The 57268-nt window shown below is 55.7% G+C and carries 59 protein-coding genes and 4 tRNA genes (2 of these 63 running past the window's edge); 20 read left to right on the plus strand and 43 right to left on the minus strand.

Going from position 1 to position 57268, the window contains the following annotated elements; genetic code table 11:
* From rpsE to fusA, 21 genes are all read right to left on the minus strand, one after another.
* Nucleotides 1-291, minus strand: partial view of a 30S ribosomal protein S5 gene (gene rpsE, locus KUC_RS04745; protein ID WP_007111990.1) — the 5' portion only. It extends 210 nt beyond the left edge of the window; only the first 291 of its 501 coding nucleotides appear in the window; it begins with the start codon at nt 289-291; the stop codon falls past the left edge of the window.
* Nucleotides 292-302: 11 nt separating this feature from the next.
* Nucleotides 303-653, minus strand: coding sequence for a 50S ribosomal protein L18 (rplR, locus tag KUC_RS04750; RefSeq protein WP_008959159.1), 351 nt, complete (start codon nt 651-653; stop codon nt 303-305).
* 9 nt (nt 654-662) lie between these two features.
* Complete coding sequence (rplF, locus tag KUC_RS04755; protein ID WP_007111992.1) at nt 663-1193, minus strand: 50S ribosomal protein L6; 531 nt, start codon at nt 1191-1193, stop codon at nt 663-665.
* A 9-nt stretch (nt 1194-1202) separates the two neighbouring features.
* A complete protein-coding gene (gene rpsH, locus KUC_RS04760) occupies nt 1203-1595 on the minus strand; it encodes a 30S ribosomal protein S8 (RefSeq protein WP_007111993.1) in 393 nt (130 codons plus the stop codon).
* 32 nt (nt 1596-1627) lie between these two features.
* Nucleotides 1628-1933: a 30S ribosomal protein S14 gene (rpsN, locus tag KUC_RS04765; RefSeq protein ID WP_040479530.1), complete on the minus strand. Its 306-nt coding sequence runs from the start codon at nt 1931-1933 to the stop codon at nt 1628-1630.
* Between the two features lie 10 nt (nt 1934-1943).
* Nucleotides 1944-2483: a 50S ribosomal protein L5 gene (gene rplE / locus KUC_RS04770; protein ID WP_007111995.1), complete on the minus strand. Its 540-nt coding sequence runs from the start codon at nt 2481-2483 to the stop codon at nt 1944-1946.
* Between the two features lie 18 nt (nt 2484-2501).
* On the minus strand, nt 2502-2816 hold the full coding sequence (gene rplX / locus KUC_RS04775; RefSeq protein WP_007111996.1) for a 50S ribosomal protein L24: 315 nt from the start codon (nt 2814-2816) through the stop codon (nt 2502-2504).
* A gap of 14 nt (nt 2817-2830) precedes the next feature.
* Complete coding sequence (gene rplN / locus KUC_RS04780; RefSeq protein WP_008959163.1) at nt 2831-3202, minus strand: 50S ribosomal protein L14; 372 nt, start codon at nt 3200-3202, stop codon at nt 2831-2833.
* A 49-nt stretch (nt 3203-3251) separates the two neighbouring features.
* Nucleotides 3252-3512, minus strand: a complete 261-nt coding sequence (gene rpsQ, locus KUC_RS04785) for a 30S ribosomal protein S17 (RefSeq protein WP_007111998.1) — start codon at nt 3510-3512, stop codon at nt 3252-3254.
* 1 nt (nt 3513) lies between these two features.
* Nucleotides 3514-3705, minus strand: coding sequence for a 50S ribosomal protein L29 (gene rpmC, locus KUC_RS04790; RefSeq protein ID WP_007111999.1), 192 nt, complete (start codon nt 3703-3705; stop codon nt 3514-3516).
* On the minus strand, nt 3705-4118 hold the full coding sequence (gene rplP / locus KUC_RS04795) for a 50S ribosomal protein L16 (protein ID WP_007112000.1): 414 nt from the start codon (nt 4116-4118) through the stop codon (nt 3705-3707). Before rplP ends, rpmC begins: the two co-directional genes overlap by 1 nt.
* A 15-nt stretch (nt 4119-4133) precedes the next feature.
* Nucleotides 4134-4832 carry a 30S ribosomal protein S3 gene (gene rpsC / locus KUC_RS04800; RefSeq protein ID WP_007112001.1) on the minus strand — a complete coding sequence of 233 codons (699 nt, stop codon included), beginning with the start codon at nt 4830-4832 and terminating at the stop codon, nt 4134-4136.
* 10 nt (nt 4833-4842) lie between these two features.
* Nucleotides 4843-5175, minus strand: a complete 333-nt coding sequence (gene rplV, locus KUC_RS04805) for a 50S ribosomal protein L22 (RefSeq protein WP_007112002.1) — start codon at nt 5173-5175, stop codon at nt 4843-4845.
* A gap of 18 nt (nt 5176-5193) precedes the next feature.
* Nucleotides 5194-5469: a 30S ribosomal protein S19 gene (gene rpsS, locus KUC_RS04810; protein WP_009098993.1), complete on the minus strand. Its 276-nt coding sequence runs from the start codon at nt 5467-5469 to the stop codon at nt 5194-5196.
* 33 nt (nt 5470-5502) lie between these two features.
* Complete coding sequence (rplB, locus tag KUC_RS04815) at nt 5503-6333, minus strand: 50S ribosomal protein L2 (protein WP_007112003.1); 831 nt, start codon at nt 6331-6333, stop codon at nt 5503-5505.
* A 17-nt stretch (nt 6334-6350) separates the two neighbouring features.
* Entirely contained in the window at nt 6351-6647 is a 297-nt protein-coding gene (rplW, locus tag KUC_RS04820) for a 50S ribosomal protein L23 (protein ID WP_008959167.1), read from the minus strand.
* Complete coding sequence (gene rplD / locus KUC_RS04825) at nt 6644-7249, minus strand: 50S ribosomal protein L4 (RefSeq protein ID WP_007112005.1); 606 nt, start codon at nt 7247-7249, stop codon at nt 6644-6646. Before rplD ends, rplW begins: the two co-directional genes overlap by 4 nt.
* A gap of 15 nt (nt 7250-7264) precedes the next feature.
* Entirely contained in the window at nt 7265-7903 is a 639-nt protein-coding gene (gene rplC, locus KUC_RS04830) for a 50S ribosomal protein L3 (RefSeq protein WP_007112006.1), read from the minus strand.
* Nucleotides 7904-8077: 174 nt separating this feature from the next.
* Entirely contained in the window at nt 8078-8389 is a 312-nt protein-coding gene (gene rpsJ, locus KUC_RS04835; protein WP_007112007.1) for a 30S ribosomal protein S10, read from the minus strand.
* A 159-nt stretch (nt 8390-8548) separates the two neighbouring features.
* A complete protein-coding gene (gene tuf / locus KUC_RS04840) occupies nt 8549-9742 on the minus strand; it encodes an elongation factor Tu (protein ID WP_007112008.1) in 1194 nt (397 codons plus the stop codon).
* 29 nt (nt 9743-9771) lie between these two features.
* Complete coding sequence (fusA, locus tag KUC_RS04845; protein ID WP_007112009.1) at nt 9772-11895, minus strand: elongation factor G; 2124 nt, start codon at nt 11893-11895, stop codon at nt 9772-9774.
* A gap of 82 nt (nt 11896-11977) precedes the next feature.
* Here fusA and KUC_RS20290 point away from each other — a divergent pair, with 82 nt between their 5' ends.
* A complete protein-coding gene (locus KUC_RS20290; RefSeq protein WP_141243442.1) occupies nt 11978-12178 on the plus strand; it encodes a pentapeptide repeat-containing protein in 201 nt (66 codons plus the stop codon).
* Here the strand turns inward: KUC_RS20290 and rpsG are convergent.
* The 16 genes from rpsG to KUC_RS04925 form a co-directional block, all read right to left on the minus strand.
* A complete protein-coding gene (gene rpsG, locus KUC_RS04850) occupies nt 12111-12581 on the minus strand; it encodes a 30S ribosomal protein S7 (protein WP_008959172.1) in 471 nt (156 codons plus the stop codon). The genes KUC_RS20290 and rpsG overlap by 68 nt on opposite strands.
* Before the next feature lie 203 nt (nt 12582-12784).
* The gene (gene rpsL, locus KUC_RS04855; RefSeq protein ID WP_008959173.1) at nt 12785-13159 is read right to left on the minus strand and encodes a 30S ribosomal protein S12; all 375 of its coding nucleotides are present in this window, start codon (nt 13157-13159) and stop codon (nt 12785-12787) included.
* Between the two features lie 200 nt (nt 13160-13359).
* Complete coding sequence (rpoC, locus tag KUC_RS04860; protein ID WP_007112012.1) at nt 13360-17574, minus strand: DNA-directed RNA polymerase subunit beta'; 4215 nt, start codon at nt 17572-17574, stop codon at nt 13360-13362.
* Between the two features lie 10 nt (nt 17575-17584).
* A complete protein-coding gene (gene rpoB / locus KUC_RS04865; RefSeq protein WP_007112013.1) occupies nt 17585-21661 on the minus strand; it encodes a DNA-directed RNA polymerase subunit beta in 4077 nt (1358 codons plus the stop codon).
* Between the two features lie 300 nt (nt 21662-21961).
* Nucleotides 21962-22330 carry a 50S ribosomal protein L7/L12 gene (gene rplL, locus KUC_RS04870; protein WP_007112014.1) on the minus strand — a complete coding sequence of 123 codons (369 nt, stop codon included), beginning with the start codon at nt 22328-22330 and terminating at the stop codon, nt 21962-21964.
* Nucleotides 22331-22442: 112 nt separating this feature from the next.
* Entirely contained in the window at nt 22443-22949 is a 507-nt protein-coding gene (gene rplJ / locus KUC_RS04875; protein WP_040479539.1) for a 50S ribosomal protein L10, read from the minus strand.
* Nucleotides 22950-23267: 318 nt separating this feature from the next.
* A complete protein-coding gene (gene rplA / locus KUC_RS04880; protein WP_007112016.1) occupies nt 23268-23960 on the minus strand; it encodes a 50S ribosomal protein L1 in 693 nt (230 codons plus the stop codon).
* A gap of 2 nt (nt 23961-23962) precedes the next feature.
* Entirely contained in the window at nt 23963-24394 is a 432-nt protein-coding gene (gene rplK, locus KUC_RS04885; protein ID WP_007112017.1) for a 50S ribosomal protein L11, read from the minus strand.
* A 108-nt stretch (nt 24395-24502) separates the two neighbouring features.
* Nucleotides 24503-25036 carry a transcription termination/antitermination protein NusG gene (nusG, locus tag KUC_RS04890; RefSeq protein WP_007112018.1) on the minus strand — a complete coding sequence of 178 codons (534 nt, stop codon included), beginning with the start codon at nt 25034-25036 and terminating at the stop codon, nt 24503-24505.
* An 8-nt stretch (nt 25037-25044) separates the two neighbouring features.
* Nucleotides 25045-25428 carry a preprotein translocase subunit SecE gene (gene secE, locus KUC_RS04895; protein ID WP_040479542.1) on the minus strand — a complete coding sequence of 128 codons (384 nt, stop codon included), beginning with the start codon at nt 25426-25428 and terminating at the stop codon, nt 25045-25047.
* Between the two features lie 73 nt (nt 25429-25501).
* Nucleotides 25502-25577: transfer RNA gene (locus KUC_RS04900), tRNA-Trp, on the minus strand.
* 195 nt (nt 25578-25772) lie between these two features.
* Nucleotides 25773-25847, minus strand: a tRNA-Thr gene (locus tag KUC_RS04905).
* A gap of 13 nt (nt 25848-25860) precedes the next feature.
* Nucleotides 25861-25934 (minus strand) — tRNA-Gly (locus KUC_RS04910).
* Nucleotides 25935-26097: 163 nt separating this feature from the next.
* Nucleotides 26098-26181 (minus strand) — tRNA-Tyr (locus KUC_RS04915).
* A gap of 150 nt (nt 26182-26331) precedes the next feature.
* Nucleotides 26332-27171 carry a type III pantothenate kinase gene (locus KUC_RS04920; RefSeq protein ID WP_007112020.1) on the minus strand — a complete coding sequence of 280 codons (840 nt, stop codon included), beginning with the start codon at nt 27169-27171 and terminating at the stop codon, nt 26332-26334.
* Nucleotides 27168-28163, minus strand: a complete 996-nt coding sequence (locus KUC_RS04925; protein WP_007112021.1) for a biotin--[acetyl-CoA-carboxylase] ligase — start codon at nt 28161-28163, stop codon at nt 27168-27170. The genes KUC_RS04920 and KUC_RS04925 overlap by 4 nt, the downstream gene beginning before the upstream one ends.
* 230 nt (nt 28164-28393) lie before the next feature.
* On the opposite strand from KUC_RS04925, the gene typA reads away from it, so the two are divergent.
* The 6 genes from typA to KUC_RS04955 all read left to right on the plus strand — a co-directional run bounded on the left by typA (nt 28394) and on the right by KUC_RS04955 (nt 35922).
* Nucleotides 28394-30244 (plus strand): translational GTPase TypA, encoded by a 1851-nt coding sequence (gene typA / locus KUC_RS04930; protein ID WP_007112022.1) that lies wholly within the window; start codon nt 28394-28396, stop codon nt 30242-30244.
* A 271-nt stretch (nt 30245-30515) separates the two neighbouring features.
* On the plus strand, nt 30516-31961 hold the full coding sequence (locus KUC_RS04935) for a sodium-dependent transporter (RefSeq protein WP_007112023.1): 1446 nt from the start codon (nt 30516-30518) through the stop codon (nt 31959-31961).
* Nucleotides 31962-32010: 49 nt separating this feature from the next.
* Nucleotides 32011-32781: an ABC transporter ATP-binding protein gene (locus KUC_RS04940; protein WP_007112024.1), complete on the plus strand. Its 771-nt coding sequence runs from the start codon at nt 32011-32013 to the stop codon at nt 32779-32781.
* A 75-nt stretch (nt 32782-32856) separates the two neighbouring features.
* Nucleotides 32857-33576 (plus strand): ABC transporter ATP-binding protein, encoded by a 720-nt coding sequence (locus tag KUC_RS04945; protein WP_040479549.1) that lies wholly within the window; start codon nt 32857-32859, stop codon nt 33574-33576.
* 16 nt (nt 33577-33592) lie between these two features.
* Nucleotides 33593-34597, plus strand: coding sequence for a branched-chain amino acid ABC transporter permease (locus KUC_RS04950; RefSeq protein ID WP_007112026.1), 1005 nt, complete (start codon nt 33593-33595; stop codon nt 34595-34597).
* Nucleotides 34597-35922, plus strand: coding sequence for a branched-chain amino acid ABC transporter permease (locus KUC_RS04955; RefSeq protein ID WP_007112027.1), 1326 nt, complete (start codon nt 34597-34599; stop codon nt 35920-35922). The genes KUC_RS04950 and KUC_RS04955 overlap by 1 nt, the downstream gene beginning before the upstream one ends.
* 11 nt (nt 35923-35933) lie before the next feature.
* Here KUC_RS04955 and KUC_RS04960 read toward each other — a convergent pair whose 3' ends face one another.
* From KUC_RS04960 to KUC_RS04975, 4 genes are all read right to left on the minus strand, one after another.
* Nucleotides 35934-36329, minus strand: a complete 396-nt coding sequence (locus KUC_RS04960) for a winged helix-turn-helix transcriptional regulator (protein WP_244264739.1) — start codon at nt 36327-36329, stop codon at nt 35934-35936.
* An 86-nt stretch (nt 36330-36415) separates the two neighbouring features.
* Nucleotides 36416-37624 (minus strand): ABC transporter substrate-binding protein, encoded by a 1209-nt coding sequence (locus KUC_RS04965; protein ID WP_007112029.1) that lies wholly within the window; start codon nt 37622-37624, stop codon nt 36416-36418.
* A 142-nt stretch (nt 37625-37766) separates the two neighbouring features.
* On the minus strand, nt 37767-39320 hold the full coding sequence (locus KUC_RS04970) for a phospholipase D family protein (protein WP_244264740.1): 1554 nt from the start codon (nt 39318-39320) through the stop codon (nt 37767-37769).
* Nucleotides 39301-39537 carry a hypothetical protein gene (locus tag KUC_RS04975; RefSeq protein WP_007112031.1) on the minus strand — a complete coding sequence of 79 codons (237 nt, stop codon included), beginning with the start codon at nt 39535-39537 and terminating at the stop codon, nt 39301-39303. Before KUC_RS04975 ends, KUC_RS04970 begins: the two co-directional genes overlap by 20 nt.
* Nucleotides 39538-39744: 207 nt before the next feature.
* Between KUC_RS04975 and KUC_RS04980 the strand changes: the two genes are divergently transcribed.
* Nucleotides 39745-40548: a TlpA disulfide reductase family protein gene (locus KUC_RS04980; RefSeq protein ID WP_007112032.1), complete on the plus strand. Its 804-nt coding sequence runs from the start codon at nt 39745-39747 to the stop codon at nt 40546-40548.
* A 113-nt stretch (nt 40549-40661) separates the two neighbouring features.
* On the plus strand, nt 40662-43607 hold the full coding sequence (gene rapA, locus KUC_RS04985) for an RNA polymerase-associated protein RapA (protein WP_007112033.1): 2946 nt from the start codon (nt 40662-40664) through the stop codon (nt 43605-43607).
* An 11-nt stretch (nt 43608-43618) separates the two neighbouring features.
* On the opposite strand, the gene KUC_RS04990 is transcribed toward rapA, so the two are convergent.
* A complete protein-coding gene (locus tag KUC_RS04990; RefSeq protein WP_007112034.1) occupies nt 43619-44521 on the minus strand; it encodes a TIGR01777 family oxidoreductase in 903 nt (300 codons plus the stop codon).
* Between the two features lie 270 nt (nt 44522-44791).
* Here KUC_RS04990 and KUC_RS04995 point away from each other — a divergent pair, with 270 nt between their 5' ends.
* The 9 genes from KUC_RS04995 (at nt 44792) to KUC_RS05035 (ending at nt 53734) form a co-directional block, all read left to right on the plus strand.
* Nucleotides 44792-45862 carry an NAD(P)/FAD-dependent oxidoreductase gene (locus KUC_RS04995; RefSeq protein ID WP_007112035.1) on the plus strand — a complete coding sequence of 357 codons (1071 nt, stop codon included), beginning with the start codon at nt 44792-44794 and terminating at the stop codon, nt 45860-45862.
* Nucleotides 45863-46068: 206 nt separating this feature from the next.
* The gene (locus KUC_RS05000; RefSeq protein WP_176459022.1) at nt 46069-46989 is read left to right on the plus strand and encodes a MerR family transcriptional regulator; all 921 of its coding nucleotides are present in this window, start codon (nt 46069-46071) and stop codon (nt 46987-46989) included.
* Nucleotides 46990-47075: 86 nt separating this feature from the next.
* Nucleotides 47076-48500, plus strand: coding sequence for a deoxyribodipyrimidine photo-lyase (gene phrB / locus KUC_RS05005; RefSeq protein WP_007112037.1), 1425 nt, complete (start codon nt 47076-47078; stop codon nt 48498-48500).
* 34 nt (nt 48501-48534) lie between these two features.
* On the plus strand, nt 48535-48966 hold the full coding sequence (locus tag KUC_RS05010; protein WP_007112038.1) for a nuclear transport factor 2 family protein: 432 nt from the start codon (nt 48535-48537) through the stop codon (nt 48964-48966).
* Between the two features lie 64 nt (nt 48967-49030).
* On the plus strand, nt 49031-49816 hold the full coding sequence (locus KUC_RS05015; RefSeq protein ID WP_007112039.1) for an SDR family NAD(P)-dependent oxidoreductase: 786 nt from the start codon (nt 49031-49033) through the stop codon (nt 49814-49816).
* Nucleotides 49813-51180, plus strand: a complete 1368-nt coding sequence (locus KUC_RS05020) for an NAD(P)/FAD-dependent oxidoreductase (RefSeq protein WP_007112040.1) — start codon at nt 49813-49815, stop codon at nt 51178-51180. Before KUC_RS05015 ends, KUC_RS05020 begins: the two co-directional genes overlap by 4 nt.
* Entirely contained in the window at nt 51177-51965 is a 789-nt protein-coding gene (locus KUC_RS05025) for a DUF1365 domain-containing protein (RefSeq protein ID WP_007112041.1), read from the plus strand. The genes KUC_RS05020 and KUC_RS05025 overlap by 4 nt, the downstream gene beginning before the upstream one ends.
* The gene (locus KUC_RS05030) at nt 51962-53230 is read left to right on the plus strand and encodes an SAM-dependent methyltransferase (protein WP_007112042.1); all 1269 of its coding nucleotides are present in this window, start codon (nt 51962-51964) and stop codon (nt 53228-53230) included. Before KUC_RS05025 ends, KUC_RS05030 begins: the two co-directional genes overlap by 4 nt.
* Nucleotides 53231-53734 (plus strand): DUF2878 family protein, encoded by a 504-nt coding sequence (locus KUC_RS05035; RefSeq protein ID WP_007112043.1) that lies wholly within the window; start codon nt 53231-53233, stop codon nt 53732-53734.
* Here the strand turns inward: KUC_RS05035 and KUC_RS05040 are convergent.
* Entirely contained in the window at nt 53712-55553 is a 1842-nt protein-coding gene (locus KUC_RS05040) for a putative bifunctional diguanylate cyclase/phosphodiesterase (protein WP_007112044.1), read from the minus strand. The two genes, KUC_RS05035 and KUC_RS05040, sit on opposite strands and share 23 nt — an antisense overlap.
* Before the next feature lie 280 nt (nt 55554-55833).
* Between KUC_RS05040 and fabA the strand changes: the two genes are divergently transcribed.
* Nucleotides 55834-56349, plus strand: coding sequence for a 3-hydroxyacyl-[acyl-carrier-protein] dehydratase FabA (gene fabA, locus KUC_RS05045; RefSeq protein WP_022520895.1), 516 nt, complete (start codon nt 55834-55836; stop codon nt 56347-56349).
* Nucleotides 56350-56362: 13 nt separating this feature from the next.
* Nucleotides 56363-57268 carry the 5' portion of a beta-ketoacyl-ACP synthase I gene (gene fabB, locus KUC_RS05050; RefSeq protein WP_040479556.1) on the plus strand. Its footprint extends 312 nt past the window's final position, so 906 of the gene's 1218 nt are visible here — the first part of the coding sequence; the start codon lies at nt 56363-56365; the stop codon falls past the right edge of the window.

Consider the following 57268-nt stretch of genomic DNA (forward strand, 5'->3'; position numbering starts at 1 on the left):
CTGCATGTACACCTTGGAAGCACCGTGACGGGCTTTGACCGGGTACTGCAGCGTATGGCCAGCAAGGTTCACCTTGACCATGTTGCGACGAGCTTGATCCATCGCTTTCTGGATTGCGACAGGCACTTCACGCGCCTTGCCACGACCGAAACCGACACGACCTTTACCATCACCAACGACGGTCAGTGCGGTGAAGCCGAAAATACGACCACCTTTGACCACCTTGGCGACGCGGTTGACCTGCACTAACTTCTCTTGCAGATCACCGCTTTGCTGTTCGTTCTTCGCCATCGTAAAACCCTTTAGAATTCCAGGCCGCCTTCACGTGCGGCGTCGGCCAGCGCCTTGACGCGGCCGTGATACTTAAAGCCAGCACGGTCGAAGGCCACCTGGGTGATGCCTGCTTCTTTAGCGCGTTCAGCAATCAGAGCACCTACTTTAGAGGCCGCATCTGAATTGCCGGTCGCACCCTCGCGCAGTGCTTTGTCCAGCGTAGAAGCACTGGCTAGCACCTTGCCACCATCCGGCGAGATAATCTGCGCATAGATGTGACGCGGGGTACGGTTGACGCACAGGCGATACACGCCCAGCTCGCGGATCTTTGCGCGAGCGCGGCGGGCACGACGGAGACGAGATTCTTTCTTCGCGTTCATAACCCTGCCTTACTTCTTCTTGGCTTCTTTGCGACGCACCTGCTCGTCGGCGTACCGAACACCCTTGCCTTTGTACGGCTCGGGAGGACGGAAGGCGCGGATTTCCGCGGCGCACTGGCCGAGCATCTGCTTATCCGCGCTTTTCAGCACGATAACGGTGTTCTTCGGCGTTTCCGCTGAGACACCTTTAGGCAGTTCATAGTCGACCGGGTGCGAGAAGCCCAGTGAAAGATTGAGCGTCTGGCCCTTAGCTTGGGCACGATAACCGACGCCAACAATTTCGAGAGTTTTTGTGAAACCCTCGGATACGCCCGTTACCAGGTTCTGAACTAGGGCGCGGGTAGTACCGGCCATGGCCCAGCTCTTGGCAGACTCACTCGGGGCGAAGGTCAGCTGGCCATCTTCTTGACCGACCACTACATCAGAGTGGATGGTCATAGATAGCGTGCCCTGGCCGCCTTTGGCGGTTAGCTGGTCAGCATTGATTTTAATCTCAACGCCGGCAGGCACTTTAACCGGATATTTCGCTATGCGGGACATTCCAGCCTCCTAGAATACGGTGCAGATGACTTCGCCACCGACACCCGCTTGGCGCGCGGCACGATCGGTCATGACACCATTTGATGTGGTGACAATCGCGATACCCAGGCCATCGGCAACCTTAGGCAAGTTGTCCTTGCCCATGTAGCGGCGCAGGGACGGCTTGGAAACCCGCTGAATGTGCTCAATGACCGGCTTACCCTCAAAATACTTGAGAGTCACGGTTAGCTCAGGCTTAGCGCCCTCTGCTACCGCAAAGTCGGCAATATAGCCTTCTTCCTTTAGCACTCGGGCCACTTGCACTTTCAGCTTGGAGGACGGCATGGTTGCCGTCTCCTTGGTGGCCATCTGCGCATTGCGGATACGGGTAAACATATCCGCCAGAGTGTCTTGCATGCTCATTTAATGTGCGCTCCTGATAATTCTACGTGGCGTTACCAACTGGATTTTTTCAACCCAGGAACGTCGCCACGCATGGCGGCTTCACGCAGCTTGTTACGGCCGAGACCGAACTTGTTGTAAAAACCGTGCGGACGACCGGTGATACGGCAGCGGTTACGCTGACGCACCGGGCTTGAGTCGCGCGGCAGTTGCTGCAGCTTCAGCGTCGCCTCGAAGCGGTCTTCCTCAGTCGTATTCACGTCTGAGATGATCTTCTTGAGTTCAGCGCGCTTGGTCGCATACTTCGCGACCAGCTGAGTACGCTTAAGCTCACGCTCTACCATACTTTTCTTAGCCATGATCCCAGCCCTATTTCTTGAACGGGAAGTTCAGCGCGGTTAGCAGCGCACGACCTTCCTCGTCGGTTTTGGCGGTCGTCGTGATTGTGACGTCCAACCCCCGGATGCGATCGATTTTATCATACTCGATCTCCGGGAAGATGATCTGCTCACGCACACCCATAGAGTAATTGCCACGACCGTCGAAAGACTTCGGGTTGAGACCACGGAAGTCACGCACGCGGGGAATCGCAATGTAAACCAAACGGTCCAAGAAGTCCCACATACGCTCTGCGCGCAGTGTTACCTTGATGCCGATTGGCCAACCTTCACGTACCTTAAAGCCCGCGATGGACTTACGTGCCTTGGTCACCAACGGTTTTTGACCAGAGAGCTTCTCTAGATCGCCGATGGCATTGTCAATCAACTTTTTATCGTTGACTGCTTCGCCGATACCCATGTTCAGAGTCACTTTCGTGATCCGGGGTACCTGCATAACGTTGGCATAGCTGAACTCTTCTTTGAGTTGAGCTGCTACCTCGTTTTGATAACGTTCTTTCAAGTTCGCCATTTTGCTACCCGACTCGCGTTAGGCGTCGATCTGCGTCTGCGTCGACTTGTAGATACGTACCTTGGTACCGTCTTCCTTCACTTGGAAGCCGACGCGATCCGCCTTACCGGTCTCCGAATTGAAGATGGCTACGTTGGACGCGTGAATCGGAGCCTCACGCTCGACGATACCGCCCTGATTACCCGCCATGGGATTTGGCTTGGTGTGACGTTTAATCATGTTCACACCGGACACCAAGAAGCGGTTTTCTAGTACCCGCTTAACGGTGCCACGTTTGCCTTTATCCTTCCCGGCGATGACGATGACTTCATCGTCACGTTTGATCTTTTGCATATCCGCCTCGCTCCTTACAGCACTTCAGGCGCTAAGGAAATGATCTTCATGAACTTTTCATTACGAAGTTCACGAGTCACCGGCCCAAAAATACGGGTACCGATTGGCTGTTCGTTGGTGTTATTCAACAAAACTGCCGCATTTCCATCGAAACGGATGAGCGAACCGTCGGGACGACGGACGCCACTACGGGTCCGGACCACGACCGCTTTTAGCACCTGGCCTTTTTTGACCTTGCCACGCGGAATCGCTTCCTTAACCGTGACCTTGATGATATCACCAACGCGAGCGTAACGACGGTGTGAACCGCCTAACACCTTGATGCACTGCACCCGGCGCGCTCCGCTGTTGTCGGCGACATCCAGCATTGTCTGAGTCTGAATCATCGGTTTTCTCCAAACCTAATCTGACTGCACTGGTTGACAAGCCTTGGGATTAACCCTTGGCGTGTTCAACCACCTCGACCAGCGTCCAAGCTTTTTTCTTGGAAAGCGGACGGCACTCTTGAATAGAGACCGTATCGCCTGCCTTAGCTTGGTTCGCCTCATCATGGGCGTGCAGCTTGGTGGAGCGCTTAACGTATTTTCCGTAGATCGGGTGACGCTCGCGCCGCTCGATCATGACGACGATGGACTTGTCCATCTTATCGCTCACCACTTTACCGGTGAGCGTACGCTTTGTGTTTTCTTCGGCCATCTCAATCACCTGCCTTCTCGTTGAGCAAAGTCTTTACGCGGGCAATATCCCGACGGACCTGCTTGAGCAGATGAGTCTGGCTCAGTTGGCCAGTGGCCTTCTGCATGCGCAGGTTAAACTGCTCGCGGAGGAGTTCGAGGAGTTGCTCCTGGAGCTCTCCTGCGGACTTTTCACGAATTTCCTGGGCTTTCATCACATCACCGTCCGTTTCGCAAAGGTGGTGGATAAGGGCATTTTCTGTGCGGCAAGCTCAAACGCTTCACGTGCGAGCTCTTCCGACACGCCTTCAATTTCATACAGGACCCGACCCGGTTGGATCTGGGCAACCCAGTACTCAACAGAACCTTTACCTTTACCCATACGAACTTCGAGCGGCTTCTTGGAGATCGGCTTATCAGGGAAGACGCGGATCCAGATTTTACCGCCACGCTTAACGTGACGTGTGATCGCACGACGGCCAGCTTCGATCTGACGCGCAGTGATGCGGCCGCGACCAGTAGCTTTAAGGCCGTATTCCCCGAAGCTGATCTTGCTTCCGCGATGCGCCAGGCCACGGTTGCGGCCTTTCATCATCTTGCGGAATTTCATACGCTTGGGCTGTAACATCGACTCGCTCTCCCCTTACCTGGAACCTTTCTTCTTGGGCGCGTTGCCGGCAGGCTGTTTGGCCTTGGCACGTACTTCCTCGATACCACCGAGGATTTCACCCTTGAAGATCCACACTTTGACGCCGATAACGCCATAGGTGGTGTGAGCTTCGTAAGTGGCGTAGTCGATATCCGCACGCAACGTGTGCAGCGGAACGCGACCCTCGCGGTACCATTCGGTACGTGCGATTTCAGCGCCACCAAGACGACCTGACAGCTGAATCTTGATGCCACCAGCGCCAAGACGCATTGCGTTCTGTACCGCGCGCTTCATAGCACGACGGAACATCACGCGACGCTCAAGCTGACCCGCTACGTTAGCAGCGACTAGCTTGGCATCCAGCTCGGGCTTGCGAACTTCTTCGATGTTCACATGCACGGGGACACCCATCATCTGGGTGAGATCGCGACGCAAACGGTCGACATCTTCACCTTTCTTACCAATCACGATACCCGGACGGGCAGTGTGAATGGTGATGCGGGCGTTGTTCGCCGGACGCTCGATGTGAATGCGGCTAACGGAGGCGCTTTTAAGACGCTTTTCCAGGAAGCTACGCACTTCGAGATCGTTATTGAGCTTATCGGCGTAAGCGCCGCGCTCAGCATACCAGACAGAAGCATGGTCTTTGACGATGCCCAGTCGAATGCCTGTTGGATTGACTTTCTGACCCATCGGTCGACTCCTACTTCTCGGCTACCTTGACGGTGATGTGGCACGTGCGCTTCAAGATACGATCCGCACGCCCCTTGGCACGCGGCTTGATACGCTTGAGCGTCATGCCCTCATCGACGCAGATGGTCGAGACACGCAGCTCGTCAATATCCATGCCGTTATTTTCTTCCGCATTCGCAATCGCGGATTGCAGCACCTTCTTAACCAGCTTGGCAGCCTTCTTTGGTGAGAAGGTCAGCAGGTCGAGTGCCTCGGCGACAGGTTTACCGCGCACCTGGTCAGCCACCAAACGGGCCTTCTGGGCGGATAAACGAGCGCCAAGCAGCTTAGCTGTGACTTCCATCTCTCAATCCTCTCTGGCTTACCGTTTGGCTTTTTTATCCGCCGCATGCCCGCGATAAGTGCGAGTAGCAGCGAATTCGCCCAATTTGTGGCCAACCATTTCCTCGGATACGTGCACCGGGACGTGTTGGCGACCGTTATGGACCGCGATAGTGAGGCCTACCATATTGGGCAGGATCATAGAACGACGCGACCAAGTCTTGATCGGTTTGCGATCGTTCTTCTCCACTGCAGCCTCTACCTTCTTCAAAAGATGAAGGTCAATGAAGGGACCTTTCTTTAGTGAACGTGGCACAGCCGTTACCTCTTAATGTCTTGGCAATTTAGATCAACGCGTCTTATTACGACGACGAATGATCAGCTTGTCGGTGCGCTTGTTCTTACGCGTCTTGTGACCCTTAGTCGGCACACCCCATGGGGATACCGGGTGACGACCACCACTGGTGCGGCCTTCGCCACCACCGTGCGGGTGATCGACTGGGTTCATCGCGACACCGCGAACAGTCGGACGCACACCTCTCCAGCGCTTCGCACCGGCCTTGCCAAGTTGACGCAGGCTGTGCTCGGAGTTGCTCACTTCACCCAAGGTCGCACGGCACTCGGCCAACACTTTACGCATTTCGCCAGAGCGAAGACGCAAGGTGGCATAGTTACCTTCACGAGCGACCAACTGGGCGCTTGTACCGGCACTGCGAGCAATCTGCGCGCCTTTACCCGGCTTGAGTTCGATGCAGTGCACCGTAGAACCCAACGGGATGTTGCGCAGCGGCAAGGCATTGCCTTTCTTGATTGACGCGTTAACACCAGATTCCAGCACGGCACCCGCGCTGACACCTTTCGGTGCAATGATGTAACGACGCTCACCATCGGCATACTTCAGCAGCGCAATGTGCGCACTGCGGTTGGGATCGTGCTCAAGACGCTCAACGGTGGCAGGAATGCCATCCTTGGTGCGTTTGAAATCGATCAACCGATAGTGGTGACGATGACCACCGCCCACGTGGCGGGTGGTGATACGACCGTAGTTGTTACGGCCGCCGGACTTGGACTGTTTTTCTAAAAGCGGTGCATAAGCACGGCCTTTAAACAGTTCCTCGCCAACGATCTTGACGACGTGGCGACGACCGGCGGAAGTGGGTTTGGTCTTGACGATTGCCATTATCCGTACTCCTGCCCTTATTCGGCGCCAGAGAAGTCTTCGAGCGTTTCACCCGCAGCCAGGGTCACATACGCTTTGCGGTAACCCTTACGCAGGCCAACGCCGTTCGCAGTACGCTTCGTTTTACCCTTCATGTTCAATACCTGAACACTGCCGACCTTCTTGCCGAAAAGTGCTTCAACGGCCTTCTTGATCTCGGGCTTGGTAGCATCAGATGCCACCTTGAAAACGTACTGGTTGCGCTCGGCTGCCATCGCGGCCTTTTCGGTCACGTGCGGCCCAAGCAGAACCTTAAATACGCGTTCCTGGTTCATGCCAGCTTCTCCTCGAATTTACGCAGGGCGGAGACGGTAATCAGCACCTTATCAAAGGCGACCAGACTTACCGGGTCAGCTGCCGCGACATCCACCACGTCAACGTGGGGGAGATTGCGTGCGGCTAAATAAAGCTTTTCGTCAACTTCTTCAGTCACGATCAACACTTTTTCAAGGTTGAGCTCTTTTAGCTTGGCAGCTACCTGCTTGGTCTTAGGCGCATCGACGACGAACTCTTCAATCGCCACTAAACGCTCTTGACGTACCAGCTCTGACAAGATAGAGCGCATCGCTGCACGGTACATCTTGCGGTTAACCTTCTGGGTGTAGTCTTGCGGACGCGCCGCGAAGGTTACGCCACCACTACGCCATAGCGGAGAGCGGATGGTACCGGCACGTGCACGACCGGTGCCTTTCTGACGCCACGGCTTCTTACCACCGCCACGAACGTCGGAACGACTCTTTTGTGCGCGAGTTCCCTGACGACCAGCCGCCAAATAGGCAGTGACCACTTGGTGAACAAGCGCTTCGTTGAATTCTTTGCCAAAAGTGGCGTCGGCTACTTCAACGGTACCCGCGCCTGCAGCAAGATTCAGATTCATTGGTAATTATCCCCTTCAGCCTGCTTTCACGGCGCTGCGAACGATAACGTCACTACCGGGAGCACCCGGTACGGCGCCTTTAATCAGCAGCAGGTTACGCTCGGCGTCGACACGGACGATCTCAAGGCTCTGCACGGTGCAACGGGCGTTACCCATTTGACCGGCCATCTTTTTGCCTTTGAAAACGCGACCCGGTGTCTGACACATGCCGATAGAACCCGGCGCGCGATGCGACAGAGAGTTACCGTGAGTCATATCTTGGGTACGGAAGTTCCAGCGCTTAACAGCACCCTGGAAGCCTTTACCCTTAGAGGTGCCAGTCACGTCAACCATTTGACCAGCTTCGAAGAGGGATACGGTGATTTCGCCGCCGACTTCAGGAATCTCTTCGCCTTCTGCAAGACGAAACTCCATCAGTGCACGACCAGCTTCAACACCCGCCTTGGCAAACTGACCAGCCTGCGCTTTGGTGAGGTGCTTAGCTTTACGAGAGCCAGATGTGACCTGAATCGCTGCGTAACCGTCAGAATCGACAGATTTAACGCGAGTAACACGATTAGGATCAACTTCAATAACGGTTACGGGCACAGACGCGCCGTCTTCGGTAAAGACACGGGTCATCCCGGCCTTTTTACCGACTAAACCGATAGTCATACTCAGTCTCCTATAGTGTACGGGGCTATCACCCGCTATGGCTGCCCTTTCCAGAGCATTCCACTAGCACATTGTATGGCGCCTCACGGCGCGGCGGCTGCTGCTCATGCTAGCTCGCTGCAACTTACAATTTACAACGAACGATGAGCGCTGGGCCGCAAGTGACTAGTGTAATTAGTTGAGTTTGATTTGCACGTCAACGCCTGCGGCGAGATCAAGCTTCATCAAAGCATCAACAGTTTTCTCGGTCGGCTCAACAATGTCGAGCACACGCTTGTGCGTACGAATCTCATACTGGTCACGCGCATCTTTGTTGACGTGCGGCGAGATCAGAATGGTGTAACGCTCGCGGTTGGTCGGCAGCGGAATCGGACCACGAACCTGAGCACCAGTACGCTTAGCGGTTTCAACAATCTCCGCTGTAGACTGGTCGATCAGGCGATGGTCGAAAGCTTTCAACCGAATGCGAATCTTTTGGTTCTGCATTTGCCCTAAACTCCAATGGATGTCGACGGCGCGAGCCGTCTACCCACGCATTCAAAGGATGCGCATTATAGGCACGCCATCTGCACATGTCAAACATTTGCTGATGGTGCGCAGAAAAGGGGGCTCATCAGAGCCCCCTTCATCACTCAAGCATGAAGCTTACTTGACGATCTTGGCCACAACGCCAGCACCGACAGTACGGCCGCCTTCACGAATAGCGAAGCGCAAGCCTTCGTCCATTGCGATCGGAGCGATCAAGGTAACAACCATTTGCACGTTGTCACCCGGCATGACCATTTCAACGCCTTCCGGCAGTTCACAGGTACCGGTTACGTCGGTGGTACGGAAGTAGAACTGTGGACGGTAGCCCTTGAAGAAAGGCGTGTGACGACCACCCTCTTCTTTGGACAGTACGTAAACTTCTGCTTCGAAGGTAGTGTGCGGGTTGATGGTGCCCGGCTTGGCCAGCACTTGGCCACGCTCGACGTCATCACGCTTAGTACCACGCAGCAGGGCGCCAACGTTCTCACCAGCACGACCTTCGTCGAGCAGCTTACGGAACATTTCAACACCGGTAACGATCGTTTTAGTGGTGTCGCGGATGCCCACGATTTCCACTTCTTCGCCCGCTTTCACGATGCCGCGCTCTACACGACCGGTAACAACAGTACCGCGGCCAGAGATAGAGAACACGTCTTCGATCGGCATCAGGAACGGCTGGTCGATAGCACGCTCCGGCTCCGGAATGTAAGCATCCAGAGCTTTGATCAGATTAGCAACGGCGGTAGTACCCATGCCGTTCTCATCTTCACCGTTCAAAGCCATCAGCGCAGAACCAGTGATGATCGGCGTGTCGTCGCCCGGGAAGTCGTACTGGTCTAGAAGTTCGCGAACTTCCATTTCTACCAGCTCGAGCAGCTCTTCGTCATCGACCATGTCCGCTTTGTTCAGGAACACAACGATGTACGGTACACCAACCTGACGAGACAGCAGGATGTGCTCGCGAGTTTGCGGCATCGGGCCATCTGCGGCAGAACATACCAGGATCGCGCCGTCCATCTGCGCAGCACCGGTGATCATGTTCTTGACGTAGTCAGCGTGTCCCGGGCAGTCAACGTGCGCGTAATGGCGATCTTCAGACTGGTATTCCACGTGGGAAGTAGCGATTGTGATACCGCGCTCGCGCTCTTCAGGAGCGTTATCGATGGTATCAAACTCACGCCAGTCGCCGCCGAAAACCTCAGCAGACACGCGGGTCAGGGCCGCCGTCAGAGTCGTTTTACCGTGGTCGACGTGACCAATGGTGCCGACGTTGACGTGCGGTTTGGAACGTTCAAATTTTTCCTTAGCCACTGCTATAACCTCTTTACGTTAGCTAACGGTTAACCGTTTTGATTGATGACGGCTTCAACGACGCTGGAGGGCGCCTCGTCGTACTTCGAGAACTCCATGGAGTAGCTCGCACGGCCCTGGGTTTGTGAGCGCAGATCGGTTGCATAACCGAACATCTCGCCCAGCGGCACCGTTGCACGAATGACTTTACCAGAAGAGGAGTCATCCATGCCCTGCACCAGGCCGCGACGACGACTCAGGTCACCCATGACGTCACCCATAAATTCTTCGGGGGTCACGATTTCGACCTTCATCACCGGCTCCAGCAGCACGGCCTTGGCCTTCCTGGCACCTTCTTTCACTGCCATGGAAGAAGCAATCTTAAACGCAGTCTCGTTTGAGTCCACGTCGTGGAAGGAGCCGTCGAACAGCGATACTTTAACGTCGATCATCGGGTAACCCGCGATAACGCCGTTTTTAAGCTGCTCGTAAGCACCCTTCTCAACCGCAGGAACGTATTCCTTAGGAACCGCGCCACCTACGATCTCAGAGTTGAATTTGAAGAAGATCTCTTCATCGCCTTCACCCTTTTCTTCTTTAGTCAGCGGCTCGATACGTAGCCAAACGTGACCGTACTGACCACGACCACCGGACTGACGTACGAACTTGCCTTCTTGCTCAATGCTGCCGCGAATAGTTTCGCGATAGGCTACCTGAGGCTTACCGATATTGGCTTCAACCTTAAACTCGCGACGCATACGGTCAACGAGGATATCCAGGTGAAGCTCACCCATGCCAGAGATAATCGTCTGACCGGTTTCTTCATCGGTTTTGACCTGGAAGGAGGGGTCTTCTTGAGCAAGCTTGCCCAGGGCAACGCCCATCTTCTCTTGGTCTGCCTTAGACTTAGGCTCTACGGCAACCGAGATAACCGGATCCGGGAACTCCATGCGCTCGAGAACGATTTTGTTATCGATATCGCACAGAGTATCACCGGTGGTGACGTCTTTCAGACCGATACAAGCGGCAATGTCACCCGCCAGTACTTCTTTAATCTCTTCACGAGAGTTGGCATGCATCTGAACGATACGACCAACACGCTCTTTCTTCTGCTTAACGGAGTTGTACACGCCGTCACCAGACTTCAGAACGCCCGAGTAGACACGGATAAAGGTCAGCGTACCAACGAAGGGGTCGGTGGCGATTTTAAACGCCAGAGCCGCAAAGGGTGCACTGTCATCGGCTTCACGGGTATCAACGGTACCGTCTTTGTCGTCAAGCTCACCTTCGATCGCCTTAACTTCTGTCGGCGAAGGCATAAACTCAATAACACCGTCTAGCACTGCTTGAACGCCCTTGTTCTTAAAGGCAGAACCACAGGTAACCAGAACGATATCGTTAGCCAAAGTGCGCGCGCGCAGACCGGCCTTGATCTCTTCGATGGTTAGCTCGACGCCTTCAAGGTACTTCTCCATCAGCTCGTCAGAGCCTTCGGCAGCCGCCTCAACCATCTCTTCGCGATATTTCTCAGCGGTCTCTTGAAGATCGGCTGGAATATCAACGAGGTCATAAGACATACCCAGACTTTCTTCATCCCACAGGATGGCTTTCATCTGGATAAGGTCGATAACGCCTTTGAAGTCCTCTTCTGTGCCCCAGTTAATCTGGATTGGCACAGCTTTGGCACCTAAGCGCTCTTTCAACTGCTCAACGACCATGAAGAAATCAGCGCCAGTACGATCCATCTTGTTGACGAATACCATACGCGGCACTTCATACTTGTTAGCTTGGCGCCATACGGTTTCGGTCTGCGGCTGAACGCCGGAAGAGCCGCACAGCACAACGACCGCGCCATCGAGTACACGCAGCGAACGCTCAACTTCGATCGTGAAGTCAACGTGCCCAGGCGTATCGATAATATTGATACGGTGCTCAGGGAACTGCTTATTCATGCCCTGCCAGAAACAGGTAGTTGCAGCCGAGGTGATAGTGATACCACGCTCCTGCTCCTGCTCCATCCAGTCCATGGTCGCAGCACCGTCGTGCACTTCGCCCACTTTATGGGAAAGGCCGGTGTAGAACAATACACGCTCAGTCGTCGTGGTTTTACCCGCGTCGACGTGAGCGACGATACCGATATTACGGTAGCGATTTAGTGGAGTCTTGCGTGCCACGGTGAAACTCCCGTTTGTTGGCGATGCTCGTTAATTTAGCGGCGTATGCAAGCGAGGCTTATGCGACCGCCGCTACCACTGCATGGTAGCGGTTAGGTATTACAACAGAGCGACTCAGCAAACACTTCGCCATGCTGAACAACGTGCATATAAAAACCATAAAGCCGTACTTAAAAACGCCGTACTCAGAAACGCCGATCTTAATAACGCCGATCTTAAAAACGGTAGTGCGAGAAGGCCTTGTTGGCTTCTGCCATACGATGCACGTCTTCGCGCTTCTTAACGGCAGAACCTTTACCTTCAGCGGCATCAAGCATTTCACCAGCCAGACGCTGCACCATGGTTTTCTCACCGCGACGACGCGCCGCATCTACCAGCCAACGCATTGCTAGCGCTTGGCGGCGTGACGGACGTACTTCAACCGGCACCTGATAGGTCGCACCACCAACGCGGCGCGACTTCACTTCGACCATCGGCTGGATGGCTTCCAGCGCTTTGTCGAAGATCTCCAGCGGATCTTCTTTACTACGCTCGGCAACCTTGTCCAACGCACCGTAGACGATACGCTCAGCTATGGACTTCTTGCCGCTGACCATCAGGTGGTTCATGAACTTGGCTAGACGCTCACTCCCGAACTTAGGATCCGGCAGGATGTCGCGCTTAGCTACTACTCTTCTTCTAGGCATGATAAGCCCTCAATTAAGGATCTTTCAGGTAAACCCGAGACTCTTGCTACTTACCCTGGAACAAACCCTGGTATAAGCGCAGCCCGACCTTACTCTTATCAGACCGTCAAATTCGCGATAATCGTTACTCAACAAGCCCGCTTAACAGGGCAGTGCTGCACAGCAATCCAATCCCTTAGGACTAATCCCTTAGGGCTAATCCCTTAGGACTTAGGACGCTTAGTACCGTATTTAGAACGACCCTGACGACGATTTTGTACGCCGGAGGTGTCAAGGGCGCCACGTACGGTGTGATAACGCACACCTGGCAAATCCTTTACACGGCCGCCGCGAATCAAAACGACAGAGTGTTCTTGAAGGTTGTGACCTTCACCACCAATGTAGGAAGACACTTCAAAGCCGTTGGTAAGGCGCACACGGCAAACCTTACGCAGGGCCGAGTTAGGCTTCTTCGGGGTGGTGGTGTAAACGCGCGTACAAACGCCACGTTTTTGCGGGCAGGCCTGCAGCGCTGGCACGTCACTTTTTGTGACGGGGCGCTTGCGCGGCTTGCGCACTAGCTGATTAATCGTTGCCATGGTGTTTAGCTGACTCCAATGGTTGCCTTGGCCTTCCAGCGGATGCGGGCGCACCCACCCCACTGTTAAAGGCTGCGCATTCTAAAGGCTGACCCTAGGTGTCGTCAAGCCTTGCCGGCGGTTTTACCGGCAAGGTGACGCTTTTCAGGTCAGCTACTCGTTTTACTTACTCATGTTGCCTACTGCTTTAGGTGCCAGATCTACAGCTCATCGTCAGAGTCGAGAGCGGTCAATTGAGCACCCAGCTCCTGCTCTACCTCGGTCGCAGAGGGATTGAACAGTTGCTCAACGTCTTCGCGCTTGCGACGACGCTCTGCGTGGTGAGTCAAGCCCGTACCTGCTGGTATCAGACGACCAACCACCACGTTTTCTTTCAGACCGCGCAGATAGTCGCGCTTGCCGGTCACCGCTGCTTCGGTCAGTACGCGGGTTGTCTCCTGGAAGGAGGCCGCGGAAATGAACGACTCGGTGGCCAAGCTGGCCTTGGTGATACCCAGCAGCATACGTTGATACTTGGCCGGGAATTTCTTCTCTTTTTCAAGACGTTCATTCTGTTCAAGCACGCGAACCAGTTCTGCTTGGTCGCCAGTGATGAAGTCAGAATCACCCGAATCAGAAATCTCTACCTTACGCAGCATCTGGCGCACAATGACTTCGATGTGCTTGTCATTGATGCCTACGCCCTGCAGACGATAAACGTCCTGTACTTCGGCAGTGATGTACTTGGCAAGCTCCTCAACACCCAGCAAGCGCAGGATATCGTGAGGATTGCTCGGGCCATCGGAAATCACCTCGCCCTTCTCGACGGCTTCGCCCTCGAAGACGGCAATTTGACGCCATTTCGGGATCAGCGCCTCAAACGGATCTCCAGATTCCGGAGTAATCGTCAGACGACGCTTACCTTTGGTCTCTTTACCGAAGCTGATAACACCGCTGATCTCGGCCAGAATAGACGACTCTTTCGGCTTACGCGCTTCGAACAAGTCAGCTACCCGTGGCAAACCACCGGTGATGTCCTTGTTCGCCGAAGCCTCAACCGGGATACGAGCAACCACTTCACCCACACCGATTGTCACGCCATCGTCGACCGAAATAATCGAGTTACCTGGCAGCAAGTACTGAACCGGAGTGTTAGAGCCTGATACCGAAACGTATTCCCCGGCGTTGTCTTGCAGCATGACCATCGGACGCTTGTCACGACCCGCCATGGGGCGTGCAGCTGCTTCGATAACCTCAATAGACGAAAGGCCGGTCATTTCATCGACGCTGCGGTGCATGGTGACACCTTCGTCAAGGTCGATAAACTGCGCTTTACCTTCTACTTCAGCAATGACTGGGTGAGTGTGCGGATCCCACTTGGCAACTGTCGCACCAGCATCAACCACATCGCCATCACGTACGGAAAGCTCGGCACCGTACGGCAGCTTGTAGTACTCACGCTCACGGCCATGATCATCAGCAACGGCCAGGGCACTCGAGCGCGACACCACCACCAACTTACCGTCGGCACGTTCAACGTGCTTGATGTTGTGCAGGCGAACTTTACCGCCGTGCTTAACCTGTACGCTATCCACAGCAGACGAACGCGATGCCGCGCCGCCGATGTGGAAGGTGCGCATGGTCAGCTGGGTACCCGGCTCACCGATGGACTGTGCGGCGATTACGCCGACCGCTTCACCGATGTTGACCTGGTGACCACGTGCCAAGTCACGGCCGTAACAGGAAGCACATACCCCGTGTGCCGTTTCACAGGTAATGGTTGAGCGCACGACGATCTCGTCGACACCCATGGTGTCAAGCTCTGCACACCACTTCTCATCCAGCAGAGTACCTTTATCGAGCAGCACTTCGCCACTGCCAGGATGAACGACATCCTGAGCCACTACACGGCCTAGCACGCGCTGTGAAAGCGGTACAATGATGTCGCCGCCTTCGATAATCGGGTGCAGCGTCAGGCCGTTTTCAGTACCACAGTCGACTTCGGTGATAACCAAATCCTGCGCCACGTCGACCAGGCGACGTGTCAGGTAACCGGAGTTGGCGGTTTTCAGTGCCGTATCCGCAAGACCTTTACGCGCGCCGTGGGTCGAGATGAAGTACTGCAGTACGTTCAGACCTTCACGGAAGTTGGCGACGATCGGTGTTTCGATGATCGAGCCATCCGGCTTGGCCATCAGACCACGCATACCCGCCAACTGACGAATCTGGGCGGCAGAACCACGTGCGCCAGAGTCGGCCATGATGAAGACGCTGTTGAACGAGTCCTGTTCAACTTCATTGCCATCACGATCGATAACGGTTTCTTTGGAGATACCCACCATCATCGCCTTGGCGACTTTATCGTTGGCCTTGGACCAGATATCGATAACCTTGTTGTACTTCTCACCGGCGGTTACTAGGCCAGAAGAGAACTGGTCTTCAATTTCTTTTACTTCGGCTTCAGCGGCGTCAACAATTTCGGTTTTGGCTTCGGGAATAACGAAGTCGTTTACACCGATAGAGGCGCCTGACCAGGTCGCCAAACGGAAGCCGGTATACATCAATTGGTCAGCGAAGATAACGGCCGGCTTCAGACCAGCGCGACGATATACTTCGTTGATAAGGCTGGAAATCGCCTTCTTCTTCATCGGCTGATCGATCAGCTCGAAGGGCACGCCTTCGGGCAGAATGCGGAACAGCAGCGCACGGCCGACGGTGGTGTCGTAAATACGCCGATGGAAGCTACGCTCGCCGGTCTCTTCTTCTACGTCGATCTCGTCTAAACGCACTTTAACCCGTGCGTGTAGCGCTACGGATTGGGTACCGAAGGCGCGCTCGACCTCATTGAGGTCAGAGAACACCATGCCTTCGCCTTTGGCGTTGATCTTTTCCCGGGTCATGTAGTACAGACCCAGTACAACGTCTTGGGACGGCACGATGATCGGCTCGCCGTTAGCGGGCGACAGCACGTTGTTGGTGGCCATCATCAGCGCACGGGCTTCAAGCTGCGCTTCCAGGGTCAGCGGTACGTGTACCGCCATCTGGTCACCGTCAAAGTCGGCGTTGTAGGCAGCACACACCAGCGGGTGCAGCTGAATCGCTTTACCTTCGATCAACAGCGGCTCAAACGCCTGGATGCCCAAACGGTGTAGCGTCGGTGCGCGGTTAAGCAGTACCGGGTGTTCGCGGATAACATCGGCAAGGATGTCCCACACCTCAGGCAGCTCGCGCTCGACCATCTTCTTGGCGGCTTTGATCGTTGAGGCGTAGCCCAGCGACTGCAGCTTGGAGTAGATAAACGGCTTGAACAGCTCAAGCGCCATTTTCTTGGGCAGACCACACTGGTGCAGACGCAGCGTTGGACCTACGGTAATTACCGAACGGCCCGAGTAGTCGACGCGCTTACCCAACAAGTTCTGACGGAAACGACCCTGCTTACCTTTGATCATGTCGGCGAGCGATTTCAGCGGACGCTTGTTAGAGCCCGTGATCGCACGGCCACGACGACCGTTATCAAGCAGTGCATCGACCGCTTCCTGAAGCATACGCTTCTCGTTGCGCACGATAATATCCGGCGCATTGAGGTCAAGCAGACGCTTCAGGCGGTTGTTACGGTTGATCACACGACGGTAAAGGTCGTTGAGATCAGAGGTCGCAAAGCGGCCACCGTCCAGCGGTACCAGCGGACGCAGATCCGGCGGCAGCACGGGCAGCACTTCCATGACCATCCACGCCGGCGCATTGCCGGAGTGGTAGAAGGCTTCAAGCAGCTTGAGGCGCTTGGAGAGCTTCTTGATCTTGGTTTCGGAGTTAGTCTGCGGAATTTCTTCGCGCAGGTGGTTAATCTCTTCTTCCAGATCGATGTCTTTGAGCAGCTCTTGAACGGCTTCGGCACCCATGCGGGCGTCAAAGTCGTCGCCGAACTCTTCCAGCGCTTCAAAGTACTGCTCGTCGTTCATCAGCTGACCACGCTCAAGCGTGGTCATGCCTGGATCGATAACGACAAAGGACTCAAAATACAGCACGCGCTCGATATCACGCAGGGTCATATCGAGGAACATGCCGATACGCGACGGCAGTGACTTCAAAAACCAAATGTGGGCGACCGGTGAGGCTAGCTCAATGTGCCCCATGCGCTCACGGCGCACGGCGGCTTTGGTCACTTCAACGCCACACTTCTCGCAGATAATACCGCGGTGCTTCATGCGCTTATACTTGCCGCACAGGCACTCGTAGTCCTTTACCGGGCCAAAAATCTTGGCACAGAACAGACCGTCCCGCTCCGGTTTAAAGGTACGGTAGTTGATGGTCTCAGGCTTCTTCACCTCGCCAAACGACCAGGAGCGAATCATGTCCGGCGACGCCAGGGTAATCTTGATCGCGTCAAACTCTTCGGACTGAGACTGCGATTTGAGTACTTTCACCAAATCTTTCATGTGACGGCTCCTAGCTCTCTAACTCGATATCGATGCCCAGCGAGCGGATTTCTTTAACCAGTACGTTAAAGGATTCCGGCATGCCTGCCTGCATGGTGTGGTCGCCATCCACGATGTTTTTATACATCTTGGTGCGGCCTTCGACGTCGTCCGACTTGACGGTGAGCATCTCTTGAAGCGTGTACGCGGCGCCGTAAGCTTCCAACGCCCACACTTCCATCTCACCGAAGCGCTGACCACCGAACTGCGCCTTACCACCCAAGGGCTGCTGGGTAACCAGCGAGTAAGAACCGGTAGAACGCGCATGCATCTTGTCGTCTACCAAGTGGTTAAGCTTCAGCATGTACATGTAGCCAACGGTGACCGGACGATCAAAGGCGTCACCGGTACGGCCATCGAACAGGGCCATCTGACCCGACTCAGGGATATCCGCCAGCTTCAACAGGTGCTTGATTTCGTGCTCTTTAGCACCGTCAAACACCGGCGTTGCCATCGGCACACCACCTTTTAGATTCTTCGCCAAAGCGATGATTTCATCGTCGGTCAGGGAATCGAGATCTTCAACGCGAGTACCTTGGGTATTGTAGATCTGCCCCAGGAAGTCACGAATTTCAGCGACTTGCTGACCGCGTACATCGCGCAACATAGCTTCGATCTTAACGCCCAAGCCACGCGCCGCCATGCCCAAGTGGGTTTCCAAAATCTGACCGACGTTCATACGCGACGGTACGCCCAGCGGGTTTAGCACCACGTCAACCGACTCACCCTTCTCGTCAAACGGCATGTCTTCAATCGGCATAATCGCCGAGATAACACCTTTATTACCGTGACGACCGGCCATTTTGTCGCCCGGTTGGATGCGACGCTTAACCGCCATGTAGACCTTGACGATTTTCAGCACGCCCGGTGCGAGATCATCGCCTTGGGTCAGCTTGCGCTTCTTGTCTTCAAAGCGTTCGTCCATCTCTTTACGACGGATTTCCAGCTGTTCGTCGGCCTGTGCCAGCAGCTCATTAAACGACTCATCCTGCATACGTAGCTTGAACCACTGCTGACGCGGCAATTCTTCCAGGTACGCTTCGTCGAGCACATCGCCTTTCTTGAGGTTCGGGCCACCGTTAACGGCTTGGCCGTCAAGGGTACGCTTTAGACGCTCAAAGGTAGCGTCTTCAGCGATGCGGTAAGTCTCTTGGAGATCCTTACGAACTTCGTCAAGCTGAGTGCGCTCGATAGACAGGGCGCGGGAGTCTTTCTCAACGCCGTCGCGAGTAAACACCTGAACGTCGATGACCGTACCTATCATGCCGGTGGGGGCACGCAGCGAGGTATCTTTAACGTCAGATGCTTTCTCGCCGAAGATGGCACGTAGCAGCTTCTCTTCCGGCGTCAGCTGGGTTTCACCCTTAGGCGTTACCTTACCGACCAGAATGTCGCCCGGGCCAACTTCGGCGCCGATGTAGACAACGCCCGCTTCATCCAGTTTGGAGAGTGCAGACTCGCCCACGTTGGGGATATCAGCGGTAATCTCTTCAGAGCCCAGCTTGGTGTCGCGAGACACACAGGTCAGTTCCTGAATATGAATCGTAGTGAAACGGTCTTCTTGAACGACCCGCTCTGAAAGCAGAATCGAGTCCTCGAAGTTGTAGCCGTTCCAGGGCATAAAGGCGATGCGCATGTTCTGGCCCAGCGCCAAGTCGCCCATATCCACCGACGGGCCGTCGGCGAGAATGTCGCCACGCGCCACGTTATCGCCAGGCCGCACGATGGGGCGCTGGTTCATACAGGTGTTCTGGTTCGAGCGTGTGTACTTGGTCAGGTTGTAGATATCAACCCCGGCTTCACCGCCGATGATCTCATCTTCATTAACCCGCACCACCACACGACGCGCGTCAACGGAGTCAATCACGCCACCACGATTCGCTACCGCACAGACGCCGGAGTCACGCGCAACAAAGCGCTCCATGCCGGTACCCACCAGCGGCTTGTCGGCACGCAGGGTCGGTACCGCCTGACGCTGCATGTTAGAACCCATCAAGGCGCGGTTGGCGTCATCGTGCTCCAGGAACGGAATCAATGCCGCTGCGACGGATACGACCTGACGTGGAGACACGTCCATTAACGTCACTTGCTCAGGACGCATAAAGGTCGTTTCACCGCGGTGACGAACCTGCACCAGGTCATCACTTAGCTTGTTGGACTCATCCACCGCCGCTGACGCCTGGGCGATAACAAAGTCGCCCTCCTCGATCGCTGACAGGTGAACGATGTCGTCCGTCAACTGGCGATCAACCACTTTACGGTACGGCGTTTCTAGGAAACCGTAGCTGTTAGTGTGGCTGTAGGTCGCCAGCGAGTTGATCAGGCCGATGTTCGGGCCTTCTGGCGTTTCGATCGGACATAGACGGCCGTAGTGCGTGGCGTGTACGTCACGGACTTCGAAGCCAGCGCGCTCACGGGTCAAACCACCGGGGCCGAGTGCTGACACACGACGCTTGTGGGTCACTTCCGAAAGCGGGTTGTTCTGATCCATAAACTGCGAAAGCTGGCTGGAACCGAAAAACTCTTTCACCGCTGCCGCAACCGGCTTGGCGTTGATCAAGTCTTGGGGCATCAGGCCTTCGCTTTCCGCCATGGAAAGACGCTCTTTCACGGCGCGCTCTACACGCACCAGGCCAACGCGGAACTGGTTCTCGGCCATTTCGCCGACGCAGCGAATACGGCGGTTACCCAGGTGATCGATATCGTCAACGTCACCGAAGCCGTTACGGATATTGATCAGCTCGCGCAGCACATCCAGGATGTCTTTACGATCCAGCACGCCGGAGCCGGTATCGGTATCACGGCGCAGACGGCGGTTGAACTTCATGCGGCCAACGCCCGACAGGTCGTAGCGATCTTCGCTGAAGAACAAGTTGTTAAACAGCGTCTCGGCAGACTCTTTGGTAGGCGGCTCGCCGGGGCGCATCATGCGGTAAATTTCGACTAACGCTTCAAGCGCGGAATTAGTAGCGTCCAGCTTCAAGGTATCGGAAATGAATGAACCGCAATCAAGATCATTGGTGTAGAGCGTTTCTACCAGGGTAATGCCACCCTGGGCCATACGCTCAAGCACTTCGGGAGTGATTTCGGTGTTACACGGGCAGATCAGCTCGCCGGTCTTGGAATCGATTTGATCTTTGGCCAGGGTTTTGCCGAACAGGTACTCCATCGGCACATCCAGACGCTCAAGGCCGGCTTTTTCAAGCAAGCGGATGTGCTTCTGGGTAATCCGACGCCCCTCTTCAACGATCACATTGCCTTCGCCATCTTTGATGTCGAAAGTGGCCGTTTCGCCGCGCAAACGCGACGGCACCAGCTCCACATAGAAACCGGATTTCTCAATGTGGAAGACGCTGGTTTCAAAGAACTCGGCCAGGATCTCTTCGGTATTCATGCCCAACGCACGCATCAGTACCGAGGCCGGCAATTTGCGGCGACGGTCAATACGTACAAAGACGTTGTCTTTGGGGTCAAACTCGAAGTCCAACCAGGAGCCACGGTAAGGAATCACGCGAGCTGAGTAGAGCAGCTTGCCGGAAGAGTGGCTCTTTCCTTTGTCGTGATCGAAGAACACACCGGGCGAGCGGTGGAGCTGGGATACGATAACCCGCTCAGTACCGTTAATCACAAAGGTACCGTTCTCAGTCATCAGGGGGATTTCCCCCATGTAGACTTCTTGCTCTTTGATATCTTTAATTGCTTTGTTCGAGGAGTCGCGATCATAGATGATCAAGCGAACCTTGACGCGCAGCGGGGCGGAGTAAGTCACGCCGCGCAGCTGGCACTCCTTAACATCGAACGCCGGCGTACCGAAGCGGTAGCTGACATACTCAAGCGCCGCATTGCCGGAGAAGCTCTCAATCGGGAACACGGACTTGAATGCCGCGTGCAGACCGACCTCGTGACGCTCGTCGGGCGAACGATCTTGCTGGAGGAAGTCGTAATAGGAATCAAGCTGGATCGCCAGCAAGTAAGGCACATCCATCACTTGGGGCAGTTTGCCGAAATCCTTGCGGATGCGTTTTTTCTCAGTATATGAGTAAGCCATCTGTATTCCCCAGCTTGTTCACCATGGGTGACCGATGCGTGGTCATCGCTGCCCGGCGGGCTTCGTCAGACGCAGACAGCAAGCTCCTAAATCGGTAGCTCGCCGTCGAAAATCTAGTTCGATAACACTGTAGTCGATAACACTATATTCAATAATGCTTTTACTTTTCTGTCGCTTCTGTCATTTGCCAGCAGCATTACTGTTTGCAAACATCAGTTACAACAGAAAAAGGCCGGCAGCGGGATATCCCGCCGCCAGCCGTGGAAGCTTACGCAGCGCGTAAAGCCGTCCGCACAAGAATTACTTGAGCTCGACGGTTGCGCCCGCTTCTTCCAGCTTCGCTTTAGCTGCTTCAGCGTCGTCTTTAGACAGACCTTCTTTGATGGTCGCCGGAGCGCCGTCAACAGCGCCTTTAGCTTCTTTCAAGCCAAGGCCAGTGATCTCACGAACCGCTTTGATCACGTTAACTTTCTTGTCGCCAGCAGCGGTCAGAACGACGTCAAACTCTGTCTGTTCTTCAGCCACTTCGCCGCCAGCAGCCGGGCCAGCCACTACGGCAGCCGCTGCAGAAACGCCGAACTTCTCTTCCATCGCTTCGATCAGCTCGACAACTTCCATTACGGTCATGTCGGCTACAGCATTGATGATATCGTCTTTAGACAGTGCCATTGTTTCATTCCTAACTTTGCGGGAGTCTCGGTCAGCCGAGGACTCAGGATTCATTGCTCGGTTCAGGCAGCGTAACGATGAGTTCGTTCACGCCGCCTGCAAGAAACGCTGCTTAAGCAGCTTCTGCTTCTTGCTTCTGGTCGCGCAGAGCGGCCAGAGTACGAACCAGCTTGCCAGCGGAGGCTTCTTTCATTACCGACATCAACTTAGCAATTGCTTCGTCGTGAGTCGGTAGGGTTGCCAGACGGTCGATGTCAGCAGCCGGAATCAGCTCACCTTCGTAGGCCAACGCTTTTACTTCGAAGTCCTTGTTCGTTTTAGCAAACTCTTTAAACAAACGAGCGGCAGCGCCCGGATGGTCAGTAGAGAAGGCCAACAACGTAGGACCCACAAAGCTATCGTTCAGGCACTCCCACTGAGTGCCCTCGAGAGCGCGGCGAGCAAGCGTATTACGTACAACACGCAGCTCTACACTATTCTCACGCGCCTGCTTGCGCAGATCGGTCATTTTACCAACCGTCACACCGCGAGAATCAGCAACTACGACGGAGAGTGCGCCCTTGGCCGCTTCACTGACCTCGGCAACAATCGCTTTCTTGCCTTCAAGTGCTAGTGGCACAGTGATCACTCCTTCGTGCCGGAACCCAGGAAGGTTCCGGTGGTTACCATCTCTCCCCGCTTTGCCCTGAAAAAGCTGCAAAGCAGGAAGCCTTGGGGATGGTGCTCACCAGAAAGCCGTCTAAGCTTAACCAACTGGCGGCCACACCATCTGCGCAGGCGCTTATGGGGCAATTAAGCCGCCCTTGTAAGCACATAAAGCATACTTACTAAGCGCGGCACCTGCGGTCTTTGACGATGCCCCGACCAGTGTTAATAACCAAACGGGGGACCGCAAAGTTCTTGCTCGGTTCCTACAAAAAAACCAACGATTACCTGCTTACGCGAAAGCAGAGTGATCGATTGTTAAACCCGGGCCCATGGTAGTGGACAGAGTCATTTTTTTGAAGTAAATGCCCTTAGACGCGCTCGGCTTGAGGCGCTTAAGGTCTGCAACCAGGGCTTCCAGGTTGCCGTTAATAGCTGCCACGTCAAAATCCACTTTACCCAGGGTAGTGTGGATGATGCCGTTTTTGTCGGTACGGAAACGCACCTGACCGGCTTTAGCATTTTTGACCGCTGTCGCCACATCAGGCGTTACGGTGCCAACTTTCGGGTTAGGCATCAGGCCACGTGGACCTAGAATCTGGCCCAGCTGACCGACAACGCGCATGGCGTCTGGCGAAGCGATAACGACGTCAAAATCCATCACGCCTTTTTTCACTTGCTCAGCCAAGTCGTCCATACCTACGATGTCGGCGCCGGCTTCTTTAGCGGCATCGGCATTGGCACCCTGGGTGAAGACCGCAACACGCACGTCTTTACCGGTACCGTTAGGCATGACAGTAGCGCCACGCACAACCTGATCGGATTTACGTGGATCAACGCCCAGGTTGATGGCGACATCAACAGACTCTTTGAATTTAACCGTAGACAGCTCGGAAAGCAGCGCTACCGCTTCTTCAATAGAGTAGGCTTTAGTAGCGTCTACTTTCTCGCGAATGATTTTCGCACGCTTAGACAGTTTAGCCATGATCAGAGACCCTCCACGTTTAGGCCCATGCTGCGAGCGCTGCCAGCAATGGTGCGTACAGCGGCATCGAGATTCGCAGCCGTCAAATCAGGCTCTTTGGTTTTGGCGATCTCTTCAAGCTGTTCACGCGTCACGGTACCGACTTTCTTCTTGTTCGGCTCACCAGAACCAGACTTGATGCCAGCAGCTTTTTTCAGCAGCACGGCAGCAGGCGGCGTCTTGGTGACGAACGTGAAGCTACGGTCTGAGTAGACAGTGATCACGACCGGCGTCGGCAGACCCGGCTCAATTTCTTGAGTCGCTGCGTTAAACGCCTTACAGAATTCCATAATGTTCACACCGTGTTGACCCAGTGCTGGGCCTACCGGCGGACTTGGATTGGCTTTACCTGCAGCAACCTGCAGTTTGATGTAAGCCTGTACTTTCTTGGCCATCGTTTATACTCCAATTGGGTAATAGCGCCCGAAGGCTCCCCGGTACCAGCGAGACAACTATTGGGTCATCTCACGCGAATCAAAACTTACTCTTTCTCAACCTGCGGCTTATTCTTTCTCAACCTGAGAAAACTCTAACTCAACAGGTGTAGAACGCCCGAAGATCAGCACACTGACATGCAGGCGACTCTTTTCATAATTGACTTCTTCAACAACACCGTTGAAATCGGCAAATGGCCCGTCAACAACACGCACCGACTGGCCCGGCTCAAACATTGTTTTGGGCCGCGGCTTATCAGTACCGTCTTTAACGCGCGCCAAAATAGCATCGGCTTCACGCGAAGTAATCGCAGCCGGCTTCTCTTTGGTTCCGCCAATAAAGCCCATAACACGCGGTGTCTCATTGACGAGGTGCCATGTTTCGTCGGCCATTTCCATCTCGACCAACACGTAGCCGGGATAAAATTTGCGCTCACTCTTGCGTCGCTTGCCGTCACGCATTTCGACGACCTCTTCGGTCGGCACCAGGATTTCGCCGAAGCGATCTTCCATACCATACATCTTCACACGCTCAACCAGTGAGCGCATGACATGCTTTTCAAAGCCAGAATAAGCGTGAACGACGTACCAACGTTTGGACATGAAAGCTCCTAACCAATGACGCCGGACATCGCCCAGCCAAGAAGAGTGTCGATCAACCACAGCATTAGCCCCACCACCAAAACTGCCACTAGCACTATGGCCGTGGTCTGAATGGTTTCGGGTCGGGTCGGCCATACAACGCGCTGAATCTCTTTCTTGGCGCTTCTGGCAAGCTCTACTAAATCACGACCCTTAGTAGTGGTTAGCGCGACCAAACCCGCAATCACACACAACACCACTACGCCAAGCACGCGGTAGAGCAGGCCAATATCGGCGAAATAGGTATTACCAACAACAGCAACGACAAGCAGCGCTACGACCGCCGCCCACTTGAGCCCGTCATGGCGCGTCTGTTGCACCTCGGCGCCATGTTTTACAGAACCAGGCTTCATAAAAACGAGACTCCTCAGGGTGCGGCGAACGATAAAAGAATTTTGGAAAAAGACATACCAACCTGGGGAAGGTTGGCAGGCCAGGAGGGAATCGAACCCCCAACCTGCGGTTTTGGAGACCGCTGCTCTGCCAATTGAGCTACTGGCCTGTATCGTCGTACTGATTTTCAACTTCTAGCTTTCTAACTCTATCGATAAGCGCTTTTCAAGCGCCTATACAACAGCGGGCGCCATGGTAGCGGAGAAACCCACACCTGACAACCCCTCCTTTACGCCTAGGCATCTAATGAACCACCCAAACGCAGAGACAAAAAAAGCGAGCTTCGCTCGCCTTATTCGCAATATGGAGCTCATGGACGGAATTGAACCGTCGACCTCACCCTTACCAAGGGTGTGCTCTACCCCTGAGCTACATGAGCTAGACACATCAACTGGAGCGGGCGGCGGGAATCGAACCCGCACCATCAGCTTGGAAGGCTGAGGTTCTACCATTGAACTACGCCCGCGACACCTTGCCTTCAGAAACCCGGCCCGCAGAACATACTTAGAACAACGATATGCTACGCGCTGCTTTATAGCTTTAATCCTTGAGCTAGCTATAAATCGTAGACAATGCCCGCTACCGGCTTTCTATTCAGCAGCACCGATATATTCGTTGCCGCTTAATTCTGGTGGAGAGAGAAGGATTCGAACCTTCGAAGCTTTCGCGGCAGATTTACAGTCTGCTCCCTTTGGCCACTCGGGAATCTCTCCAACGTGGCGGCACATTATGCCAGCCTTCAAAATTGTGTCAAGCCTGAAATCGTGTTAGCTATGAAAAGCTTAGCTTATCATCACTTTCAATATCAGTACTTTCAACACTACGAGACGCTTATGTCTCGCCTTCGAACGCGCTGCATTCTGTCAAAGCAGCATAGAGAATGCAAGACCCGCGCGAATCTTTTCTAGCGCTACAGGCTCGGGCACCCGCGGCGCGCCCGACATTTTGCCCGCACGTTCGGCGAAGGTCATCGGAAAGCATGCCTCTAAACCGCCATAGACCATATCTGGCCATACCGCGTGGGGCACCTGCACCCCTCTTGAGACAACTCGAGCATCCCCGCCTGTTAATAGCATCGGCAGCGCCACACCCTCTTGGTCACATACTTCACTATAGATGCGATTAATAGCGCTAACGGCGGCCATGTAGATACCGTGATTGACCGCGTCAACGGTGCGCCGACCAGGCTCTAACAGCTCATCGGCCTCACTTTCAGGATCGATGGCCACATTGCGGGTCCCAAGCTTCAAACTCTCTTTCATCAGGCGAAGACCAGGGATAATAAAGCCACCAAGGTGCTGGCCGCCTGGCAGCACAAAATCGATAGTGATCGCGCTGCCGCAGTCCACCGCACAGCAACCACCCGCTAACTGATAGCCCGCCAGCGCCCCCATCCAACGATCAACGCCTAAACGCCCCGGCTCTTCGTAGCCGTTAACCACCCCTAGCGCCTCTTGGGTAGAGTGCGCTACGTGCACATTCCGCACCCTTCGACGCAACAAAGCGACCGTTTCCTCGAGCACGGCGGCCCTGGCGACGCTTGATATACGCACCGCCTCGACCACATCAAGATCGGGAATATCGGCCCCCGGGCGCCACTCTTCCCGGGTCCAAACCGCTCCACGGGAACGTATCTCGCTACTCTCGGCATCCTTGAGCCGCCATTTAGACAGCGTGTTGCCGATATCAAGATCCAGAATCATAAACGCCTGCGTATACTAATCTCACCGCCAGCTAGGCGTCGCGAGTGACCATTTTCGGTAACCCATAGGTTACCACTCTCATCCACTTGCCCCGCGACGGCATCGCTGGCCTGCTGCCCCTGAATCACCCTAATAGGCAGCCCTGCATAGGCATGACGCTGGTTCCAGGCATCCCGCCAAGCGCCAAAGCCGTCCTGTTCAAAGCTAGCCAGCATGGCCAATAGGCCTGCCACCACCTCTGATGCCAACTGATTGCGGGAGATATCCGGCAGCCGCTCGAAAAGTGCTGCCACGGGCTGGTCGATTGCGGCTCGCTGGGCGGGAGGCAGCCAAAGATTCATGCCTATGCCGATGACCACTTCGCAGGGGCCTGCCGCATCGCCCGTCAATTCGATAAGAATACCGGCCAGCTTGCCTAACTCATCGCCCGGATCATTACCCTGCTCGGAGAGCAGGATGTCGTTAGGCCACTTAAGCTTCGGCGCCACGCCATGTTGCTCGAGCACTTGGGCAACGACGACACCCACCGCCAAGCTCAAGCCTTCCAGCACTGCGATACCCGACTCAAAGCGCCAGCCCAGCGAGAGCATAAGACTTTGCCCCCAGGGCGTCGACCAGACACGACCGCGTCGTCCACGCCCCGCCGTCTGCAGTTCAACCAAACAGACCTCACCATGCCCGGCTCCCTGCTCAAAGCGTTGACGCAGGTACTCGTTGCTGGAGGGTAACTGATCTTCAACAAACAGGCGCGCGAGATGGTGGCGCGCCTGAGCAGGCAGTTGCTCAACGATTCTGGCACCCTCCAAGGGTTCCAGGCGCTGCGACAACTGGTAGCCACGGCCTTTCACAGCCACTATCTCCACGCCGAGCGCTTCCAGTTTTTTTAACTGCTTCCACACCGCCGCACGAGAAATACCCAGCGTTTCACCTAGCTGCTCGCCAGAATGAACCTCGCCATCGCTTAACAAACGCATCAGGTTGCCGATGGTCATGCTCCTGCCCCAATGGGAAAAGCGCTAGTCTAGCGGATGGAGGATCATGGCGAAAACATTCCTAGACCAAGGTTGATATGAGAGGCAGTAATATCAGCGAAGCCTTTGACATGGTAGAATGGTTATTGGACGCAAGCCCTGAGCCAAGATGGTCGGCAAATTGCCAGCCCTTGCGACCCGCATTTTCCGACCCGTGGACAAACGGGTGTTCACAAGAGTTCTCTCTCAGCATGCAAAACCAGCAAAACTCCAGCGCGGTTAATAACCTGCGCAACGTCGCGATCATAGCCCACGTTGACCATGGTAAAACCACACTGGTCGACAAACTCCTGAGCCAGTCCGGCACCCTTGACCGTAAAGCAGAAGGTCAAGAGCGCATCATGGACTCTAGCGATCAGGAAAAAGAGCGTGGCATTACCATTTTGGCCAAGAACACGGCCATTCAGTGGCAAGACAGCCAAGGTAACGACTACCACATCAACATCGTGGATACGCCTGGGCACGCCGATTTCGGCGGTGAGGTTGAGCGCGTCATGTCAATGGTCGATTCGGTACTACTGCTAGTAGACGCCGTTGATGGCCCGATGCCGCAAACCCGCTTTGTGACCCAGAAAGCATTCGCCCAAGGCTTGAAACCGATCGTGGTGGTCAACAAAATTGACCGCCCCGGCGCACGCCCTGACTGGGTTATCGACCAGATTTTTGATCTGTTCGACAACCTGGGCGCGTCTGATGAACAGCTCGATTTCCCGATCATCTATTGCTCTGCCCTAAACGGCATTGCCGGTATGGATCCTGAAGAGCTGGCGGACAACATGGATCCCATGTTCCAAGCCATCGTCGATATTGTTGATCCGCCGCAAGTAGAGCTCAATGGCCCCTTCCAGATGCAGATCTCCGCACTGGATTACAACAGCTACGTAGGTGTTATCGGCCTGGGTCGCATCAAGCGTGGCGCGGTGAAACCGAACCAGCAGGTGTCGATCATCGGCGTTGACGGCAATGTGCGTAAGGGCAAAATCGGCCAGGTTATGACCCATATGGGTCTTGAGCGCGTGCAAACTAACGAAGCCACTGCGGGCGATATCGTCTGCGTCACCGGCATCGACGATCTGTCGATTTCGGATACGCTATGCGATCCAGCCAAGGTCGAGGCGTTGCCGCCTCTCTCCGTTGACGAACCGACCGTTTCAATGACCTTCCAGGTCAACGATTCACCGTTCGCCGGTAAAGATGGCAAGTTTGTGACCAGCCGTAATATCAAGGATCGCCTTGATCAAGAGCTGATTCACAACGTAGCGCTGCGCGTTGAACAGGGCGAAACCCCTGAGAAGTTCAAGGTTTCCGGCCGTGGCGAGCTGCACCTCTCGGTGTTGATCGAAACCATGCGTCGTGAAGGCTTTGAGCTGGCCGTAGGTCGTCCGGAAGTTATCATCAAAGAGATCGACGGTGAGAAGCAGGAGCCTTACGAAGAAGTCATCATCGACTGTGAAGAGCAGCACCAAGGCTCGATCATGGAAGAACTGGGCTACCGTAAAGGTGAAATGACCAATATGCTGCCGGACGGTAAAGGACGGGTTCGCCTGGACTTCATCATTCCCGCCCGTGGCTTGATTGGTTTCCGTGGTCAGTTTTTGACCCTAACTTCGGGCACCGGCATCCTGACCAGCCGCTTCGATCACTACGGCCCGCTGAAGCCCGACGCCTCTATCGAGCGCCGTAACGGCGTATTGGTCTCGATGGTTGACGGTAAAGCGCTTGCTTACGCGCTGTATGCGTTGCAAGAGCGCGGCAAGCTGATTATCGATCACGCCACGGAAGTCTACGAAGGCATGCTGATCGGTATCAACAACCGCGCTAACGACATGGTGGTTAACCCCACCAAAGGCAAGAAGCTCGACAACATGCGCTCCACCGGTAACGATGAGAACATCGTGCTAACACCGCCGGTTAAGTTCTCCCTGGAGCAGGCCATCGAGTTCCTCGATTCCGACGAACTCGTCGAAGTCACGCCAGCGCATATCCGTCTGCGTAAAAAGCTGCTGAAAGAGACTGAGCGTAAGCGTTACAGCAAGAAGTAACCCGCTCCAAGCAGTGAGTACCCAAAAACCCGCGAAAGCGGGTTTTTTTATGCCCTCTCCTTTTTGCGCTAACATCCGCTCCCAGCGTTAACCCCTTTGCCAAGATAGCTCCCTAAACGCAGCCTAAACGCTAATACGCTGGAAAGGCGCCGCGTTCTAACGCACAGTAATGCTAAATTCAGCGCGTCCAAGGCATGCTGACATCGCTATATTCATACAGGTGTTTGGATCTCACCCCCATCCTGACACACAAATACGGACACTCTTACCCATGAGCGGTCATAACGTCTGGACGCATAAAGGTACCTTTCTTCTCGCCGCCGTTGGCTCCGCAGTCGGCCTAGGCAATCTGTGGCGCTTCCCCTACCTCACCGGTGAAAACGGGGGCGGTGCCTTTATATTGGTCTACGCATTGACGATCTTCGCCGTCGGCATACCGATTCTGATTGCCGAGATCATGCTGGGTCGCACCAGCCGCCAGAGCCCGATTATGGGTATGCGGCATCTGACCAAAACCCACGGCACCTCACGGGCCTGGGAAACGATCGGCTGGCTGGGCGCAGCCTCGGCGTTTTTGATTTTAAGCTTCTATTCGGTGATTGCCGGCTGGGCGATTCACTACACTTGGCTAATGCTGACCGGCTCACTGGTCGGGGCCGATGCGCAGACCATTAGCGATGGCTTTGATGCTCTACTGGCCGCCCCTGGCCTAATGACGCTCTACCACACCCTTTTCATTGCGGCGTCCGCGCTGATTGTTGGTATGGGTATTCATAAAGGCATCGAGTCAGGCCTGCGCATTATGATGCCCGCGCTGTTTGTCATCCTGCTGGTGGTGCTGGCGTACGGCGTGGTGAACGGCGATATAGGCGCCGCTGCCAGCTTCCTGTTTACCTTTAATATCGCCGACCTCAGCCTTGAGGGTTGGTTGCAGGCCATGGGCCAATCGTTTTTCACCCTTAGCCTGGGCATGGGGGCCATCATGGCTTACGGCGCCTATATGCCCAGCGATGTGTCGCTGACCCGCACCGCCTTTGCCGTCGCCATTGTGGATACCGCCGTGGCGATGGTGGCGGGCCTGGCCATTTTTGCCCTGGTGTTTGGCGCTGGGCTGGAAACCGGCCAAGGCCCGGGGCTAATGTTTGTCACCCTGCCGCTGGCGTTTGCCGAGATGCCATTTGGCGCTTTAGTAGGTGGCGTGTTCTTTATTCTGGTGCTCGGTGCCGCTATCAGCTCCTCTATTTCGCTGATCGAGCCCGTTGCCGCATACCTAGTGGAACGCTTTGACATGACCCGCCCACAGGCGGTCGCGATTATGGTGATTGCCGCTTGGGCAATGGGACTATTGACGGTCGTCAGCTTTAACATCTGGGCCGAGGGAACGATTTTCCACACCCTGTTTGGGCGCAGTGCTTTCGATTTTATCGAGCTACTTACCAATATCTTTATGCCAGTGGGCGGTCTGTTGATAGCCCTGTTTGCGGGCTGGGCGCTAACCCAAAGCGAAGTGATGAAAGAGCTGGGCACCAACGTCAACTGGTTTAAATTATGGCGTTTTCTAGTTCGCTTTGTGGCCCCTGCTGCCGTGGCCTTTGTGTTTTTACGCACCATTCCTCAGGTGGATGGCTATCTTATTCCCACCCTCGGTGCGCTCCTCATTACTGGTGCTTTTGCAGCCAGCCAGCGATGGCTGAAAAAACCACGACAAACAACTTAATAACAGTGCGCAGGCGGCTTTTTAGTCGCCTGTATCGCGTGGAGACACCATGAACCCTCTTATTGATGTACAGCGAGTCAACAAAGCGTTCGGCGGCCTACAGGTGATTAACGACTGCTCCATTCAAGTAGAGAAGGGTTCCATTACCGGCATGATTGGTCCCAACGGCGCGGGTAAATCCACCCTGTTTAATCTGATTGCCGGCGCTTTAGCCCCGGATAACGGTCGCGTTCTGCTCGATGGTGAAGATATTACCTCGCTCAGCGCCGACCAGCGTTTTCATCGCGGATTACTGCGCACCTTTCAGATCGCTCACGAGTTCAGCCAGATGAGCGCGCTGGAAAACTTGATGATGGTGCCGCCCAAACAAGCCGGTGAAGACCTCTTCAGCGCTTGGTTAAAGCCGGGCCTGGTGCACCGGGAAGAGGCTGAGGTGCGCCGCCGCGCCCTGGAGGTGATCGACTTTGTTGGCCTACACCACGTGCGCAATGAGCTGGCCGGTAACTTATCGGGCGGGCAGAAGAAGCTGCTGGAGCTTGGCCGCACCATGATGACCAATGCCAAGGTGGTGCTCCTTGATGAAATCGCCGCCGGGGTGAACCGAACCCTACTGGGTGATTTGATCGGCAATATTGAGCGCCTCAACCGCGAAATGGATTATACCTTCCTGGTCATTGAGCACGATATGGAGATGATTGCACGTCTTTGCGATCCGGTTATCGTGCTGGCTCAGGGCAGCGTCATGGTGGAAGGGCCTATCACCGATATTCAAAACAATCCAGAGGTCATCGAGGCCTACTTTGGTACCGATGCCGCTTAAGCGTGACGTTTTCTCTACTCGCCTAACTAATACAATAACGTCGCTGCCAAGTGACCTTGCTGGAATACTTTGCTTATGTCATCAACAACCAGGCCATTAATCGACGCACGGGATGTGCACGGCGGCTATGGCGGCATGAATATCCTTAACGGGGTAAACATGACGCTGGAAGCCGATGAGGTCGGTGTTATCGTCGGCCCTAACGGCGCGGGCAAATCCACCATGCTGAAAGCAGCCTTTGGCCTGCTGCATATTAATCAGGGCGAGATACTGCTTAACGGCCAGCCGATCCAAAACTTACCCCCCAATCAGTTGGTGCAACGAGGCATGGGCTTTGTGCCCCAGGAGAAGAACGTTTTCCCGAGCCTTTCGGTGCAAGAAAACCTGGAGATGGGTGCCTTTTTAAAGCCGCAAAACGTCAAGCGCATGCTTGCTCAGGTGTATGATTTTTTTCCACCACTGTATGAGAAGCGCCGCCAGCCCGCTGGTGAGCTTTCCGGCGGACAGCGCCAGATGGTCGCCATGGGGCGCGCCTTGATGGCCGAACCTAGCCTGTTGCTACTGGATGAACCCACCGCCGGTCTGTCGCCACTCTATATGAACGAGATTTTCGACCGAGTGAAAAAAATCAACGCCGCTGGCGTGGGTATTTTGATGGTGGAACAGAACGCCAAACAGGCACTCGCGATAGCCGATAAAGGCTTTGTGCTGGCCGCTGGTCAAAACCGCTTTACCGACACTGGAACCGCATTACTCGCCAACCCCGATGTCGCCAAAAGCTTTTTGGGCGGTTAGCACCAGGGAGATAAACGTGAACGAACTGGTTTTTTTCATCAATAATGTGGTGATTTCGGGCAGCGTGAGCGGCTCCATTTATGCCATCGGGGCGGTCGGGGTAACGCTGATTTTCAGCATTATGCGCTTTGCTCACTTCGCCCACGCCGACATGATGACCTTTGGTGCCTTTATGGTGCTGCTGCTTACTACCGCGTTCCCGGCGGCAGGCGCCAGCCTGGGCGTACCCACCGCCGTGCTAATGCTGCCGCTGGCGATGCTGCTCACCGCTGCTTTGGCCGTAGGCATCGATAAAATCTTTTACAAACCGCTGCGCGCCCACGGGGTCAAGTCGATTGTGTTGGTGATTGGCTCATTGGGGGTCACGTTGATTTTGCAGGGTTTGATTCGCCTCTTTTCGGGCACCGGCGCGCAGAGTCTCTACGTGGATGACCGCAAAGAGATCTTTCGTCTGGCGCTGCCCTTTGAAGGCGCCCGGGCACCAATTGTGGTTACCGAGCCGCAAATTTATCTATTTGTGATTACCCTCGTCGCGGTCGTGGCGCTGCACCTTTTTCTTAACCGTTCAAGGTTAGGCAAGGCAATGCGCGCCATGTCGGATAATCCTGAACTCGCCCAGGCATCGGGTATTAATACCCATACCATTGTGGCGGTCACCTGGATAATTGCCGGGGCGTTGGCCGCCATCGCTGGCACACTGCTCTCTCTGGACGTTACCTTTAAACCCGATTTAAGCTTCTTCCTGCTGCTGCCCATTTTTGCCGCCGCCATTGTGGGTGGCGTTGGCCACCCTTACGGCGCCGTTGTCGGTGGCTTTGTGGTTGGCTTTGCCGAAACCCTAGCGGTGTTCAACTGGAGCGTTCTATTGCGCCCCTTCCGCGACAGCCTGCCCCTCTGGTTAGAGCTACCCTCAAACCTGGCCTTTGTGGGCACCGAGTACAAAATTGTGGTGCCGTTTTTCATTCTGGTGGCTATTTTGGTGTGGCGCCCCACCGGACTCTTTAAGGGTAAGGTGATCTAATGAGCAACTTATCCAAAACGCGCAATCCTGCCTACACACCCCAAGACGCCACGCCTACCCGTAGCTTCCCTCTGCGCGAGCTGATCCTGTTTGGTGTACTGCTGGTGGCGGTTTTGGCGGTCTACGCCATCATGGGCGCCGCCTACAGCACGCGCATGCTGGTCGAAGCTGCCTGCTACGCCATTCTGGCTCTGGGGCTAACCATTCAATGGGGCTACGCGGGTCAATTCAACGCCGGGGTAATGGGCTTTGTCGCCCTGGGCGGCTTCTGTGCGATGTTTTTTAGCGTGCCGGTCAACGATGCGTTCTGGGGCACGGCACTACCCGGCGAATTTGGCCGCGTGCTGCTATACGGCGCCGCCGCTATTCTGCTGATCGTTGGCGCCAGCAAACTGGATAGACTGGGCGTACCCAAGCCCCTGCGTACGTTTATCACGGTGGTGTTGGGTGTTGTGCTTTACCTGGTGGTTATTAGCCAACTGCGCGAGGTCACTGATGCGATTGAAGACCAGGCAGGCTTTGTCGGTGGGCTAGGCTTACCGCCCTGGATCGGGTGGATTGTCGGGGGCGCCTTGGCGGGTGGCGTCGGCTACTTTATTGGCCATATCTGTTTGGGTTTACGCAGCGACTACCTGGCCATTGCCACCCTGGGCATTGCAGAAATCATCAAAGCGTTTTTGAAAAACTCTGACTGGCTTACCCGCGGCACCGCCACGGTTTCCCCTCTTCCCTGGCCAACACCGGGGCCTGCTGAACTGGGCTTCACCCTCTCACGCGCGATCTACCTGTCGTTTACCGCGGTGATCATTGCGGTGATCTTCTTTTTACTCAATCGCGCCTACAACGCCCCTTGGGGACGGATGATACGGGCGATTCGCGATAACGAAGTCTCCGCAGCGGCGATGGGTAAAGATATCAACAAACGACGCCTGGAGATCTTCGTGCTCGGCTGCATTTTGATGGGCTTAGGCGGCGGCATACTGGGCACTTTTAACAGCCTCTTTGACCCCCAAGGCTACCTGCCGCTCAACCATACCTTCCTGGTGTTGGTAATGGTGATTCTTGGCGGGCCGGGCAATAATCTGGGCACCATTTTTGGTGCTGTGGCGGTATACATCATCTGGATCATGTCCGAGCCGCTGGCGCTGTTTTTGATGCAGTTAGCCGTGATGTTTGGCGAAAGCGCTTTCGGTTGGGACGCCCCCAGCAATATGGATAGCCGCGCCCTGCAGGCACGGGTGCTGGTCATTGGCCTATTGATCACCATGGTGCTGCGATTTGCCCCCAAAGGGCTGCTGCCGGAGAAAATCAAAAGCCATAGTTGATGGGCTGGGTGTTAACTAATGACTTCCCAATGGCCAGACTTATCTGGCCCTACTCTTCTCAACCTGCCCGCTTGCTGTAACTTGGCCATCGCACGGCCAATAGTACGTATGTCTTTACCTATGGTGTCGGCTATTTGCTGGCGAGTAATCGCCGGGTTGTGCTGAATTAACGCCATGATCGCTTCAGGTGTTTTTAGCCCAGAGACATTTACAGGGGCATTTACAGAGACATTTACAGGGGCGCTTTGTACTAGTGCCTGAGCGATGACCAATAACATAAAATGAATAAAGGGCGTGCTCTCGGCTTGCGGGTCAGCTTGTTCAAGCGCCTGGTAATAGTGCTGCTGATTGTCTTTGATAACGCTTTCCAGCGGCAACGATAAAAACAGCGGATGCCATTGCGACAAAATCAGCGTTTGCCGCAAGGTGAACCAGGATCAATAAAAAATGCCCGGCTTAATAAGCCCGGCATTTTTAACGCTAACGCTGAGAATTAAAGATCCACCTGCCCTTTGCTGGTAAAGGTGCCGTTTTCAACCACCATTTCGACGACTACGCCGGGTACGTCGCCGTTTTCATCAAACTCATGAGAACCGGAAGCGCCTTCGTAGTTGATCTCGGTGCCTGCAGCAATTAGCTCAACCGCTTTTTCCCACTCGCCAGGCAGAATGATTTCACCGGGAGCACTGGAAACACTGCGCAGCGCCTCAGAAAGCCCTTCACGCTCAGCACTGCCGTTTTGCTCAATAGCCAGCGCGATTAGAAAAGCGGCGTCGTAGGCTTGGGCGGCAAATACCGCGCTCGGGTCCAGTTCAGCGGCTTCAGCGGCTTCAATAAACATATCCGTACCGGGCAGATCAGGGCTACCAGGGCGCGTTGCGATCATGCCATCCAGCACATCCGCGCCGATAGCGTTGATCAGGCTATCGCCAACCATGCCGTCAGCGCCCACGTACTGGGCAAACATGCCGCTTTCGTAGGCTTGACGCAGCACCGTTTGACCAGAAGTGTCGGCGTAGGCCAGTACGACGAGGGTATCAACGCCACTCACTGAAAGTGAGCCTAGCTCAGAGCGATAATCCGCGCGGTTATCTTCGTGGGCGAGATTCTCGGTAATCTCACCACCGCCTGCTTCAAAAGCGATGCTGAAGGCGTCAGAAAGCCCCTGTCCGTAATCGTTGTTGACGTAGGTGACCACTACCGCATCAATGTCTTTTTCAAGCAGCAGCTTGGCGAGGATCTGCCCCTGGAAAGCGTCCGACGGCACAGTACGGAAAACGAGATCATTATCGTCAAGCTCTGATACCGCAGGTGCAGTAGAAGCGGGCGACACCATCAACACACCACCGGGAATAGCGGCGTTATTAGCCGCGGCAATGGTCGCACCGGTACACAGCGCACCGACAATCGCGGTGACATTTTCAGAGTTCACCATACGGTCTGCGGCGTTAGAGGCAGCCGATGCATCGGAACAGGTCGTATCGCCAGACGGCATTGCCAGCGTTTGGCCATCTAGAATGCCGCCCTGCTCATTGATCTGCTCAACGGCTAGCTGCGCCCCGGCAAAAATCGGTGGCGTTAAACTTTCAATTCCCCCGGTAAAGCCGCCTAAGAAGCCAACTTTGACCTCCGCCTGTGCGAATCCGGTCATTGCCAGGGTTGAGGCCGCCACAGCGGTGGCTAATGCGCGCTTATTGATCATGTTATTTGCCGCTCCCAGTAAGATAAAAATCTGTGCTTTTTTTAGTGCGCCCCAGCGGTCAATCGTTAAGGCTGTTATTAATCTGGAACTGGAACGGTAAAAACACAAGCAGCGGTTTATAACGCTAGTTTGCAAAAAAGCACTATAACCAGCGCTCAAGCTTAAGTGTATGGCTTAGCCAGGCATTGAAATGGCGCCAAAAACTACCGGGCTCAGTGGTTAAAACTTCCATTTCTCCATCGCGCTCCAGGTGCCAGTTAAGGTCACCCTCTGGCGTAAGTTCAACGCGGTAACTCAGCGAAGGCTCTTGCCCTACGGCCACCAGTTCATTGAATGCCTGCATAAGTGTATCGCTTCGGGCGAGCACGCCGATTTCGGTATTCCAGTAGATCGACCGAGGGTCAGCGTTAAACGACCCCACGAACAACTGATCGTCAAAGCTTAACGCCTTGATATGCAGCGCTGAAGCCGAGGCACCGGGCACACGCATGACTTCGTCCGTGCCTGCTTCCTGCTCGGGGCGCAGCTCGTAAAGGGTGATACCGTGGGCGAGCAGCGTTTCACGCCAGGGAGCGTAGGCGCCGTGCACCACAGCAGTGTCTGTCGACTCCAGTGAATTAGTAATGATCTCGACAATGATACCCTGATCGGCAAGATCCGTTAGGTATTGCACGCCTTGCTCAGTGGGTACAAAGTAGGCAGAAATAATCACTAACCGCTGGTTAAGCTCGGTGGCATCAGTTAAATCACCCAGTAGGGTATCTCGCCATTCGGGCATTCCAGACGCCAGTTTGCCGGGGGTATCCCAGATTGCCAGCCCTTGGCCCCAATGCAGGGTTTCCCATGGCGGCGCGCTGCGCGGCTGACGGCGCAGCTCGGAAAAGTATTCTGAGTCGGCATTATCATCCAACCAGCCTTCCAGCTCCGCATTGAGCGTTTGCCAAGCGTTATCGGTTACTTGATGGTAGCGTTCAATCGGCTGCGCCAAGCCGTGGTTCCAATACAGATCAAAGCTTCGCGAAAGCTCCGGCACCACTTCACCAATGGTGGCAAAGTCTAAATCCGCAAAGTTGCGCGAGTCGTTGGCATCAAAATACTCGTCGCCCAAATTGCGTCCGCCCACAATGGCGACGCTGTTATCGGCAACCCACAGTTTGTTATGCATGCGCCGGTGCTGCTGAGCAGGGTTGACCACAGAGGCCAAAACGCGCGCGAGCATATGCCCACGCCCCACCGGGAGCGGATTATAAACCCGCACGTGGACACCCGGGTGGCTCGCCAGTGCGGCTAAGCGATCACCTTGACCAATAGCGCCGATATCATCCACCAGCAGACGCACCCGAACACCCTTCTCGGCGGCAACCAGCAGCTGCGAAAGGATTAGCCGCGTGGTTTGGCCCTCGCCCAGTAAGTAGGTTTGGATATTCAACTCGCGCTGGGCCTGGCGAATCAAACCCACCCGAGCAGCAAATGCTTCCTGCCCATTGGCCAACAGTGCAAAACCATCAGGTTCTGATTGCTCCGCAAGCGCCTGATAGGCCTGCTCACCCAGCCAGGTATTGCGCGCATCATGTAAGGCCAGTGTGGCGTGGTGTTCACGCGGCACCACGTGAGTACACCCCGCCAGTAGGCTGCACAGTGCCAATAAGCTCAGCCACTGAGTCCAGCGGCAAGCATTAGCCATCGTCATTGTCATCAAGGCGCTCGGTCCAACGCTTGCGGGCTAGATTGCGGCGATAAAGCCGCACCAGCGCAATCGTTAACGCCGTGATCAGCATGGCGGCCAGCACCACACCCTGCCAGGGGCGTGCAGCATCACCCATCACGGTTTCCAGGGTAATAATCAGTATTAAGCCAATCGCTTGGGAGCCTATCGCTAGCGCGCGCAGCTTATCGAAAGCGGGTGGGGGCATAACGTCTCCGTAATTGTCAGCTCGCATGATATGGTCTGCCAGTGTACCTGCTTCACGGCATGCTTAACGGGAAAGAAAAATTAAAAACATGAGCTAAAATCCCGTATTTTAAACCTGTTTTTAAAACCTTGTATTTAAAACCTTGTATTTAAAACCTATGTTAAAACCTAAGCTAAAACCCAAGTTAAAAACCTGAACTGGAACGCCATGAACGCCATTGCTCTCGGCCCGCTACTGATTTCGCTACCCCGCCTTTACGCCGTTGGCTGCGCGCTGCTACTGCTGCTCTGCGCGCGGTTTTTATTAGGGCTGCCACGCCCGGCTCAACAGCGCTGGTTTACCGGGCTTATTATTATTTGGTTAGTCGGCGCTCGGGTGGGCCATATTGTGCTCAATCTGGAGAGCTATAGCGCCGCCCCGCTGGAAGCGCTCAAGGTCTGGCAACCGGGCTACCACGGCCTATGGGGAATGGCCGCAGGCTTGGTATGGACGGGCTGGGTGCTGCGCGCACGGCTATTGGCGATGGGCGGCGCAATGGCGATGCTAATAGCCGCCTCCAGCCTGTGGCTGGTGCTGGTCACGTTGGCCCCGCTGGGCAATGACTTTGCTGTGGACGCCCTACCCGAGGTCACCCTGGAGGATCTAGAGGGAAACCAGGTGCATCTGCCGTCGCTAACTGAAAACGGCGATCTGATTATCGTCAACCTGTGGGCCACCTGGTGCCCGCCCTGCCTGCGTGAAATGCCGCTGCTTGAGGAGGCCGCCCAGCGCGATGGCGTCAGCGTGGTGGTCGCCAACCAGGGGGAAGACCTGCTGCCCATGGTGCGCTATTTGGATGATCAGCAGCTTGAATTTCGTTATGCGCTAAGAGATCCCAGCCAGCAGCTTATGGCACTTTTTAAAGCGCCGGGATTGCCCACCACCGTGCTGTTTGACGACCAGGGAAACACCCGGGATGTCCATGTAGGCGAGCTTACTCGCGCCCAGCTGGATCGCTGGTTACAAGATTGATGCCGATACACCTTAATCCCCCCGCTGCTTTGCGTTAGAATCCCCCGCCCTGTTGCCGCTGGTACTCATTACCGGCGGCATACGACCCGTTTTGCAGACTCTCCCGAGGCATCATGAGCGATTTTTCTCCCGGCCAACGCTGGATTAGCGACGGTGAAGCTGAGCTTGGGCTCGGCACCGTGCTTAACTGCGACGCCCGTAGCGTTACCATTTTGTTCAGTGCCAGTCAGGAAACCCGTACCTACAACACCCGTCAGGCCCCGCTTACCCGCGTTATGTTCGGCAGTGGTGACCGCGTACTGTCCGCCGACGGTTGGCAGATCATCGTCGATGACAGCAAAGAGTCCGGCGGCCTGATCACCTATATCGGTGAAGACAAAGAGGGTAATCTGCGCGAACTACCCGAGGCCAAACTCGCCGACACCATGCAGTTCGACCAGGCCCGCGACCGCCTGCTGACCGGCCAGGTCGATCGCAACGACTGGTTTGATTTGCGCTTTCGCACCCTGCACCACTATCAGCGTATTGAGCAGCACAGCGCGCTGGGCTTCTCCGGCCCGCGCATCGACCTGATTCCTCACCAGCTCTACATTGCCAATGAAGTCGCCAACCGCCATGCGCCCCGCGTGCTGCTGGCAGACGAAGTCGGCCTGGGTAAAACCATCGAAGCCGGGCTTATTCTGCACCGCCTGCTGCTCAACGGCCGCGTGGAGCGGGCGCTGATTCTGGTTCCCGACAGCCTCACCCACCAATGGCTGGTCGAGTTGCTGCGGCGCTTCTCGCTCAACGTCTCGCTACTGGATGAAACCCAGAGCCAGGCCCACGGCAGTGAAAACCCCTTTGAGAGCGCGCAGTTGGTGTTAGCCAGCCAGGGCTGGCTATTTGCCAACCCGCAGCGTCAGGAGCAGGCGCTGGCCAGCCAGTTCGACCTGCTGATTGTGGACGAAGCCCACCACCTCGACTGGAGCGAAGAGGGCAGCGGCCCCGGCTATCGCTGTGTCGAACAACTCTCGGCGGTGATTCCCGGCCTGCTGCTGCTCACCGCCACCCCCGAGCAGATGGGCATCAAGAGCCACTTTGCCCGCCTGCGACTGCTGGATGGCGAGCGCTACCACGACCTGGAACGCTTCAAAGCCGAAGAGAGCCACTACACCGAGGTGGCCCGCGCCATTGATGCCCTCGAGGCGCTGCCCGGCGACCCTGATGCTCGCGGCCACGTATCTGCCATTGCCGATGACCGCGACAGCCAAGCGCTGCTGGCCATCCTGTGTAACGAGGAAGCAAGCAAAGCGCAGCAGGACGCCGCGCGCGCCCAGCTCAGTGAAGCGTTGCTTGACCGCCACGGCACCGGGCGGGTGATGTTCCGCAACAGCCGCCGCCACGTAGGCGGCTTCCCGGAACGGCGTCTAAACCTCGCGCCGTTAGCGCTACCTTCGGCCTACCGCCGGGTGGTGCGCCGCCTGGAGCGCGACGACGACTACCTCGACGAGCTGCTGATCGAGACCGGCATGGATCACCCCGATGTGCTGATCTATCCCGATGCGGCCTACCGGGAGCTCAAAGATGACCCGCTCAACGGCGAAGATTGGTGGCACATCGACCCGCGGGTTAACTGGTTGTTGGAAAAGCTTAGCGACGACAGCGAGAGCGGCTTCGCCAACGAAAAAGTGCTGGTGATTGCCCACCACCGCGAAACTGCCGAAGGCCTTGCCGAAGGGCTACGGGTGCTGGGCGGCTACCACGCGCCGGTATTCCACGAAGACCTCTCGCTGATCGAGCGTGACCGCGCGGCGGCGGCCTTTGCCGATGAAGACGAAGGCGTACAGGTATTGGTGTGCTCGGAAATTGGCTCGGAGGGGCGCAACTTCCAGTTCTGCCGCCACCTGGTGATGTTCGATATGCCCCAGCACCCGGATCAGCTCGAACAGCGCATCGGCCGCCTGGATCGCATCGGCCAGCGCCACGCCATTGAGCTGCATATCCCCACCTTTGAAGGCAGCCCCGGCGAGCGCCTGCTGCGCTGGTACCACGAAGGTATGGACGCCTTCAGCGCCCCCCACGGGGTCGGCAACGAGCTGTTTGATGCCTTTGGTGACGCCCTGGCTGATGCCCTGCTGGACGATGAAGCGCTTGATGAGATCATCGCCGAGACCCGTACGATGTTTAGCGCCAAGTTGGCGGAACACGATGCGGGCCGTAACCGGCTGCTGGAGCTCAACGCCTGTCGTCCCGCTCGCGCTCAACAGGTGATCGACGCGGTGCGCGAACTCGACGATGACGCTGCCCTGCCACGTTACTTGGAACGGGCGCTGGATATCTTCGGCGTGGATAGCCAGGAAATTGGCAAGGGCTTAATGCACCTGCAGCCCAGCCAACATATGCTCGATGGCTTACCCGGCCTAGTTAAAGGCGAAGAGGGCTTTACCGCCACCTACAGCCGCACCCAGGCACTGGCCCGTGACGATGTGCAGCGGCTCTCCTGGGAGCATCCGCTGCTGCGCGAGATGATGGGCCGCGTGCTGGATGGCACCATGGGCAACTCGGCGCTGGCCCTGCTGAGCCACGACGCCATTCCCAGCGGCCGATTGATGGCCGAGCTGGTGTTCCGCACCCACTGCCCGGCGCCCAAGAAACTGCACCTTAACCGCTTCCTGCCGCCTACCGCAGTGCGAATTTTGCTGGATGAATCGGGCGCCAACCTGACCAGCAAGATCTCCTTCACCGGCCTGGGTAAAAACCTGCAGAAGGTGAATAAATCTCTGGCCCGGGATTTAATCAAAAGCCGCCACGACCAGTTGCGCGAACTACTGACCCAGGGTGAGGGCGAAGCCGAGCGCCAGCTACCCAGCATTGTCGAAAACGCCGAAGCGCGCATGCGCGCCCAGCTGGACACCGAGATTGCCCGCTTAACGGCACTTGCCGAGCACAACCCGGCAGTGCGCAGTACAGAAATTGACGCCTTGAAAGATGAGCGCAAGGGGCTCAGCGAAGCGATTGAGAACACCCGCTTGCGGCTTGATTCCGTGCGGGTGATTATCACCGTTGATGCTGACCGCTAAGCTATTGTTGCTTAAAGTATGGCCTCAAGCGCCTTGTCGAGGGTGGGGTATTGGAAGCTGAATCCTGCCTCTTCCAGGCGCGCGGGGCGCATATCGGCCCCGGTCAGCAGTAGCCGCGACATTTCCCCGAAGCCCGCTTTTAATATAACAGCGGGTACAGGGAAAATCGCCGGACGGTTAAGCTGCTTGGCCAGGGTTTTGGTAAAGGTGGCATTCGTCACCGGATGCGGGGCGCTGCCGTTGAAGGCGCCGCTCAAACCCTCTTGATTGATGAGAAACAGGATTGCCGCGACTAAATCGTCGCGGTGAATCCACGGCATAAACTGCTCACCGCTACCAAAACGTCCACCTAACCCCATCTTAAACGGCGGCAGCATCTTCTCCAGGCTGCCGCCTCCCGCCTCCAGCACCAAGCCAATGCGCACAATCGCCAGCCGCACGCCCATCGCCTCAATGGGTCGGGCGGAGGCCTCCCACTTTTTGCACAGCCGATGAGCGAACTCATCATTAGGCATGGTCTCCTCGGTCACTACGCGCTTACCCTGATCGCCGTAGTAGCCCATCGCTGAACCCGACACCATCACCTTCGGCAGCGGTTGGCCGTTAGCTTTCAGCCGCTCGCAAAGCGCTACCAACTGCTCAGTTGCAGCCACCCGCGAGTTAATCAGCTTAGCTTTCTGCTCATCGCTCCAGCGCTTGGCGGCAATCGACTCACCGGCCAGGTTAACCAACGCGTCCGGCGGCGACTCAATAAACGCCTGGGCGCTATCGCGAATGTCGCAACTGCTCGGCAAACTATCCCACACTTGATGCGGCGAGCGGGAGACCACCTGCACCTCGTGGCCTTGTTCAACTAACAGCCGGCATAGTCGCTGGCCGACAAAGCCACTGCCTCCGGTGATTAATACGCGCATGGGGTTTTGCTCCTGTTAGGTGGCATCGTTGCAAACCTTCATGGCTGCACGATTTATAACTGCACAATTTATAACTGCACAATGCATAACTGTACTATGCATAACTGCACTGTTTTGTAGCTGTATTTGGCTAGAGTTATAGCTGCAATTGGTTAGAGCTTCAGCTTGATAAATAAAACAGCGATTAAATTGTACGATATTTGTACACAACTGCTACAATGCGCTTCTAGGGTGATTAATTCGACCTCTTTTTACAAATTGCGAGTGCTCATGGTCAAACCGCTACCGACGTTTACCGCCCATCAATCGGTCGCTATCATCGGCGCAGGCATCGCAGGACTTGCCTGTGGGCAAGTAGTGGCCAGCAGCGGCGCCAGCGTCACGCTATTTGATAAAGCCCGCGGCCCCGGTGGGCGTATGTCGAGTAAACGCAGGCCTAGCGCGACGCTTGATTTAGGCGCTCAGGCATTTAGCGTGCGCGACGTGGATTTTCAACGCGCGGTCGATGAGTGGCTTGCCGCTGGCTGCATTGCCGCCTGGCCGACCCGTACCTATCAGGCTAGTTCACGCGGTTGGCAGGCGCACAATGATGGCCAAAAGCGCTACACCGGTGCGCCCAGAATGAGCGCTTTGACACGGCATATGGCCGATTCGCTAACGGCCCAACCCAATGCCGAGCTGCATACCGGCACGCCCATCGCGGCGCTCAACCCCTCGCCCAACGGGTGGATGCTAGTAGGTGCTGACGGAGTTCACCACGGGCCTTATGACCAGATCGTGATTAGCGCGCCGCCTCCCCAGACCCATGCGCTGGTCAAACCATGGGACGACGCTTTAGCAGCGGCGTGCCTGACCCGAAAACAGCGTGCCTGCTGGGTGGGATGGGCGATTTTTGACGGGCCGCTTCCCGCCATCCCCGGTGTTGACCAAGACTGGCAGATGGCACGTTTCGCGCATCCAGTCCTGTACCCAGTTCTTAATATAGTATCTCGCAATCAAACCAAACCAGGTCGCGACGCGCAGACTGAAAGCGTCAGCCTGCTGGCGCAGCTTGAGTGGAGCGAAGCCCATTTAGAGCAGTCTGCCGAGATGGTGGCAGAACAACTTTTAAACGCCCTGAAAAGTATTTTCCCCCCTTCAGCCACGCTCCCCCCGCTGATTGAAACGGGCGCTCATCGCTGGCGCTATGCGCAGCCATCAACCTCCAGCGAGCATGATTACTTATACAGTGCGAACGGTTTGGCCCTATGCGGTGACAGCTTCCGTGACGGTCGCATTGAGGACGCCTGGCTATCCGGTCACCATTTAGGAGAAGCACTAGTAGGCCGGTCGGCTCATTAAGCACGGGGCTTAAATGATTAAGAAGGATTCCTATAAAGGTTGTACCGGGTAGCGACAAGTTGTACAAATGGGCATACAGTATCGTGCTAATGTTTAGTTTTTAAATCAGGCAATCTTTAAATGGAACATGAATCACCTTGGCCGCGGCGAACAACGTCAGCTCCCTGCAGCGCCGCGCTGCAGTTAACGAAGAGGTACTGGCGCCCATGAGTCTTAAGGCGACCCACCCACCCGATACGCCACTCTATCCGATACGCGAGGTTTCTCGCTTAACAGGGGTGAATTCGGTGACGCTGCGAGCCTGGGAACGACGCTACGGGCTAATTCGCCCCCAGCGCACTCCGAAAGGTCATCGTCTATACGCTCAGGACGACATCACCCGCATCGAACGCATCCTGCAGTGGCTCAATCGTGGTGTGCCGGTCAGTCAAGTCGCCGACTTGCTTGACCAGCCAGAAACAATTGAGACGCCGACCCCGGATGCCGGTGATTGGGCGAGCCAGCGCCAGCAGCTGCAGGCCATTATCGAAGCCTTGGATCTTGCCAAACTGGAGGCGTTTTATCACCAGAGCTTGGCCCTCTACCCGCTGAGCATTGCTATCAACGAGCTCTGGCAGCCGGTTATCTTGACCTTAGAGGCCAAGTGGGCCGTTCAAGCGGATCAGTTAGTTCGCCGCACCTTGGAAGCGTTCCTGCGCAGCCAGGTGGGCATTCGCTTGCACTACGCCAACCAGGCCACTCGGGGCCCGCTGATTCTGCTCAATGCCATGCCCGATGATCCCGGCCCGCTGTGGGTGCTGATGTCGGCGCTGATGGCCAGCGAACAGGGCTACCGGGTGCAGATGCTTGACCACTCGCTGCCGCTGGAGGATCTCCCCCAGGCCGTGGCACGGCTGCACTCATCGATGGTGCTGCTCTCTAGCGGTCAGCGGGAGAGCGATAGCTATATTAACCAAGCGCTGCCCAAGGCGGCCGAGACGCTTAATGTGCCCATTGGCGTATGCGGTGAGGTGGCGCGCCTGCGCGAAAGCGACCTCCGCGATGGCCCGGTGCATATGCTCGGCGATGACTTGCCCCAGGCCATTGCCCGTTTGCGCCCGCTATTACGCGAGTCGGGCGTACTCTAACCAGCACGCTTTTATCCTGGCCGTTCGCCCATGTGGCGACCGGCCATTTTTTTGTGCCGCAGGAGCCCCCTATGACAGAAAAGTCTATGAAACGTCAGTTGGTTTGGCTGCGCAGCGACCTGCGCATTGACGACAACAGCGCCCTCGCCGCCGCCGCGGCTCAGGGCCCTGTGATAGCGGTGTTTCTGCGCAGCATTCCTCAGTGGCAAGCACATGGCCACGGCGCTAATAAGCTGGATTTTTGGATGCGGGGAGTCGCTGCCGTTAAAACCGCGCTCAACGGTTTGAATATTCCGCTGCTGCATCGCGATATTGAACGCTATGACCAGGCACCCGAGGCGCTGCTTGAAATAGCTCGCGAATATGATGTTGAGCAGTTGCACTTCAATCACGAATACGCCCTCAATGAGCGCCGCCGCGATCAGACTGTGCAGGACGCCTTTAAACAGGCCGATATTGCCGCCCATGGCTACCACGACGCCGTAGCGTTTGCCCCCGGCAGCCTGCTAACCGGCAAAGGCGACTACTACGGGGTATTTACACCGTTCTCTAAGGCGTGGCACAAGCAGGTCAGCGCTGACCAGTTGGCACTGCGCGCGACACCACAGGTTCAAGCGCCGCTGGGTATTCAAAGCGACTCGCTGCCTGAACTGCCTACGCTTGATAGCACCCCGGTTAATGGGCAGCTATGGCCTGCCGGTGAAAATGCCGCGGCGGATAACTTAGCGCGCTTTCTGCGCTTTCGTGGCCGACACTATAGCGCCCAGCGCGACCTGCCTAAGGTACGCGGCACCAGCGAGCTATCGCCCTACTTGGCGCTCGGTGTGATCTCCCATCGCCAGTGTTTACAAGCAGTCATGGCTGAGAACGGCGGAAATTTAGCCGATGGCGATATCGGCCTTACGACCTGGGTCAACGAGCTGGTCTGGCGGGAATTTTATCAGCACGTAGCGGTGGGCTTTCCTCAAGTGTGTCGCTACCAACCCTTCCAAGAACACACGAAGCAGTTAGCGTGGCGCGACGATAATGAAGGCTTTCAAGCTTGGTGTGAGGGTCAAACGGGCTATCCCATTGTTGATGCCGCTATGCGCCAGTTAGTGGCGACCGGCTGGATGCACAACCGGCTGCGCATGATCACTGCTATGTTTTTAAGCAAGCACCTGCTGATTGATTGGCGCCGCGGCGAAGCCTTTTTTATGCGCCACCTAATTGACGGCGAATTTTGCGCCAACAACGGCGGCTGGCAGTGGGCAGCCTCAACGGGTACCGATGCCGCCCCTTACTTTCGCATTTTTAACCCTACCACCCAGTCCACTCGCTTTGACGCTGAGGGTGAGTTTATTGCCCATTGGCTTCCTGAACTTGCTGAGCTGCCCGCCAAGGCGCGCCATGCGCCGCCACAAGACCTACTCACCGATATTAATTACCCGGCCCCCATTGTCGACCACAAAGCGGCTCGCCAGCGCGCCTTAGAGGCGTTTAAATCACTGTCTAAATATCCCTCTGGTTAGCGACTACATTACTGCATAAAGAAAGGAAACCGTCATGGCTGAGCCAGAGGCGCTAGAGGCGTTCTGCACCTTTTTCAATAAACTAGACAATACCTGTACAGAAAAACTATACGAGGTATATACTGAAGATATTGTTTTTAGCGATCCGCTGCATAAGATCGAAGGCCGCGAAGCGTTAGAGCGTTATTTTTCAACCATGTATGAAAATGTTGAGCAGTGCCAGTTCCATTATCACACTCAGCAGTTACAGGGTCAGCAAGCGTTCGTTACCTGGACCATGACGTTTATCCATCCGCGCTTGGCAGGTGGCAAACCGGTAGAGGTTGAAGGCTGTAGTGCGCTTACTTTTGCTGATGAAGGGCGCGTTCAGCGCCAACGCGACTACTTTGATGCGGGCGCCATGCTCTACGAGCAGTTACCGTTGATGGGCAGCGCCATTCGCTGGTTAAAAAAACGTCTTGCCTAGGTTTTAACATCACAGTTTTAACATCACAGTTTAAACATCACGGCGAGGCGCACTAGGAGACTCGATGGGTACATGGAAAACGCCCCAACGCATTTGGTTAACCGGTGCCACATCAGGTATTGGTAAGGCGCTGGCGCGCAAACTTATCGCCCAAGGCCACCAAGTAGTGCTTAGCGCACGCAACGCTGAAGCTCTCGAAGAACTGTGCCGTGGCCACCCCAATGCCCACCCTCTCCCGCTAGATATCAGCGACCGTCAAGCAGTGTTCAAGGCGGGTAACGACATTCATGAACAGCTCGGGGCGTTAAATTTGGCGCTCTTTAACGCGGGCACCTGCGAATACCTAAATGCTCAGCAGTTCGATATGGATTTAGTCGAGCGCGTTTTTAAACCTAACCTATTCGGTACTTTATACGGCGTCGAAGCCGCACTGCCGCTACTACGCGCGGCGCGCAAAGAGGGCCTCCCGGCTCGCTTAGCCGCCACCTCCAGCGCTTCGGCCTATTTACCGTTACCCCGTGCGGAAGCCTATGGGGCGTCTAAAGCCGCGGTGAGTTACTTTTTGGAGTCGCTGCGCTTAGACCTTGATCAGGAGGGCATAGAGGTCAGCCTTATCCATCCTGGCTTTGTGAAAACGCCGCTCACCGAACGTAACGACTTCCCTATGCCGATGCAGGTAACGGCAGAGCAAGCAGCCGATGCCATTATCGCGGGGCTGGTGAAGGGTAGGCTGGATATCCACTTCCCACACCGGTTTACCTATCTGGTCAAATTGCTGGGCATTTTGCCTCCCGCTCTGCGCCGCCAGGTTGGCCTGCGCATGACCCGCAGCCAAAAGGAGTCGTCATGAGCGCAATGGCATCACAAAGCTCTGGAGCATCACAGCGTATTGCCATTGTTGGCAGTGGGATTAGCGGCATGGCAGCAGGCTGGTACCTCTCAGCCCAGCATGAGGTCACGCTGTTTGAGTCGGAATCACGCCTCGGTGGTCATACCGCCACCATGGATGTGAACGTTGAAGGGCGGCCTTACGCGATTGATACCGGCTTTATTGTCTTTAACGACTGGACCTACCCGCACTTTCAGCGCCTGATGGCCACCCTGGGCGTCGCCTCACAAGCCACCGAAATGAGCTTTTCAGTTCATGAAACAGCCCGGGATTTTGAGTATAACGGCCATACGTTAGGGTCACTGTTTGCCCAGCGACGCAATCTGTTCAACCCCTCGTTCTATCGCCTGCTGGGCGATATTCTGCGCTTTAATAAACAAGCCACAAAAGCGCTTGAGAGCGAGCAACTGCCTGCCCACATGACGTTGGGGGAGTATCTCGACCAGCATCACTACAATCGTGACTTTCAGCAGCGCTACTTACTGCCCATGGGGGCCGCCATTTGGTCGGCCAGCATCAGCGATCTACGCGCCTTCCCGCTGGCGTTTTTTGTGCGTTTTTTCCGTAATCATGGCCTGCTATCGGTCAACCACCGCCCCCAGTGGTACACCCTATTGGGCGGCTCGAAGAGCTATATTGCCAGCCTAACGGCGCCCTACGCATCGCGCATTCACCTCAATTCGCCGGTCACCCGGATTACCCGCGACAGCACCGGCGTTGTTATCACCACGTCCTCTGGCTCCCAGCGCTTTGACCAGGTGGTGCTCGCCTGCCACAGCGACCAGGCACTGGCCATGCTGGGCGACGCCAGCAGCGCCGAGCAGGAAATTCTTGGCGCTATGCCCTACCAGGATAACGAGGTGGTGCTGCATACCGACATCGCCCTGCTACCGCGGCGCAAGCGCGCCTGGGCGAGCTGGAATTATCGTCTTGATCAACGCGACAGCGAAGCACGCGTATCGGTCACTTATGACATGAATATTCTCCAACGGATAGACAGTGACACCACGTTTTGTGTCACCTTAAACGACAGTGCCAGCATTGACCCCAGCAAGGTGCTTGGCCGCTATATCTACGCTCACCCGCAGTTCACTTTGGCTGGTCAAGCGGCCCAGGCGCGCCACGCGGAGATATCGTCTACGGCCCATCGCACCCACTTTTGCGGCGCCTATTGGCGTAACGGCTTCCACGAAGACGGCGTGTGGAGTGCGCTGCGAGTGGCCCAGGCATTAGGCTGTGATGAAGCTGCCCCGCCGCCTGCAGAACCTTCCGCGCTACCTGCCCATGAACTGCTAACGCCCCAGGGCGTCGAGGGGCTGGGATGATGACCGCAATGATGACTGAATTAACTGCCATGCCGCGGTCGCGTATCTACCGAGGCACCCTGCGCCACCGGCGCTTTACGCCCAAATCCCACGCCTTTAGTTATCAGCTATGGATGGCGTGGCTGGACCTGGATGAACTGCCCGACCTGTTCGACAAGGTACCCGGCTTTAGTGCGCGCCGCCCTGCGTTGGCACGCTTTCGCCGCGAAGACTATCTGGGCCCGGTTGATCGCCCGCTCAAAACCGCCGTGCGCGAAGAGCTTATTCGTCAGTTGGGCAGCGCACCTAATGGCCGTATCTGCGTGCTTACCCAGCTACGCACGCTGGGCTGCATGTTTAACCCTATTTCCGTCTACTATGCCTACGACCATCTGGGGCGCCTAACAGCCGTTTTAAGTGAAGTCACCAATATGCCCTGGCGTGAGCGCACCTGCTACGCCAGCGCTGTGGATCCCTCACGCCATAGCCACCAAGCGCGTTTCGCTAAAGATCTCCACGTCTCGCCGTTTAACCCCATGGAGATGAGCTACCGCTGGAAATTTAATGCCCCCGGCGAAAAGCTCTTTCTGCATATGGAAAACTGGCAGGATCAGCAGTGCCATTTTGATGCCACGTTGACCCTTGACGCCTCTCCCGCCACCCGTGGCGCGTTGCTAAAAACCTTGGCTCGCCAGCCATGGATGAGCCTGAAAACCATTACGGGTATTCATTTTGAAGCACTTCGCCTGTGGCTGAAGCGCGTGCCCGTTTATAACCACCCCAAGCGCAAGGAGACTTCAAAGTGACGACCCTGCGTTCTACGCCCCCCAACCTTCAGCTGGTTGCCCAAGACCGCTTAACCAAGTGGCTGAAGCCACGCCTGATGGCCCAACTGGACACCTTTCGTGGCGGTCGTATCACTCTGATTGAAGGCAACCAGTGTCATCACTTAGGTCAGCAAGGCCCGCTGCAAGTGACCGTGGTGATACGCCATTCCCGTGCCTGGAAACGCCTCGCCTTTGGCGGCACCGTCGGCGCAGCCGAATCGTATATGGACAACGACTGGGACGCCGATGATCTGGTCGCCTTGGTGCGCCTGTTCGCCGCTAACCTTGAGCAGGTGAATACTAAAATGGAGAACGGCAGTGCCCGCTTTGCCCGGTGGGTATTGGGCGCCGCCTACCGCTTTCAGCGCAACAGCCTAAGCGGCTCGAAACGCAATATTGCCGCCCACTACGATATTGGCAACGATCTATTTTCGACATTTCTGGATCGCCACCACTGGATGTATTCAAGCGCCGTTTTCCCCTATCCGGAAGCCAGCTTGGAAGAGGCCTCTACCTATAAGCTTGATTTAATGCTTGAAAAGCTTGATGTACAGCCCGAGCATCACCTGTTAGAGATTGGTACCGGATGGGGAGGGTTAGCGATTCACGCCGCCAAAACCCGCGGCTGCCGTGTCACCACCACGACCATTTCGGATGAGCAGCACGCCCATACCGCTCAGCGTATTAGGGAAGAGGGATTAGAAGATAGAATTACCCTGCTTAAACAGGATTATCGTGAATTGACCGGCCGCTATGACCGGCTCATTTCGGTGGAGATGATAGAAGCAGTGGGGCATCAGTATCTCGATACCTACCTTAACAAGCTGGATAGCCTGCTCACCGACGATGGGCAAGCCATGCTGCAAGCCATCACCATCCGCGACCAGCGCTTTGAAGAAGCTAAACGCGACATGGATTTTATCAAGCGCTACATTTTTCCAGGCGGCTTCCTGCCCTCGCACCACGCCATGTTAACCAGTGTTATGCGTAAAACATCGCTAAACGTGGTCGCGCTGGATGAAATTGGCCCGCATTATGCGCGTACCTTACGCGAGTGGCGCCACCGCTTCGAAGCCAGCCTGGAGCAGGTGCGAACGCTGGGCTACGATGAGCGTTTTATCCGCATGTGGCGCTACTACCTGTGCTACTGCGAGGGCGGCTTTACTGAACGCTCCATTGGCACTTGCCACTTACTGCTGGCTAAACCTGCGGCGAAGCCCGTTCCGCTAACCGGCGCGCTCTAAATGGCATCACGCAATTGGCAGGCGCTGGTGTTAAATGCCCTGCGCTTTGAGGCTGGCTGGCTACTGTGTGTGCTTGGCGGTTCATGGGTTGCCGCCATAGCAGGCTGCAGCCTATTGGCCTGGCACCTATGGCGTTGCGCGCGGCCCGGAGAGTGGCGATTTATCGCCGGATTTGCGCTGCTGGGGCTGTTGATTGATGGCGGTTTGCAGCTGCTTGGAGGCTTCGATTTTAACGATCAAACGCAGGCGCTGGGGCTTTTGCCGCTGTGGCTGTGGATGCTTTGGCCGCTGTTTGCCACCCTGGTCTATCACTCGCTTGCATGGCTGTGGCGTTACCCATTGCTAGCCGCGCTGTGTGGCGCGATTAGCGGCCCACTCTCTTATTACGGCGGAGCGCTAATGGCGGAGGTGACCCTGGCTGCTTGGTTACTCCCCGTTCAGGCGCTCATTTGGGCGATAATTTGTGTGGGTATTAGCTATTTCAACCCTCTGAAGGAGCAGTGACTGGTGTGGGCACCAGACGTTGTTCCAACTCAGCGGCGGATAGCGGCCGGGCAAAATAGAACCCCTGTACGGACGTGCACCCGGCATTAACCAAGAACTGACACTGCTCTTTGGTTTCAACACCTTCAGCAATCACCCCTAGCCCCATACCTTCTGCCATCGCCAAGACTGCCTTAACAATCGAGGCGTCTGCCTGATCGTGGGGCAACTCTTTAATGAACGCCCGATCGAGTTTAATTTTGTCCACCGGCAAGCGTTTTAAGTAGCCAAGCGACGAATAGCCCGTTCCAAAGTCGTCGATGGCAATCGCAAAGCCTTGGTCACGCAGCGCCTGTAGGCGTGGCCCCATATCCCCCGCACGCTCGTCGAGCAGCACTGATTCCGTCAGCTCCAAGCCAATTTGCGAAGGCTTCAACTGGTAACGTTTTAGGCAGGTCGTCAGCTGGCTCTCCAGATCGCCTTGAAACAGCTGCAGCGCCGAAATATTGACCCAAATCGTCAACTTGGGCATGGCGCTGTTACGCCAGTGGGCCTGCTGAGCACAGGCTTTTTCGATCACCCAGGCACCTAGTTGGCTCATTAAACCGTGCCGCTCGGCCAACGGAATAAAGTCACCCGGGGAAATCATGCCGTTCTTGGGGTGGCGCCAGCGCAATAGCGCCTCCATCCCCACCAGCTCGCCACTGCCAGGCTCATGCTGGGTTTGATAATGCAGCTCCAACTGGTCACCAGAAATAAGCGCCGCGCGTAGATCGCTGACCAGTGCCAGTTGAGGGTTATCCTGCTGATCCAGCGCTGGACGAAAGCGCTGGCTTAAGTTACGCCCCAGACGTTTGGCGCTGTAAAGCGCCGACTCTAAACGCTGGAAAAGCACACCTGACTCGTTACCATCTTCCGGCACGCGACAGCTGCCGATCGTGAGTCCTAAGCGCAACGAGTGGTCGTTAATTTCAAAAGGCCGACTCATATGCTCGCGCAGGGTAGCTACCCACTGGTCGTGATCGTCAAAGGTGGTGGTGCGGATCACCATAAACTCATCGCCGCCCAGCCTCCCTACTACGCTGCCGGCTACGAAGCCAGTTAGCCGCTGGGCAAAGCGTGCCAGCAAACGATCACCCTGTTCAACGCCCAGGCTGTCGTTGACTGACTTCAACCCATCGATATCCACCAACGCCATGTCCAGGCTCTCACCCGCGCGTAAATTGCGCAGCCGTGAAGCAAGTAGATCATGAAGGCGGCGGCGATTGGGCAGCCCAGTGAGTGGGTCCTCATAGCCAATACGACGTAAATCGCGATCACGGGCTTTTTGTGCCGATATATCGGTAAACAGATGAATAAAATGGGTAATGTTGCCGCGTTTATCGGTCACAGCGCGGACTTTTAGCCACTCGGGGTACTCGTCGCCGTGTTTACGTCGGCTCCACATTTCACCTTCCCAACGGCCGGTACTTTTCAGCGTGCTCCAAAACGTTTGATAGAATGCTTTGTCATGACGCGGTGCTGCCAGCGTCTCCAGTTTCAGGCCCTGAATCTCTTGGCTTGCGTAGCCAGTAATTTCGGTAAATGCTGGATTAACCACCAGAACGCGATTTTGCGCATCGGTAATCACCATGGCATCGCTGGCGAGCCTTAACGTATCTTGCGACAGTCGCAGGCGTAGCCGCTGTTGACGCACTTGCTTCCAGGCGTCCCACAACCCAAGCGCGACTAGCGTGGTAGCCACCAGGCGTAGCATCGCATCGGGTATCCAAACACAAGCGGGAAGCGCCGTCAGTGCGACCCAAACTAACGGGCGATTAAGAGAAACAGGAAGCCACATGGCGATTCGCTATACCCTATACAAATTAACCTAGATAAAAATTAGCGTTAGGTGCCATGCTGATCATGCCGCCTAATAAGAAACGTGAATGCTATATATTACGGCAATGGAACATTTATTGTGCACAATCGGCAGCTGTTTATCCAAGCTGCCCACTATAGTGCTATCGGCCAATCCGCCAAAATCTCAAGTTATGGACGATAAATAGTCAGTTACGTGCATTCGGCGGTTTCGGGAAGTAGACTAGCCCTACAACCAATTTGATATTCGGAACGATTCAGTGACCAAGCAACATTCCTTTGATCGCGAAGAACTACTGGCCTGCTCGCGCGGCGAATTATTCGGCCCTGGAAATGCACAGCTCCCGGCTCCTAACATGCTGATGCTTGATCGCATCAAGCATATTCACGAAGAAGGCGGTGAGCATGGCAAGGGCGAGCTGATCGCCGAGCTGGATATCACGCCTGATTTGTGGTTCTTTGACTGCCACTTTCCCGGTGACCCCGTCATGCCTGGCTGTTTAGGATTAGACGCCATGTGGCAGCTAGTCGGGTTTTATTTGGGCTGGCTAGGCCACCCAGGTCGCGGACGTGCGCTTGGCTGCGGCGAGGTTAAATTCAGCGGACAGATTCTGCCGGATGCACAGAAAGTGACCTATAGCATTAATATTAAGCGTATTATTACCCGGCGTCTTATCTTGGGTATCGCCGACGGTACAGTAACCGTTGACGGACGCGACATTTATCAGGCTAATGATCTGCGCGTTGGCCTTTTTACCTCCACTGCGAATTTCTGAACAGGAGGCTCCCATGCGACGAGTGGTAGTCACCGGCCTTGGCATCGTATCGTGCCTTGGCAACGACCAACGACAGGTCCTGGACGCGCTCAAAACTGGGCGTAGCGGTATTCGTTTTAAGGAAGAGTATGCCGAGCGAGGCTTTCGTAGCCATGTGGCAGGCAGCGTCGATATTGATCTTGACGCACTCATCGACCGCAAACTGCGCCGCTTTATGGGCGATGCGGCTGCCTATGCGTATGTCTCTATGGCCCAGGCCATCGAAGACGCGGGACTGAGCGAAGAACAGGTTTCCAACGAACGTACTGGCCTGATTGCCGGCTCCGGCGGTGCTTCAAGTGCTAACCAGGTTGAAGCGGCTGATGTGCTACGTGACAAAGGCCTGCGCCGTGTTGGCCCTTACCGCGTTACCCGGACAATGGGCAGCACCGTGTCCGCCTGTCTGGCAACGCCGTTTAAAATCAAAGGCGTCAATTATTCTATCTCTTCTGCCTGCGCGACCTCCGCGCACTGTATTGGCAGCGCGATGGAGCAAATTCAGCTTAACAAACAGGATGTAGTGTTTGCCGGTGGCGGCGAAGAGGAACACTGGACGCTCTCTTGCCTGTTTGATGCCATGGGCGCGCTCTCTACCCACTACAACGACACCCCAGAGCAGGCTTCACGTCCTTACGACCAGGCCCGCGACGGCTTTGTTATCGCCGGTGGCGGTGGCATGTTGGTGTTGGAAGAGCTTGAACACGCTAAAGCCCGCGGTGCCAAGATCTACGGCGAGCTGGTGGGTTACGGCGCGACCTCTGACGGCCATGATATGGTTGCTCCTTCGGGCGAAGGGGCGATGCGCTGCATGCGTCAGGCGATGGCAACGGTCGATGGCGCCATTGACTATATCAATACCCACGGCACTTCGACGCCCGTA

The sequence above is a fragment of the Vreelandella boliviensis LC1 genome (assembly GCF_000236035.1).
Classification (GTDB): Bacteria; Pseudomonadota; Gammaproteobacteria; order Pseudomonadales; family Halomonadaceae; genus Vreelandella; species Vreelandella boliviensis.

Bases quoted from the DNA above. Each gene is read 5' to 3' on its own strand.
- rplR (WP_008959159.1), bottom strand. From the start codon at position 653: ATGAACGCGAAGAAAGAATCTCGTCTCCGTCGTGCCCGCCGCGCTCGC.
- rplF (WP_007111992.1), bottom strand. From the start codon at position 1,193: ATGTCCCGCATAGCGAAATATCCGGTTAAAGTGCCTGCCGGCGTTGAG.
- rpsH (WP_007111993.1), bottom strand. From the start codon at position 1,595: ATGAGCATGCAAGACACTCTGGCGGATATGTTTACCCGTATCCGCAAT.
- rpsN (WP_040479530.1), bottom strand. From the start codon at position 1,933: ATGGCTAAGAAAAGTATGGTAGAGCGTGAGCTTAAGCGTACTCAGCTG.
- rplE (WP_007111995.1), bottom strand. From the start codon at position 2,483: ATGGCGAACTTGAAAGAACGTTATCAAAACGAGGTAGCAGCTCAACTC.
- rplX (WP_007111996.1), bottom strand. From the start codon at position 2,816: ATGCAAAAGATCAAACGTGACGATGAAGTCATCGTCATCGCCGGGAAG.
- rplN (WP_008959163.1), bottom strand. From the start codon at position 3,202: ATGATTCAGACTCAGACAATGCTGGATGTCGCCGACAACAGCGGAGCG.
- rpsQ (WP_007111998.1), bottom strand. From the start codon at position 3,512: ATGGCCGAAGAAAACACAAAGCGTACGCTCACCGGTAAAGTGGTGAGC.
- rpmC (WP_007111999.1), bottom strand. From the start codon at position 3,705: ATGAAAGCCCAGGAAATTCGTGAAAAGTCCGCAGGAGAGCTCCAGGAG.
- rplP (WP_007112000.1), bottom strand. From the start codon at position 4,118: ATGTTACAGCCCAAGCGTATGAAATTCCGCAAGATGATGAAAGGCCGC.
- rpsC (WP_007112001.1), bottom strand. From the start codon at position 4,832: ATGGGTCAGAAAGTCAATCCAACAGGCATTCGACTGGGCATCGTCAAA.
- rplV (WP_007112002.1), bottom strand. From the start codon at position 5,175: ATGGAAGTCACAGCTAAGCTGCTTGGCGCTCGTTTATCCGCCCAGAAG.
- rplB (WP_007112003.1), bottom strand. From the start codon at position 6,333: ATGGCAATCGTCAAGACCAAACCCACTTCCGCCGGTCGTCGCCACGTC.
- rplW (WP_008959167.1), bottom strand. From the start codon at position 6,647: ATGAACCAGGAACGCGTATTTAAGGTTCTGCTTGGGCCGCACGTGACC.
- rplD (WP_007112005.1), bottom strand. From the start codon at position 7,249: ATGAATCTGAATCTTGCTGCAGGCGCGGGTACCGTTGAAGTAGCCGAC.
- rplC (WP_007112006.1), bottom strand. From the start codon at position 7,903: ATGACTATCGGTTTAGTCGGTAAAAAGGCCGGGATGACCCGTGTCTTT.
- rpsJ (WP_007112007.1), bottom strand. From the start codon at position 8,389: ATGCAGAACCAAAAGATTCGCATTCGGTTGAAAGCTTTCGACCATCGC.
- KUC_RS20290 (WP_141243442.1), top strand. From the start codon at position 11,978: ATGGTAGCGGTTAGGTATTACAACAGAGCGACTCAGCAAACACTTCGC.
- rpsG (WP_008959172.1), bottom strand. From the start codon at position 12,581: ATGCCTAGAAGAAGAGTAGTAGCTAAGCGCGACATCCTGCCGGATCCT.
- rpsL (WP_008959173.1), bottom strand. From the start codon at position 13,159: ATGGCAACGATTAATCAGCTAGTGCGCAAGCCGCGCAAGCGCCCCGTC.
- rpoC (WP_007112012.1), bottom strand. From the start codon at position 17,574: ATGAAAGATTTGGTGAAAGTACTCAAATCGCAGTCTCAGTCCGAAGAG.
- rpoB (WP_007112013.1), bottom strand. From the start codon at position 21,661: ATGGCTTACTCATATACTGAGAAAAAACGCATCCGCAAGGATTTCGGC.
- rplL (WP_007112014.1), bottom strand. From the start codon at position 22,330: ATGGCACTGTCTAAAGACGATATCATCAATGCTGTAGCCGACATGACC.
- rplA (WP_007112016.1), bottom strand. From the start codon at position 23,960: ATGGCTAAACTGTCTAAGCGTGCGAAAATCATTCGCGAGAAAGTAGAC.
- rplK (WP_007112017.1), bottom strand. From the start codon at position 24,394: ATGGCCAAGAAAGTACAGGCTTACATCAAACTGCAGGTTGCTGCAGGT.
- nusG (WP_007112018.1), bottom strand. From the start codon at position 25,036: ATGTCCAAACGTTGGTACGTCGTTCACGCTTATTCTGGCTTTGAAAAG.
- secE (WP_040479542.1), bottom strand. From the start codon at position 25,428: ATGAAGCCTGGTTCTGTAAAACATGGCGCCGAGGTGCAACAGACGCGC.
- KUC_RS04920 (WP_007112020.1), bottom strand. From the start codon at position 27,171: ATGATTCTGGATCTTGATATCGGCAACACGCTGTCTAAATGGCGGCTC.
- KUC_RS04925 (WP_007112021.1), bottom strand. From the start codon at position 28,163: ATGACCATCGGCAACCTGATGCGTTTGTTAAGCGATGGCGAGGTTCAT.
- typA (WP_007112022.1), top strand. From the start codon at position 28,394: ATGCAAAACCAGCAAAACTCCAGCGCGGTTAATAACCTGCGCAACGTC.
- KUC_RS04935 (WP_007112023.1), top strand. From the start codon at position 30,516: ATGAGCGGTCATAACGTCTGGACGCATAAAGGTACCTTTCTTCTCGCC.
- KUC_RS04940 (WP_007112024.1), top strand. From the start codon at position 32,011: ATGAACCCTCTTATTGATGTACAGCGAGTCAACAAAGCGTTCGGCGGC.
- KUC_RS04945 (WP_040479549.1), top strand. From the start codon at position 32,857: ATGTCATCAACAACCAGGCCATTAATCGACGCACGGGATGTGCACGGC.
- KUC_RS04955 (WP_007112027.1), top strand. From the start codon at position 34,597: ATGAGCAACTTATCCAAAACGCGCAATCCTGCCTACACACCCCAAGAC.
- KUC_RS04965 (WP_007112029.1), bottom strand. From the start codon at position 37,624: ATGATCAATAAGCGCGCATTAGCCACCGCTGTGGCGGCCTCAACCCTG.
- KUC_RS04970 (WP_244264740.1), bottom strand. From the start codon at position 39,320: ATGACAATGACGATGGCTAATGCTTGCCGCTGGACTCAGTGGCTGAGC.
- KUC_RS04975 (WP_007112031.1), bottom strand. From the start codon at position 39,537: ATGCCCCCACCCGCTTTCGATAAGCTGCGCGCGCTAGCGATAGGCTCC.
- KUC_RS04980 (WP_007112032.1), top strand. From the start codon at position 39,745: ATGAACGCCATTGCTCTCGGCCCGCTACTGATTTCGCTACCCCGCCTT.
- rapA (WP_007112033.1), top strand. From the start codon at position 40,662: ATGAGCGATTTTTCTCCCGGCCAACGCTGGATTAGCGACGGTGAAGCT.
- KUC_RS04990 (WP_007112034.1), bottom strand. From the start codon at position 44,521: ATGCGCGTATTAATCACCGGAGGCAGTGGCTTTGTCGGCCAGCGACTA.
- KUC_RS04995 (WP_007112035.1), top strand. From the start codon at position 44,792: ATGGTCAAACCGCTACCGACGTTTACCGCCCATCAATCGGTCGCTATC.
- KUC_RS05000 (WP_176459022.1), top strand. From the start codon at position 46,069: ATGAGTCTTAAGGCGACCCACCCACCCGATACGCCACTCTATCCGATA.
- phrB (WP_007112037.1), top strand. From the start codon at position 47,076: ATGAAACGTCAGTTGGTTTGGCTGCGCAGCGACCTGCGCATTGACGAC.
- KUC_RS05010 (WP_007112038.1), top strand. From the start codon at position 48,535: ATGGCTGAGCCAGAGGCGCTAGAGGCGTTCTGCACCTTTTTCAATAAA.
- KUC_RS05015 (WP_007112039.1), top strand. From the start codon at position 49,031: ATGGGTACATGGAAAACGCCCCAACGCATTTGGTTAACCGGTGCCACA.
- KUC_RS05020 (WP_007112040.1), top strand. From the start codon at position 49,813: ATGAGCGCAATGGCATCACAAAGCTCTGGAGCATCACAGCGTATTGCC.
- KUC_RS05025 (WP_007112041.1), top strand. From the start codon at position 51,177: ATGATGACCGCAATGATGACTGAATTAACTGCCATGCCGCGGTCGCGT.
- KUC_RS05035 (WP_007112043.1), top strand. From the start codon at position 53,231: ATGGCATCACGCAATTGGCAGGCGCTGGTGTTAAATGCCCTGCGCTTT.
- KUC_RS05040 (WP_007112044.1), bottom strand. From the start codon at position 55,553: ATGTGGCTTCCTGTTTCTCTTAATCGCCCGTTAGTTTGGGTCGCACTG.